Origin of the sequence: Paraburkholderia sacchari, from assembly GCF_000785435.2 — a bacterium.
Classification (GTDB): domain Bacteria; phylum Pseudomonadota; class Gammaproteobacteria; order Burkholderiales; family Burkholderiaceae; genus Paraburkholderia; species Paraburkholderia sacchari.
Genome location: NZ_JTDB02000010.1, coordinates 1 through 57116 on the forward strand (window position 1 = coordinate 1; position 57116 = coordinate 57116).

50 protein-coding genes and 10 pseudogenes (1 of these 60 running past the window's edge) are annotated in these 57116 nt (G+C 60.6%); 24 read left to right on the forward strand and 36 right to left on the reverse strand.

The window, feature by feature from the left end; translation table 11 throughout:
• The 8 genes from NH14_RS27105 to NH14_RS33925 all read right to left on the reverse strand — a co-directional run.
• A partial coding sequence (locus NH14_RS27105) for an FAD-dependent oxidoreductase (RefSeq protein ID WP_168727161.1) occupies positions 1-199 on the reverse strand: 199 nt, incomplete at its 3' end.
• An 11-nt stretch (positions 200-210) separates the two neighbouring features.
• Positions 211-1587 carry an L-serine ammonia-lyase gene (locus NH14_RS27110; RefSeq protein WP_035535179.1) on the reverse strand — a complete coding sequence of 459 codons (1377 nt, stop codon included), beginning with the start codon at positions 1585-1587 and terminating at the stop codon, positions 211-213.
• Positions 1588-1594: 7 nt separating this feature from the next.
• Positions 1595-2854: a serine hydroxymethyltransferase gene (gene glyA / locus NH14_RS27115; RefSeq protein WP_035535176.1), complete on the reverse strand. Its 1260-nt coding sequence runs from the start codon at positions 2852-2854 to the stop codon at positions 1595-1597.
• Positions 2855-2919: 65 nt separating this feature from the next.
• Positions 2920-4131: a M24 family metallopeptidase gene (locus NH14_RS27120; RefSeq protein ID WP_035535174.1), complete on the reverse strand. Its 1212-nt coding sequence runs from the start codon at positions 4129-4131 to the stop codon at positions 2920-2922.
• A gap of 237 nt (positions 4132-4368) precedes the next feature.
• Positions 4369-5334, reverse strand: a complete 966-nt coding sequence (locus NH14_RS27125; protein ID WP_035535171.1) for a GlxA family transcriptional regulator — start codon at positions 5332-5334, stop codon at positions 4369-4371.
• A gap of 1288 nt (positions 5335-6622) precedes the next feature.
• Positions 6623-6766, reverse strand: coding sequence for a hypothetical protein (locus NH14_RS27130; RefSeq protein ID WP_161790907.1), 144 nt, complete (start codon positions 6764-6766; stop codon positions 6623-6625).
• Entirely contained in the window at positions 6754-7455 is a 702-nt protein-coding gene (locus NH14_RS33245; protein WP_052148626.1) for a methyl-accepting chemotaxis protein, read from the reverse strand. Before NH14_RS33245 ends, NH14_RS27130 begins: the two co-directional genes overlap by 13 nt.
• 199 nt (positions 7456-7654) lie before the next feature.
• Positions 7655-7783, reverse strand: a complete 129-nt coding sequence (locus NH14_RS33925; protein WP_269151859.1) for a hypothetical protein — start codon at positions 7781-7783, stop codon at positions 7655-7657.
• A 21-nt stretch (positions 7784-7804) separates the two neighbouring features.
• Between NH14_RS33925 and NH14_RS33700 the strand changes: the two genes are divergently transcribed.
• The 3 genes from NH14_RS33700 (at position 7805) to NH14_RS27150 (ending at position 10812) form a co-directional block, all read left to right on the forward strand.
• Positions 7805-7990: a hypothetical protein gene (locus NH14_RS33700; RefSeq protein WP_237179783.1), complete on the forward strand. Its 186-nt coding sequence runs from the start codon at positions 7805-7807 to the stop codon at positions 7988-7990.
• A 584-nt stretch (positions 7991-8574) separates the two neighbouring features.
• Positions 8575-9996 (forward strand): hopanoid biosynthesis associated radical SAM protein HpnJ, encoded by a 1422-nt coding sequence (gene hpnJ, locus NH14_RS27145; RefSeq protein ID WP_035535167.1) that lies wholly within the window; start codon positions 8575-8577, stop codon positions 9994-9996.
• Between the two features lie 432 nt (positions 9997-10428).
• The gene (locus tag NH14_RS27150) at positions 10429-10812 is read left to right on the forward strand and encodes a hypothetical protein (RefSeq protein WP_035535164.1); all 384 of its coding nucleotides are present in this window, start codon (positions 10429-10431) and stop codon (positions 10810-10812) included.
• 68 nt (positions 10813-10880) lie between these two features.
• Here NH14_RS27150 and NH14_RS33705 read toward each other — a convergent pair.
• Positions 10881-11335: pseudogene (locus NH14_RS33705) on the reverse strand (DDE-type integrase/transposase/recombinase); the annotation flags it as partial.
• 270 nt (positions 11336-11605) lie between these two features.
• The gene (locus NH14_RS27160) at positions 11606-12538 is read right to left on the reverse strand and encodes a CHAD domain-containing protein (protein ID WP_035535162.1); all 933 of its coding nucleotides are present in this window, start codon (positions 12536-12538) and stop codon (positions 11606-11608) included.
• A 246-nt stretch (positions 12539-12784) separates the two neighbouring features.
• Between NH14_RS27160 and NH14_RS27165 the strand changes: the two genes are divergently transcribed.
• Positions 12785-13153, forward strand: coding sequence for an NUDIX hydrolase (locus tag NH14_RS27165; protein WP_035535159.1), 369 nt, complete (start codon positions 12785-12787; stop codon positions 13151-13153).
• Positions 13154-13265: 112 nt separating this feature from the next.
• On the opposite strand, the gene NH14_RS27170 is transcribed toward NH14_RS27165, so the two are convergent.
• Together NH14_RS27170 and NH14_RS27175 are read right to left on the reverse strand one after the other, a co-directional pair.
• Complete coding sequence (locus NH14_RS27170; protein ID WP_152617370.1) at positions 13266-13541, reverse strand: hypothetical protein; 276 nt, start codon at positions 13539-13541, stop codon at positions 13266-13268.
• Positions 13542-13626: 85 nt separating this feature from the next.
• A pseudogene (locus NH14_RS27175) lies at positions 13627-14004 on the reverse strand (transposase); the annotation flags it as partial.
• A 613-nt stretch (positions 14005-14617) separates the two neighbouring features.
• Here NH14_RS27175 and NH14_RS27180 point away from each other — a divergent pair.
• A complete protein-coding gene (locus NH14_RS27180) occupies positions 14618-15112 on the forward strand; it encodes a hypothetical protein (protein WP_035535157.1) in 495 nt (164 codons plus the stop codon).
• 37 nt (positions 15113-15149) lie between these two features.
• Here the strand turns inward: NH14_RS27180 and NH14_RS27185 are convergent.
• The 5 genes and pseudogenes from NH14_RS27185 to NH14_RS27205 all read right to left on the reverse strand — a co-directional run.
• Positions 15150-15920: pseudogene (locus NH14_RS27185) on the reverse strand (inorganic phosphate transporter); the annotation flags it as partial.
• Positions 15921-15936: 16 nt separating this feature from the next.
• Positions 15937-16719, reverse strand: coding sequence for an enoyl-ACP reductase FabI (fabI, locus tag NH14_RS27190; RefSeq protein ID WP_035535154.1), 783 nt, complete (start codon positions 16717-16719; stop codon positions 15937-15939).
• Between the two features lie 28 nt (positions 16720-16747).
• A complete protein-coding gene (locus NH14_RS27195; protein WP_035535151.1) occupies positions 16748-17929 on the reverse strand; it encodes an acetate/propionate family kinase in 1182 nt (393 codons plus the stop codon).
• Positions 17930-17933: 4 nt separating this feature from the next.
• Positions 17934-18872 carry a phosphate acetyltransferase gene (locus NH14_RS27200; protein WP_035535148.1) on the reverse strand — a complete coding sequence of 313 codons (939 nt, stop codon included), beginning with the start codon at positions 18870-18872 and terminating at the stop codon, positions 17934-17936.
• Positions 18869-21259 (reverse strand): DUF3141 domain-containing protein, encoded by a 2391-nt coding sequence (locus NH14_RS27205; RefSeq protein WP_168727164.1) that lies wholly within the window; start codon positions 21257-21259, stop codon positions 18869-18871. Before NH14_RS27205 ends, NH14_RS27200 begins: the two co-directional genes overlap by 4 nt.
• A gap of 613 nt (positions 21260-21872) precedes the next feature.
• On the opposite strand from NH14_RS27205, the pseudogene NH14_RS27210 reads away from it, so the two are divergent.
• Positions 21873-22637, forward strand: a pseudogene (locus NH14_RS27210) (LysR substrate-binding domain-containing protein).
• A gap of 324 nt (positions 22638-22961) precedes the next feature.
• On the opposite strand, the pseudogene NH14_RS27215 reads toward NH14_RS27210, so the two are convergent.
• Positions 22962-23704: pseudogene (locus tag NH14_RS27215) on the reverse strand (IS5 family transposase).
• A gap of 95 nt (positions 23705-23799) precedes the next feature.
• Between NH14_RS27215 and NH14_RS27220 the strand changes: the two are divergent.
• Positions 23800-25125, forward strand: a pseudogene (locus tag NH14_RS27220) (IS4 family transposase); the annotation flags it as partial.
• Between the two features lie 346 nt (positions 25126-25471).
• Here NH14_RS27220 and NH14_RS27225 read toward each other — a convergent pair.
• Positions 25472-26176, reverse strand: a complete 705-nt coding sequence (locus NH14_RS27225; protein ID WP_237179784.1) for a transposase — start codon at positions 26174-26176, stop codon at positions 25472-25474.
• A 2-nt stretch (positions 26177-26178) separates the two neighbouring features.
• Here NH14_RS27225 and NH14_RS27230 point away from each other — a divergent pair.
• Both NH14_RS27230 and NH14_RS27235 read left to right on the forward strand, forming a co-directional pair.
• Positions 26179-26865: pseudogene (locus tag NH14_RS27230) on the forward strand (transposase); the annotation flags it as partial.
• A 93-nt stretch (positions 26866-26958) separates the two neighbouring features.
• A pseudogene (locus NH14_RS27235) lies at positions 26959-27398 on the forward strand (IS6 family transposase); the annotation flags it as partial.
• A gap of 67 nt (positions 27399-27465) precedes the next feature.
• Here the strand turns inward: NH14_RS27235 and NH14_RS27240 are convergent.
• Positions 27466-28389: a LysR family transcriptional regulator gene (locus NH14_RS27240; RefSeq protein WP_035530840.1), complete on the reverse strand. Its 924-nt coding sequence runs from the start codon at positions 28387-28389 to the stop codon at positions 27466-27468.
• Positions 28390-28549: 160 nt separating this feature from the next.
• Between NH14_RS27240 and speB the strand changes: the two genes are divergently transcribed.
• Together speB and NH14_RS27250 are read left to right on the forward strand one after the other, a co-directional pair.
• Positions 28550-29518, forward strand: coding sequence for an agmatinase (gene speB, locus NH14_RS27245; protein WP_035530839.1), 969 nt, complete (start codon positions 28550-28552; stop codon positions 29516-29518).
• A gap of 100 nt (positions 29519-29618) precedes the next feature.
• The gene (locus NH14_RS27250; protein WP_237179785.1) at positions 29619-30689 is read left to right on the forward strand and encodes a taurine ABC transporter substrate-binding protein; all 1071 of its coding nucleotides are present in this window, start codon (positions 29619-29621) and stop codon (positions 30687-30689) included.
• A gap of 198 nt (positions 30690-30887) precedes the next feature.
• On the opposite strand, the pseudogene NH14_RS27255 reads toward NH14_RS27250, so the two are convergent.
• The 4 genes and pseudogenes from NH14_RS27255 to NH14_RS27270 form a co-directional block, all read right to left on the reverse strand.
• Positions 30888-31145: pseudogene (locus NH14_RS27255) on the reverse strand (IS6 family transposase); the annotation flags it as partial.
• A 449-nt stretch (positions 31146-31594) separates the two neighbouring features.
• The gene (locus NH14_RS27260; protein ID WP_152617239.1) at positions 31595-31834 is read right to left on the reverse strand and encodes a hypothetical protein; all 240 of its coding nucleotides are present in this window, start codon (positions 31832-31834) and stop codon (positions 31595-31597) included.
• A gap of 596 nt (positions 31835-32430) precedes the next feature.
• Complete coding sequence (locus NH14_RS27265; RefSeq protein WP_035530833.1) at positions 32431-32799, reverse strand: hypothetical protein; 369 nt, start codon at positions 32797-32799, stop codon at positions 32431-32433.
• 56 nt (positions 32800-32855) lie between these two features.
• Positions 32856-33914 (reverse strand): cysteine synthase A, encoded by a 1059-nt coding sequence (locus NH14_RS27270; protein WP_084225799.1) that lies wholly within the window; start codon positions 33912-33914, stop codon positions 32856-32858.
• A gap of 544 nt (positions 33915-34458) precedes the next feature.
• Between NH14_RS27270 and NH14_RS27275 the strand changes: the two genes are divergently transcribed.
• The 3 genes from NH14_RS27275 (at position 34459) to NH14_RS27290 (ending at position 36706) form a co-directional block, all read left to right on the forward strand.
• The gene (locus NH14_RS27275) at positions 34459-34929 is read left to right on the forward strand and encodes a YbhB/YbcL family Raf kinase inhibitor-like protein (RefSeq protein ID WP_035530831.1); all 471 of its coding nucleotides are present in this window, start codon (positions 34459-34461) and stop codon (positions 34927-34929) included.
• A 173-nt stretch (positions 34930-35102) separates the two neighbouring features.
• Positions 35103-35525 carry an ACT domain-containing protein gene (locus NH14_RS27280; RefSeq protein WP_035530829.1) on the forward strand — a complete coding sequence of 141 codons (423 nt, stop codon included), beginning with the start codon at positions 35103-35105 and terminating at the stop codon, positions 35523-35525.
• A gap of 878 nt (positions 35526-36403) precedes the next feature.
• Entirely contained in the window at positions 36404-36706 is a 303-nt protein-coding gene (locus NH14_RS27290; RefSeq protein WP_035530826.1) for an acylphosphatase, read from the forward strand.
• Positions 36707-36865: 159 nt separating this feature from the next.
• Here NH14_RS27290 and NH14_RS27295 read toward each other — a convergent pair whose 3' ends face one another.
• Positions 36866-38086: an RtcB family protein gene (locus tag NH14_RS27295; RefSeq protein WP_035530823.1), complete on the reverse strand. Its 1221-nt coding sequence runs from the start codon at positions 38084-38086 to the stop codon at positions 36866-36868.
• A gap of 301 nt (positions 38087-38387) precedes the next feature.
• Here NH14_RS27295 and NH14_RS27300 point away from each other — a divergent pair, with 301 nt between their 5' ends.
• From NH14_RS27300 to NH14_RS27310, 3 genes are all read left to right on the forward strand, one after another.
• Positions 38388-38924 (forward strand): arsenate reductase ArsC, encoded by a 537-nt coding sequence (locus tag NH14_RS27300; protein ID WP_035530821.1) that lies wholly within the window; start codon positions 38388-38390, stop codon positions 38922-38924.
• Positions 38925-39115: 191 nt separating this feature from the next.
• Positions 39116-41113, forward strand: a complete 1998-nt coding sequence (locus NH14_RS27305; protein ID WP_052148351.1) for a thioredoxin domain-containing protein — start codon at positions 39116-39118, stop codon at positions 41111-41113.
• 17 nt (positions 41114-41130) lie between these two features.
• The gene (locus tag NH14_RS27310) at positions 41131-42150 is read left to right on the forward strand and encodes a ribonuclease Z (RefSeq protein WP_035530819.1); all 1020 of its coding nucleotides are present in this window, start codon (positions 41131-41133) and stop codon (positions 42148-42150) included.
• A 310-nt stretch (positions 42151-42460) separates the two neighbouring features.
• Here NH14_RS27310 and NH14_RS27315 read toward each other — a convergent pair whose 3' ends face one another.
• Entirely contained in the window at positions 42461-42826 is a 366-nt protein-coding gene (locus tag NH14_RS27315; RefSeq protein WP_237179786.1) for a DUF2244 domain-containing protein, read from the reverse strand.
• On the opposite strand from NH14_RS27315, the gene NH14_RS33710 reads away from it, so the two are divergent.
• Positions 42825-43025 (forward strand): hypothetical protein, encoded by a 201-nt coding sequence (locus NH14_RS33710; protein WP_237179787.1) that lies wholly within the window; start codon positions 42825-42827, stop codon positions 43023-43025. The two genes, NH14_RS27315 and NH14_RS33710, sit on opposite strands and share 2 nt — an antisense overlap.
• 241 nt (positions 43026-43266) lie before the next feature.
• On the opposite strand, the gene NH14_RS27320 is transcribed toward NH14_RS33710, so the two are convergent.
• Positions 43267-43800, reverse strand: coding sequence for a hypothetical protein (locus NH14_RS27320; RefSeq protein WP_035530818.1), 534 nt, complete (start codon positions 43798-43800; stop codon positions 43267-43269).
• Positions 43801-43983: 183 nt separating this feature from the next.
• On the opposite strand from NH14_RS27320, the gene NH14_RS27325 reads away from it, so the two are divergent.
• Together NH14_RS27325 and NH14_RS27330 are read left to right on the forward strand one after the other, a co-directional pair.
• Positions 43984-44199: a DUF1488 family protein gene (locus tag NH14_RS27325; protein ID WP_407947190.1), complete on the forward strand. Its 216-nt coding sequence runs from the start codon at positions 43984-43986 to the stop codon at positions 44197-44199.
• Positions 44200-44294: 95 nt separating this feature from the next.
• The gene (locus tag NH14_RS27330) at positions 44295-44852 is read left to right on the forward strand and encodes a glycine zipper domain-containing protein (protein ID WP_035530816.1); all 558 of its coding nucleotides are present in this window, start codon (positions 44295-44297) and stop codon (positions 44850-44852) included.
• 128 nt (positions 44853-44980) lie between these two features.
• Here the strand turns inward: NH14_RS27330 and NH14_RS27335 are convergent, their stop codons facing one another.
• From NH14_RS27335 to NH14_RS27355, 5 genes are read right to left on the reverse strand one after another with little or no spacing between them, the layout of a single operon-like run.
• Positions 44981-45322, reverse strand: a complete 342-nt coding sequence (locus NH14_RS27335) for a cytochrome C oxidase subunit IV family protein (RefSeq protein ID WP_035530815.1) — start codon at positions 45320-45322, stop codon at positions 44981-44983.
• 8 nt (positions 45323-45330) lie between these two features.
• Positions 45331-46038: a heme-copper oxidase subunit III family protein gene (locus tag NH14_RS27340; RefSeq protein ID WP_035530814.1), complete on the reverse strand. Its 708-nt coding sequence runs from the start codon at positions 46036-46038 to the stop codon at positions 45331-45333.
• Positions 46035-46646 (reverse strand): cytochrome c oxidase subunit 3, encoded by a 612-nt coding sequence (locus NH14_RS27345; protein ID WP_035530813.1) that lies wholly within the window; start codon positions 46644-46646, stop codon positions 46035-46037. Before NH14_RS27345 ends, NH14_RS27340 begins: the two co-directional genes overlap by 4 nt.
• On the reverse strand, positions 46643-48400 hold the full coding sequence (ctaD, locus tag NH14_RS27350) for a cytochrome c oxidase subunit I (protein ID WP_035530811.1): 1758 nt from the start codon (positions 48398-48400) through the stop codon (positions 46643-46645). Before ctaD ends, NH14_RS27345 begins: the two co-directional genes overlap by 4 nt.
• A 13-nt stretch (positions 48401-48413) precedes the next feature.
• A complete protein-coding gene (locus NH14_RS27355; protein WP_035530809.1) occupies positions 48414-49562 on the reverse strand; it encodes a cytochrome c oxidase subunit II in 1149 nt (382 codons plus the stop codon).
• 318 nt (positions 49563-49880) lie between these two features.
• On the opposite strand from NH14_RS27355, the gene NH14_RS27365 reads away from it, so the two are divergent.
• The 3 genes and pseudogenes from NH14_RS27365 to NH14_RS27375 all read left to right on the forward strand — a co-directional run.
• Positions 49881-50774: a 2OG-Fe(II) oxygenase family protein gene (locus NH14_RS27365; protein WP_407947191.1), complete on the forward strand. Its 894-nt coding sequence runs from the start codon at positions 49881-49883 to the stop codon at positions 50772-50774.
• Between the two features lie 706 nt (positions 50775-51480).
• A complete protein-coding gene (locus tag NH14_RS27370; RefSeq protein ID WP_035530807.1) occupies positions 51481-52212 on the forward strand; it encodes an IS6 family transposase in 732 nt (243 codons plus the stop codon).
• A 56-nt stretch (positions 52213-52268) separates the two neighbouring features.
• Positions 52269-52397 (forward strand): annotated as a pseudogene (locus tag NH14_RS27375) (IS110 family transposase); the annotation flags it as partial.
• Positions 52398-52591: 194 nt separating this feature from the next.
• Here NH14_RS27375 and NH14_RS27380 read toward each other — a convergent pair.
• On the reverse strand, positions 52592-53653 hold the full coding sequence (locus NH14_RS27380) for an AraC family transcriptional regulator (RefSeq protein WP_035530806.1): 1062 nt from the start codon (positions 53651-53653) through the stop codon (positions 52592-52594).
• 63 nt (positions 53654-53716) lie between these two features.
• Here NH14_RS27380 and NH14_RS27385 point away from each other — a divergent pair, with 63 nt between their 5' ends.
• A complete protein-coding gene (locus tag NH14_RS27385) occupies positions 53717-54091 on the forward strand; it encodes a hypothetical protein (RefSeq protein ID WP_035530804.1) in 375 nt (124 codons plus the stop codon).
• Positions 54092-54766: 675 nt separating this feature from the next.
• Here the strand turns inward: NH14_RS27385 and NH14_RS27390 are convergent.
• The 3 genes in view from NH14_RS27390 to NH14_RS27400 are tightly spaced (at most 57 nt apart) and all read right to left on the reverse strand, a layout consistent with a single transcriptional unit that may run on beyond the window.
• Complete coding sequence (locus tag NH14_RS27390; protein ID WP_035530802.1) at positions 54767-56296, reverse strand: alginate export family protein; 1530 nt, start codon at positions 56294-56296, stop codon at positions 54767-54769.
• Positions 56297-56353: 57 nt separating this feature from the next.
• Positions 56354-57049: a YoaK family protein gene (locus tag NH14_RS27395; RefSeq protein WP_035530800.1), complete on the reverse strand. Its 696-nt coding sequence runs from the start codon at positions 57047-57049 to the stop codon at positions 56354-56356.
• On the reverse strand, positions 57046-57116 hold the end of the coding sequence (locus NH14_RS27400; RefSeq protein ID WP_035530798.1) for a VOC family protein. The gene runs 844 nt beyond the window's last position; only the last 71 of its 915 coding nucleotides appear in the window; the start codon falls outside the window, past its right edge; the stop codon is at positions 57046-57048. The genes NH14_RS27395 and NH14_RS27400 overlap by 4 nt, the downstream gene beginning before the upstream one ends.

A 57116-nucleotide genomic window follows, 5' to 3' on the forward strand; every position in this document is an offset into this window, starting at 1 on the left:
AGCCCTTCTCCAGAATCGCGACGTTCTTCACGCCGTGCTCTTTCGCGAGGTAGTACGCGGTGGCAAGACCATGCCCGCCGCCGCCGACGATCACGACGTCGTACTCCTTCTTCGGCTCGGGGCTCCTCCACTGCCGCTCCCAGTTCTCGTGATACGACAACCCGTTGCGGAACAGACTGAATATCGAATAGTGGCTCATGGTGTCCTCCCTCAGCATTCGATCACGTTGACCGCGAGGCCCCCGCGCGATGTTTCCTTGTATTTCGTTTTCATGTCGGCACCCGTTTCACGCATTGTCTTGATGACCTTGTCGAGAGAAACGTAATGCTTGCCGTTGCCCCTGAGCGCCATGCGGGCCGCGTTGACGGCCTTTACCGCGCCCATCGCGTTGCGCTCGATGCACGGAATCTGCACGAGGCCGCCCACCGGGTCGCAGGTCATGCCGAGGTTGTGCTCCATGCCGATCTCGGCGGCGTTCTCCACCTGCTCGGGCGTGCCACCCAATACCGCTGCGAGCGCACCTGCCGCCATCGAGCAGGCCACTCCCACCTCCCCTTGGCAGCCTACTTCCGCACCGGAGATGGACGCGTTCTCCTTGTAAAGCAGGCCGATTGCAGCGGCGGTCAGAAGAAACGTTACGGCGCCGCTATCGTCAGAGCCCGGTACGAACTTCGTGTAGTACTGAAGAACGGCGGGGATGATCCCCGCCGCACCGTTGGTGGGCGCAGTGACGATTCGCCCGCCCGCCGCGTTTTCCTCGTTGACGGCCATCGCGTACAGATTGATCCAGTCAATCATCGACAGCGGATCGCGCAGGCACTCTTCCGATTGCGCCTTCAACTGCTGAAAGACGGCGGAAGCGCGCCGCCGTACCTTCAGCGGACCAGGCAGCGTGCCCTCGATCGAGCAGCCGCGCGCAATCGATGCCGCCATCACGTCACGAATCGTGAGCAGGCCCGCACGCACCGCTTCGGGCGTACGCCACGTGGCCTCGTTGGCCAGCATCACATCGGCAATCGACAGACCGCTCTCGCCGCACAGTCGCAGGAGATCCACGCCGGTCCTGAACGGATACGGCACCTCCTTCTCCCCCGGCAGACCGTTCAGGCGCTCGCCGGCATCATTGACCACGAACCCTCCGCCCACCGAATAATAGATCTGAGCCTTCAGCACGGCGCCGTTCGCATCGAGCGCCGTAAAGCGCATGCCATTGGGATGCAGGGGCAATGTCTCGCGCCGCAGAAACGCCAGTTGCGTCCGCTCGTCGAATGCGATCCGGCGCAGACCCGCGAGTTCGAGCTCCTTCGTCGCGCGGATGGCCGCGAGCCGCTGCTCCGCATAGTCGGGATCAATCGTGTCAGGCAGATTGCCCTCCAGACCGAGCAGCACGGCCTTGTCGGTGCCGTGGCCCTTGCCGGTCGCGCCAAGCGAGCCATACAACTCGACGCGGATCGCGCCTGCGCGTTCGAACAGCGGATGTTCGCGCAGATGACCGGAAAACCTGCACGCTGCAATCATGGGTCCCACGGTGTGCGAACTGGAGGGACCAATCCCGATCTTGAACAAATCGAACGCGCTGACGTTCATGGCTTCCTCACAGATCCTGGTAGACGGGGTAGCGGGCGCAGAGCCGCGCAACTTCATCGCGCACGCGGGCTTCCACCTTTGCGTCGCCCGGATGATCGAGCACGTCGCAGATCAGCCTTGCGGTCAGGGCTGCATCGTCCTTGCCGAAGCCGCGTGTCGTGATGGCAGGCGTGCCGATGCGGATGCCGCTCGTGACGAATGGCGATTGCGGATCGTTGGGCACGGCATTCTTGTTCACGGTGATGTGAACCCGGTCGAGCGCGGCGTCCGCATCCTTTCCGGTCATGCCCTTCGTCACGAGACTCACGAGGAACAAATGGTCGTCCGTGCCCCCGGAGACGACGTCGTAGCCGCGCGCGGTGAAGACCTCTACCATGGCGCGCGCATTCGCAAGCGTGCTTTGCTGGTACGCCCTGAATTCCTGGCTCTGCGCCTCCCTGAACGCGACCGCCTTGGCGGCAATCACGTGCATTAACGGACCGCCCTGCGTGCCCGGGAACACCATGGCGTTGAGCTTCTTCTCGATCTCCTCGTTCGCCCGGGCGAGAATCAGACCGCCGCGCGGGCCGCGCAACGTCTTATGCGTCGTCGTTGTCACGACGTCGGCGAACGGCACCGGATTCGGATACAGGCCCGCAGCGACCAGTCCCGCCACATGCGCCATGTCCACGAAGAGCCATGCCCCGACCTTGTCGGCAATGGCCCGGAAGCGGGCGAAATCCAGCACCCGCGAGTAGGCCGAGAAACCTGCCACGATCATGCGTGGACGGTGTTCGATCGCCAGGCGCGCGACCTCGTCGTAGTCGATGAGGCCGGTCTGCGTATCCACGCCGTACTGCACCGCGTTGAAGATCTTTCCAGAGAAAGAAACCTTCGCGCCGTGCGTCAGATGCCCGCCGTGCGCGAGACTCATGCCGAGAATGGTGTCGCCCGGCGACAGCAAGGCGAGGTACACCGCCGCGTTGGCCTGCGACCCGCTATGCGGCTGGACGTTGGCGAAATCGGCTCCAAACAGCGCTTTGGCGCGCGCAATCGCCAGCCGCTCGACCACATCGACGTGCTCACAGCCGCCGTAGTATCGCTTGCCTGGATAGCCCTCCGCATACTTGTTAGTGAGTACGGATCCCTGCGCCTCCAGCACGCGCGGGCTCGCGTAGTTCTCCGATGCAATCAGTTCGATATGCGCTTCCTGGCGCGCGCGCTCGAGGCGCATTGCCTCCGCGAGATCCGGATCGAATCCGGCAATCGTTTGTTCCCTGGAAAACACGGTAGCCTCTCCTGCTACAGCGAAAAAATGCCCGCGGCACACGCCGCGGGGCGGCGATACCCGGATCAGGCCTTGATGATGTTGTGCTCCGGACCGTACGGGAATGCGGTGATGTTGGTGGCGCCTTGTTCACCGACCACGAGGATGTCGTGCTCGCGATAACCACCGGCCCCCGGCAGCCCCACGGGGAGCATGATCATCGGCTCCATCGAAACAACCATGTTCGGCTCCAGCACGGTATCGATATCCTCGCGCAGTTCGAGCCCCGCCTCGCGGCCGTAGTAGTGGGACAGCACACCGAACGAGTGGCCATAGCCGAATGTCCGGTTCTGCAGCAGTCCGTATTCCGCGTAGATCTTGTTGAGCTCGAGCGCGATATCGCCGCAGCGCACGCCCGGCTTGATCAGTTTCAGGCCGGCTTCATGCACTTCGACATTGATCTTCCAGAGACGCAGGTGCTCATCGGCGCAATGGTCGAAGAACATCGTGCGTTCGAGCGCGGTGTAGTAGCCAGCGATCATCGAAAAGCAGTTCAGGCTCAGAATGTCGCCCTTCTGTACCTTCCGCGTCGTGACCGGGTTGTGTGCGCCATCGGTATTGATGCCCGACTGGAACCACGTCCACGTGTCCATCAATTCCGAATCGGGAAAACGACGCGCGATTTCGCGCACCATCGCCTGCGTGGAGGCGAGCGCAACCTCGTGCTCGGGCACGCCTTCGTGCACGGCGGCCGCCAGCGCCGCGCCGCCGATATCGCACACGTTCGCACCATGCTTGATGAGCGCGATCTCCTCATCGGACTTGATCATTCGCATGCGCATCGTCGGCGCGCCGATGTCGACCCATTCGACCGACGGCAGGGCCGCCTTCAGCTTCGACAGCACTTCGATGGGCACATGATCGAACTCGATGCCCACGCGGCCCTTGTTGTCGATCTCACCCTGCACGGCGCGGAAGAAGTTATCGCGCTGCCAGTCCGTGTAGACCACGTTGTAGTCGCCGACCGTACGTCGCCACGGTTGACCGCCGTCGATGTTGGCCGAGATCGAGACGACCTTCGACGGCGTGACCACGAGACCGTACTTTCTGCCGAACGAGCAGTAGAGAAAGTCCGAGTAATAGTTGATGTTGTGATAGGACGTGAAAAGCACCGCGTCGATATTCTCTCGTGCCATCAGCTCACGCAGCTTGCGCTGACGGCTTGCGTACTCTTCATCGGAAAAGGTGTGCTTCACCTTCTCGCCGTTCTCGATCCGAATCAGGCTTTCCATCTTCATGTGCTCGCTCCTGGGTGAAAAAGCGTGGTGGGTGTGAGCAGATGGTAGAAGTTCGGTATTTTGAAGAATTTCCAATATGGACAATGTAATTTGCGAATTGGCCAAATCGGGTAAACCATGAAAGCCTTCGTCGCTTTGTCTGCACGTGCGTGCACGCGCCCCAGCGCAGCATGCGCCGAGGGTGGCTCAAGGTATTCGGGAAAGGCGCTGGAGGCGAGATCCCCGCCGAAGCAGACCCTAGAGTGCGTTCTGGTAGCGACGCCGGTCCGCGATTGGCGAGATCTGGAACTGCGCCTTGTAGCGCGTGGAGAAGTGCGTCGTGGACGTGAAACCAGTGCGCACGCACACCTCCTCGAGCGAGTTTGCCGTGCGATACAAAAGCTGCCGGGCCCGCAGAAGGCGGATCTCAAGGTACGCTTCGGCCGGTGTCTTGCCGAGGCGCTCGAGAAACCAGCGCTGGAGCTGTCTTTGCGAAACCCGCAAATGGGATGCGATCTCCGGCACGGCAAGCGGCTCTTCGACGTTGCTTTCCATGAGTTGCAATGCCTCGTCCAGCTTGGCATGCTCCGCGCCGATATATTGGCGCAACGAAGTCGGCTGACGATATTCGCGGCTGCGCGGCTCCGCAACCAGCAATTCCAGAACCCGTGCCGCCAGTGCCTGGCTGCCCGGCGGATTCGCCAGCAGATGCACCATCAGATCGAGCGGCGCCACCCCACCGCTACAGGTATAGCGATCCCGGTCGATTTCGAAGAGCCGCGCGGAAACAGTCAGTTTGGGGAACTGCTCCGTCAATACGTCCCGGTCTTCCCAATGAATCGTGCAGCGATATCCGTTCAGCAATCCCGCACGCGCCAGAAAGTAGCTCCCTGTATCGAGACCGCCGAGGGACGCTCCCTTCCCCGCCTGCCGGCGCAGCCAGTCGATAACGCCGCCAATTCCCTTTCGCGGAATGGGATTCGGCCCGACGACGAACACCACGTCGAAAGGCTCGCGGTCCGACATCGAGACGTCGGGAACCACCCGAATGCCGTCACTCGATGGAACAAAGCCGTTGCCCGGACCAATCAGCGTGTAGTCGTACACGCGCCGCCCGACGACCATATTGGCTATCCGGAGCGGGTCGATGGCTGAGCTCAGCGCGATTAGAGAGAAATTCTCAAGCAGCAGGAAGCCGTACCGCATAACGCGCAGATCATGCATACCGTCACGTGTCTTTGACGGTGGCGACTGCCTGAACAGGGGCATTGTCATCGGGAAATCGGCTTGACCGAAAAATGTGGCCGGTTGGATTTCAGCATATTATCGTTGGCTCGTGAAGCACGGCAACGCCACGCAGATCGAGATGGCGCAGGCTGTGCGACTGTTTCTTGATCGGCGATGCGACGGACCTTACGCGCATGCGGCGTGTTACCGATGCCCCTTTCCGTGCAACCACGCTTCTGTTCCGAACAGCGACTGAGCGACGCTCATGGCACGCAGCAGCACCGGGCGGTTTGAAGCCTGCTCCTCAAAGCAGACTTCGGGAGGCCTGCTCCCATCTTCAGTACAGCACCGCAGGCTCTCGCCTGCGTTCGCGACACACTAAGTATTCCTACCTTTATAGAGCGCCTTTTCGCCGCGTGACCCATGTAAATGTGCGAGTGAGTGCGGCCGATATGAAATCGACACCTCCGCCCTGCGGAAACACAAATCCGTGCAAAAAACACTAAAACCAGCAGGCCAGTGGAGTGCCTACGCAAGTGGATTTTCCTCGGCGCCGAGTGGTTAAGGTCAAACTCAAGCGCGACGCGAGTTCATTGAACTGGTCCATGCCGAGAAGCGTGACGATCAGATCGCTCTTTCGGGCCGGTGGCATCGCGGCGGTGCGCGAAGGGTTGTCGATTCCCGGCGTAGGTCTTTCGCGGAGAAAGACACATGGCGTAGGTTCGCTCCCAACAGGGGAAAAACCTACGCCAGCATCGCCGACTCACACAGAGAAAGGTGAGCGGAGGCTAATCAACCCAGCGCTCGCGCCCAACAGAATATCGTTTTAAATCAGCTGCCTAGATCTAAATTCAGCAATTCCGACCGCCCCTCACCAATCCGAATATTACTTTTCTTTCATTCGTTCATTATTTTTTCGGATATGCGAAGAGGCGGATACCATCCCGCTACGAAATTCTGGAAAACGCTTATTTTTCAACCATTTAAACGCCAACCCCGGGAATTCATCCAAATATCGATCTGACTATTCGTTTTCTTCGAAGTAGTGGCGCGGCTTTGTCCAGCGGTCCGAATTCCTGAAACCTACGCCAAAACTTATGCCGCAAAAATCGAACCCAGTGGACTTTACTGGACAGCGTCCACTATTCGACATGGTGCGCTCCCGGCGCAGGCAGCAGGTCCGCAGTCGAAGTGCCCTGCCCTTGTCGATGGCGTGAACAAGTATAGGCGCCGACCCCTGTTTCAGTGTCTCGCAGTTGCGACACACCCCGCCCAAGCGCAACGCTCAGTTTGTTGTCTCGCTTGCCGGCGAATGGACCTCGAAAACCGCAATCGCGTGCCGCTGGGCGGCAACCTGCTCCCCCAGCGAGAACGCCGCTTGCGCTGCCTGCTCGACCACGGCGGCATTGTTGCGGATCACCTGATCCATACGGCTAACCGCCTCGTTGACCTGCCCGATCCCGCTGCGCTGCGCTGCGCTTGCGAAGCTTCGAAGATGCCATCGTTGATTTCGACCACGCTCTGAACCGCACGCCGCACGTCGCCCATGGCTTGCGCTGCCTGGTCCGCATGTGCGGCGCCACCCGAGATGGACTCCACCGAGTTGCGCACCAGCACCTTGATTTCCTTCGCTGCGCTCGCCGCTCGCTGGGCGAGACTGCGCACCTCCCCGGCGACGACGGCGAACCCGCGGCCGTGCTCGCCGGCACGCGCTGCCTCGACAGCGGCATTCAGCGCGAGGATATTGGTTTGAAACGCGATCCCTTCGATCACTGCCGTGATTTCCACGATCTTCGCAGAGCTCGCTGAAATCACGCCCATCGTGCCGCGCATCCGCTCGACGGCCATCACGCTCGTATCGGCCGCGAGTGACGTCGCATTGGCAAGCTCCGCGGCTTGGCGGACATGATCTGCATTGTGTTGAACCGACATGATGAGCTCACTCAGGCTCGCCGCGGTTTCCTCGAGCAACTCTGCTTGTCGTCTCGCGCCGGAAGACAAATCCGCGCTGCCTTCGGCTATCTGGATAGAAGCGCACTGGATCGCATCGCTCGATCCCTTGATCGTATGCACTGTCCCGGCGAGGTGCCGGTCCATCGTTTGCCATTTGCGAATCATGTGCATCGCTTCGATGCCGGACAGAATGCATCTTACCGCGACACAACCCAACTTGCGCCTATGCGCCGATCATCGGGTGGCTCCATAATGGCGATCCGTGACACCAGACCGATATGTAAAGGTGCGAGCAGACTGAGACAAGCGTGGAGGTTACTGAGGACCCGCCTTCTACAAGGCCAACCCACTCCAGTGGCTCGATTCAAGGGTCCACCTCGAGCATTACGCCAGCATCGCGAATCACTTGCAGGTAAGCGACCGTATCGCCCACGGCAGCGGTAGCCTGTGCCGCGAGCTTCCACACGCGCCTGGACTTTTCGGCGCTCGCCATCATCGACTCGAGAGCGTCCGAATGCGCAAACCCGTGAGCTGCCGCTACCCCGAGAACAGCATCCAGAACGCGTCGGGCCGCCGCTCGCGCGTCGACCGTCGCTCGCGGCGCCCGGTATGCAAGAAAGCCCGCCATCAGCAAAAATTCTGTCGGGCTGATGTGCTGGCCATCGCCAACAGGCACACCGTTCGCATTGCTGTGATCTAGCGCCATACATCGCCTCCCGCTGTGCAGCATTGAGCGCTGTGAACGCACGGATACGTGTCGTGACCGCCGCCGGTCGTTCCGCTTCGGTTTCCCCAGTAGCCGAGTTCGAGCGCGTCGATCGCACGCTCGTACCGAGCGTGATGAACGCTGCTTCGGATTCGTCGCAAATATAGTACAGGATGAATCGCTGTTGAAAATGGCCGCTGCGTACGATCTCTCTGTGGTGCTTGCTTAAATGCCTGTCAGGGCAAGCGGACCATCTGCTTGATTATGACCGATGCGACCACCACCGGCCAATGTAATACATTTGTAGTTATTGCCCGGTTGAAAAGCCAATTTTTTGCAATGTCGAAGCCGCAAGACGTAGTATCCTTGACCGGTCCTCAATTCCCGGTGATAGCCACAGCCTCACTGCCCCGCTTGTCTGTCCCGACAGACCCAAAGGAGAGGACGGCGTCCACAGCAGCTATGCAGCACGTGTCAATTTTTTGAAGGCATTGAAACAACTCGCGAACATCACCGATGCAACGCGAGTTCCTGCAAGTCACTGATCTCGGTCGAGCTGACTTTTTTCGAGGGCATTCATGAAAACGCTGTTTCTGCAGGCACCTTCCTATGACGGTTTTGATGGTGGAGCGGGCTCACGGTTCCAGACGAAGCGCGAGATTAAATCGTTCTGGTATCCAACGTGGCTCGCCCAGCCCGCAGCACTAGTCGAGGGTAGCCGCCTCGTGGATGCTCCCGCAGATGGTCTATCTCTGGAAACGACTCTCGACATTGCCCAGGCTTACGAACTGGTCATCATTCATACGAGCTCTCCGTCCTTCCCAAGTGACGTTCAATTCGCGGAACATTTGAAACGGCGCAAACCTTCGATCCTCATCGGGATGATCGGTGCAAAGGTAGCCGTCGATGCTCACGGCTCACTGACCGCGAGCGATACGCTCGATTTCGTGTGCCGGGAAGAATTCGACTTCACTTGTCGCGAGATCGCACAGGGCCTCCCGTTCGAGTCGATTCTCGGCCTCAGTTATCGTCTGCCCGACGGCACAATCAAGCACAACGACGCCCGGCCGATTCTCGAAGACATGGACCAGTTGCCGTTCGTTGCGCCCGTCTACAAACGCGACCTGACGTCGAAAAATTATTTCAGCGGCTACCTCAAGCATCCCTATGTATCGCTCTACACGGGCCGAGGTTGCAAATCCAGGTGCACGTTTTGTCTCTGGCCGCACACGGTCGGGGGCCATCGCTATCGCACACGCTCGGTCGAGAACGTCCTCGAAGAAGTGAAATGGATCAGGGACAACATGCCCGAAGTCAAGGAGATCATGTTCGATGACGATACCTTTACCGACCTCAGACCGAGAGCCGAAGAGATCGCCCGCGGCCTTGGAAAGCTGGGAGTGACGTGGTCGTGTAACGCGAAAGCGAATGTGCCTTATTCAACCCTAAAGGTGATGAAGGAAAACGGGTTGCGGCTGTTGCTGGTCGGCTACGAGTCCGGCGACGACCAGATCCTCGTGAACGTCAAAAAGGGGCTGCGGACCGATATGGCACGGCAGTTTAGCGAAGATTGCCGCAAGCTTGGCATCAAGATTCACGGCACGTTCATTCTTGGACTTCCGGGCGAGACGCACGAAACGATCCAGAAGACGATCCAGTACGCGAAAGAGATCAACCCGCATACGATCCAGGTGTCACTCGCGGCGCCCTATCCGGGTACGGTCCTTCATAAGCAGGCGGTCGAGAATGGATGGCTGAATAACGGCAAGGTCATCACCCTCATTAATGACGCCGGCACCCAGGCGGCAGCCATCGGCTATCCGCACCTGTCGCGCGAAGAGATCTACCGTGGCGTAGAGGAGTTCTACAAGCGCTTCTATTTCAGACCGTCGAAGATCTGGGAAATTGTCCGCGAGATGCTGATCAGCTGGGAGATGATGAGACGGCGCCTGCAAGAAGGCGTGGAGTTCTTTAAATTTCTCCGCGCCCGCAAGGCATAAGACCACAGTGCATGTTGTTGCCACACACAGCGGCAACAACATGCCATGATGTCCGCTCAGCCGGCGGTCTACCTCGATTACCCGCCCAGCGCAATGATGACCATCGTCAGGAAACGCCGAGCACGACCATCGCAAAGCCTGCTGTCATTGCACCCGCTCGGATGTAGCGCCCCGATGGTCGGTCGGGAATGGCCCATCAGGCGGATGAGGGTTCTTGCTTTCCTTAGTAATCCACCGGGTGCTCAGATGCCTTGAACGGCCATTCGACGGATCCAAACTGCCATGACGTGACCACAGAAAGTGTCGGCACGAAATCGGACCTTGGTCTTATCCGTTGGCAGCGTGGCCGATCCGCGGGCGAGACGTTGTTCCTTTTGTGTGAGTGTCCTAGACTCAGAATGGCCAACGTACGAGATCCTGCAGGAGAACTGGATGCGTGCCCTTCTCCGTCCATTCCTGATTGCCTTGCCTTTTGTGGTGGCCGGCTGCAATACGCCGCCAATTCCACCGGGGAAGCCAGTCGACATTCCTACCGCTTTGCAAAATGTCTTGGAAGGGCTATGCAAATTCAAGAAAGATGAGGCGGCCCGTGGACAGGACCGAGGCGTTGTTGTCGACTCGATCACCGTGGAGCTCGATTTGACCGTAGACGGCGCGAGGAACCCTCCCGTAGCCGTTGCGCCGGATATTCAATTCATCCCGACCGTCAGTTACGGTCAGATCATCACCGCGAACAGGGGAAGTCGACTCACGCTGACACTGAAGAAGGGCAGCATACCCGCCGAATGCGATGGCGATCAGCCAGCGCACCCGTGATCTTCTGCATGACTGGCGTTGTCAACTTGCCGAGAGTGAGACGGCAAGAGGTCAAGAGCGAGGAGTGGTCAAAAAGCAGTCGACGGATTTTCGGTGACTTCCATGAATTTGCTCCATGTGACGAACCGGGCTGCAAGTTGTTTGCGATAGAGTGAAGCGCGCAGCAAATGGCGCTCGAGTGCGAAATGTTGCCGGATCGGCCCGAAGCATGAGAGAAATCTCTGTGTACGTTTCGGGTTGCGAAAGCCCCGCATGCGCCGTTCGCGCTCTCGCGTCGGTTGATGGCTGCTCTCTGCACGGTTGTTCAGCCGGGCTGCCGCTTTGACGAACACGTGCTTCACATTCGCAAGTTCAAGGACCTCGGCTTTTGCCGCCGGATTGGTAGGAGCTCCCGTCCCCGTGGCGCCTGCACCTCCTAGTGCCATCACGATAGCCGCTTTTGCCGCAGGATGTCGAGTTCGGCGCCATGCTCGTCCACCGCACGCCACAACAGGTATGGTTCGCCACGCAGGGTGACGAACAAGCGCCGTTTCGTTTCCGCAATTTCCGCTAGCGCCCAAAATCGTGCTGATGAGCATGTCGACCCTATATCAGCGCGGGTTGCCAAGCTATCGAGCGCCCGGATATGTTGTACGCGCAACGGGGGATCAACTAACGGAGCTGAAGTATCTAAACTTTAGTCCTTGTTTTCAGGGCTGAACGCAGTTCTCGACGTTGGGATCAAGCACACGCCTATGTCGCGTGGCAACTCTATAGCTCCGGACTTGGCCCACTTCGCTGAAACGCCGCCGATTCAGCTGGCGAGCGCTCGAACCCGCCGTGATGCCGCACGCATTCTTCGGCCCTTCTGCTTCTCCAGCCACTGCAGCGATTCCTGCACGATCTCGGCCGGAATCTCGTTGAATGACGCGCCGCGAATGAGTGTCTCGCTTGCGGCAATGTCATTGAACTGTCCCAGCATGTTCTGCACGGACGTCAGGTCCTTGATTGTACGATCGTGCCCGCCTTTGATAACGGGTTGAAAAAACTCGAGCAGGTAGCGCAGCTTTTTGCCCGCCTTTCGAACATCGTGAAGATTTTCCTCGTGGGCGGTCTGATTTTCCTCTTGGGCCGTCTCACTGCGTGCTGCGCGCCGGCTACGCTTTTGAAGTGCGCGCTGAGCAAGACGAACGCGCTCCTCGGCGAACGCCCGCACGGGAAGATCGTCGCAACTCGACTGCAGCGTGGTTTGCGCGCGAAGCAGGACATCGTTGAGGAACGCCTCGACATCGTCGCTTTTGATCATCGTCTGGCTGTGCAGTACCGCCTGTGCGCGCTTCTCGCGCGCCGCGGCCACGAGCAGCGCGATCGATGCGCGTGACTCCTGGGCGGCTTCCAGAAGATCGCCTGCGATGTCCCAGTCACGCGTTCCGCCTGCCAGCGCAGCAAGACGTTTGAATTCTTCGGTGGCTTGCGCGGTTGCTTCTTTGCCGAGATAGGGGGAGTACGCCCAGTACAGGGCACGAAGCTTTCTGAAGGCGACCCGAAGCTGATGAAACCCCTCAGCATCGCTCTGGGTGGACAGCTCTTTTACTCTTTGCACTGCTTCGGCCACCACCGGCGTCGCCAGTGATGAGAAGGTACTGGCAATGGAGCTCGTTTTCGAGAGTGATGAATCGACCGGCCGCTGGTCGATTTTGAAGAGCGTGTTTGGCCGCGGCAAGGGCCAGTCACCATCCATATCCATTGGAGCCTCGCGTCGTACAAAAGACACATTTGGCCGAGACCATACCATATGGAACATCGCGCGCCCCGATCTTTGTGATCATTTGATGAAGCGCTTTTGAGGTGTTGCGCAAATGCCGCTTTCACCTCACAACATTGCCGACGTTCTGCGGTTCTGTATTAGGATACCGGTCTATATTAAGCACGGCCGGATACGATGGCGCATCGTGTGCCTCGAAAAAACCTAGGGCATAAGCAGGAGGTCGGTTTGAAGAAACGCGCCACCGTGATCTGTCGCAGAGGCAAGCGGATCCTCCTGGTTGCACGTAGTCAATCGAAGTGGGCATTGCCGGGCGGGATCCTCAAACGTGGGGAACATCGCACGGACGCCGCGCTTCGGGAACTCAAGGAAGAAACGCGGTTATCCGGGAAGTCAGCCAAGCACCTTTTCGATTTCCGTGGCAAGCAGAAGCACCATCACGTGTTCACATGCGAAATCCCAAATCGCGCCAAGGCTCGCCCAAGTAATGAAATAGCCAGGTGTCGCTGGTTTCACCTCGACGACATCCCACGTCTCATGACCAGCGGGCCGACGACCGATATCGTGAAACTTATGAGTCAACGGATCAGGAAGTAGCCCGATCATCGACCTTAATGCTCGACACCCTGCCAATATTCCGCCAAGGGATAGCGTTCGGTCATCCGAACGATCGGCGGCACTTGGTGAAGCAAAACTAAAGACGCTGTACTTAGACGTTTGAAAGAATCACGCGCCTACCTGGATCCCGGACGCTGCCTTCCGCGACTGTCGCAATAATGCGCTCCCGGTTCAGTTGAAACGCAAGGCGAAGTTGCGACGCAGACCGATCCTTGGCGCCGAGACACTGCATGGCCACGCCCGCTGGCACGGCATAAGAGCAAAACCCCCAGCCGGGCCCGAACGCTGAAAAGTGTATCTCGCCGTCTGCGAGCGTCGGTTGCGAAAGCTTCAGTTCCGTATTCCACACTACTGAAGAATCATCCATTTTCGTGCTCCAAAAGCGACATCGGATTATTCCAGCTTTTCGAGGATTAAGCACCCGCTGTGGCACACCGATGCGTTCGAACACGCTCCGTTGTCAGTCGGCAAAAGAAGCCTTCGCCGGTCGCATTGTCGGGCGTACACCCTTTGCGCGACATCGAGCGAATTAGCTTCGCGTCGCGCATACGTGAGAGCCACCCCGTCCAGCGATCGTGAGCACTGCGATAGAAGTGGACGACAGGCCGTTCGTCGCAATCGGGCACCGTCTTGATAGCCGCATCCAACATGATGTTCACAAGCTCGGCAACCGGACGCGTGCCTATTGACCAACTGGTTACCAGCCCATCGAAACAGTCGATTATGGGCGACTGATACACCTCACCAGCCGAAATCGGGAACTCGGTGATGTCAGTGAGCCACTTCTCATTCGGGGCAGCCGCCTTGGAATCGGCGTTGATGACTTTTTCCTGGCGCGGGGTTGATCTCTCGCCGTGCTTGGTAATTACCTGGGAATCGAAATTTTATCAGGAAGCCGTGCACCTGGTTCGATACCATCCATCCGGGAACGCAGATGTGGATCAGCGCCACATCCGGTGAGAACGCGCAGACGGTTCGGAGAGCAGCCTCGCTGACTGGACCGCATGCGTGCGAGACTTCATCTGTTTCAGAAGAGCCTCAGGCCTTGTTGCCGAAAGCGCGTGATCGTCAACGCCTGGCGCGCGAAACCGGTTGAAGCTCATCAAATTGTGTGTCCTGCGGCTTTCTGAAGGTCGGTTGCAAGGCGCAACGAGCGGCACGCCGAGGGTCAATGTACTGACTCCACGCGAAATTCAACGGACGACACCTGGGCAGAACATGGTAAGCAATTCCCGACCGCCTTTTGCTACGCAAAAGTAGGGGCCCGGATCCGTGCGTGCTTGTCCACAGTTTCGGTCGGCAAGCGTCTAGAAAGCCTGCAGGACGGGCGCTTGTCCCGGAGAAAAGCAAGGCATTTGCGCTTTCGATTGCGAAGCTGGTCCGTACGGCCCGCACTTCGATAAACCGTATATACTATTTTCTCCACGCGACAGGAGAGAACCAATGACCACACCAGAAGTCAACGTGCCGCCCCCGAAGAGCAACGCCGACGTGGTGCAGGCGCCCGCAAAGTCGGACGGAAAGGCCAGCAAGACGACGCGATCGAATGCTTCGGCCACGCCCAGGACCAAGGCCCGGACAAAGGCGTCGGCAGCGCCGGCCAAGACGCCGAAGAACGCAGGGAAAGAAGCCGCGAAAACGCCCGCGGTAGAGATGGCCGCAGCGGACAACGCCGCCAGGAACCAGGCGACGCCCGAGTCGAAACCCAAGCGCGCGAAGAAGGAAAAGGTCGTGCGCGACAGCTTCACGATGCCTAAGTCGGACTACGCGAAAATCGCCACACTCAAGCAGAAGTGCCAGGATAACGGCGTGCGCGTGAAGAAGAGCGAACTGCTGCGCGCCGCGCTCACGATGCTGGAGGCCGCGCCCGATAAGCGCCTTGTCGAGGCAATCAAGGCGCTGGAAACGGTCAAGACCGGCCGCCCGGCGAATACCTGATCATCGCCGATCAGAACAGGTTTCTGAAAAGCCAGTAAAACTTGGTCGCGTGATTGACCTGCTGCATATAGCCGTCGATGATGGTCTGATCGTCTGCCGTGAAGTCGGGCTGTCCGGACTTCTCCATCAGACGGATTGCTTCAGAAACCAGATACATGTTGTTGTGGACATTGTCGACCAGGTCTGGTGGCACGGCGCCTATCGATCCTGCCGATGCGACCTGCTGGGCGAGGGTATCGGTGAGTTGCTGAATTGCGCGCAGTGTGGCTGGCGTAAGCTGGCGGCTTCGCACGTATGCTTCGACATTCGCACGAGGATCGGTGGGGGCGGGCGTGCCACCAGCGTATCTGCCTAGCACTGCCGAAGCCTGATGAGCAACCGCCACGAAGGTGTGCGTCTGTTTTGGTGTTACCGCCTTGTTCAGGACGTAGGTGGTCGGCACCGTCCCGATCAGGATCAGCCCCATCCCCTTCTGCCCGTCGTTTGACCCATGCGCGAAAGAAACTCCCGTGCCGGTGAGGATCAGCAGGCTCCGAATCCAGAGCGGAGGAGGCTTGTTGCCGACCGGTTCTGCGTAGAGCGCAGGAACACGGACTACCGCCTTCAGCACCAGCAGGAGTAAGCCCGCGAACACGAAGCCGACGATCGGCGAGAATAGCAGCGATTTACCAACCCCGAGCGCCTGGGACCAGTCGACGCCACTGGAACCCGAAGGTCCGCGCATCAGCTAGTTCATCAGGCCGACACCGAAAATGGAACCGATCAGGGTATGCGAGCTGGAAGACGGCAGGCAAAAGTACCAAGTTGCTCGCGTCGTCGTACGCCTACGCCATGATGTGAACACCACCGTCCACGTAAAGTGTTTCGCCTGACAAACGCCGCGCATAGGGCGTCGCGAGGTACGCGCAGGTGAAGCCGACGTCCATGATGTCGACCAGTTCGCCAAGCGGTGCACGTTCCGCCGCCTGGGTGAGAAGCACGTCGAAGTCCTTCAAGCCGGATGCAGCGCGTGTTTTCAGGGGCCCGGGCGAAACGGCGTGCACACGGATCTGCTGCGGACCCAGTTCATACGCCAGATAGCGTGCGCACGCCTCCAGCGCCGCCTTCACCGGACCCATGACGTTGTAGTTGGGGACCACCTTGTTCGCGCCGTGATAGCTCATCGCGAACATGGAGCCGCCCTGCTTCATCAGTGGCGCGGCGAGCCGGGCCATCCGCACGAATGAATGGCATGAAATGTCCATGGCCGCTGCAAAGCCCTCAGCGGAGCAGTTGAGCAGCCCGCCCTGCAAATCGCTCTTTGGCGCCCACGCGACGGAATGCACGAGGATGTCGAGTTCGCCCCATACACTCGCAATCCGCTCGAATACCGCCTCCAGTTCCTCCTGCTTCGAGACGTTGAACGGCATAAAGATAGGCGCCTCGAGGTCTTTCGCCAGCGGCTCCACGTATGACCTCGCTTTCTCGTCGGCATAGGTGATCGCGAGATCGGCGCCCACTTCATGGAACGCCTTCGCGCATCCGTATGCAATCGAATGCTCGTTGGCAATACCCGTCACCAACGCCTTCTTCCCGCTCAGCACCGGATGTTGAACGCTCTGGCTCATCAGACTTCTCCCTGGCAATCGGATAGATTCACGCAATGCCCGCCGCTTCACGCGTATGGCGGGCGATCATGAGTTCTTCGTTGGTCGGGATGACCCAGACCGAGACCCTGCTCGACGCCGTGCTGATACAGGGGCCGCCCGCTTCATTTGCCCTGGTGTCGATTTCCAACCCGCACCAGCGAGCCTGTTCGCAGGCTCGCCGCCGAATCTCCGGCGAGTGCTCGCCGATGCCCGCCGTGAAAACCAGCGCGTCGAGCCCCCGCAGGGCGGCGGCGAGCGATCCCAGTTCGCGTCCAATGCGATACGCGTACAAGTCGATGGCAAAGGCCGCGCGCGCGTCGTCGCTCGCCAGCAGCGTACGCATGTCGCCGGAAATACCCGATACCCCCAGCAGCCCCGAGCGACGGTACAGCAGTTCCTCGACGCCACGCGTATCCATTTTCAGTTCATCCTGCAGATAAAGGATGACGCCAGGATCGAGATTGCCGCTGCGCGTGCCCATCGGCAGCCCATCGAGTGCGGTGAAGCCCATCGTGCTCGCCACGCTCCTGCCCGCCTCCAGCGCGCACATGCTCGCGCCATTGCCGAGATGGGCGACGACAGTGCGGCCTTTCGCTGCGTCAGGAGCGACATCGGGCAGCATACGCGCGATGTACTCATAGGACAGGCCGTGGAATCCATATCGCCGCACGCCTTGTTCGGTCAACGCTGCCGGCAGCGCAAACGTCGAGGCAAGCGCAGGCTGCGTCGCATGAAACGCCGTGTCGAAACACGCAACCTGCGGCAGCTCCGGGTTGCGCTCCGCGATGACACGAATCGGCTTCAGGTTGTGAGGCTGATGCAGCGGAGCGAGCGGCGTGAGCTTGTCGAGTTCGTCCAGCACACCGGGTGTGACGGCCACGGGCTTCGAGAATCCTTGGCCGCCATGCACCACGCGATGCCCGACGGCGACCAGGCGGTTGCCGTCGCGATGGCTGCGCAGGAACTGGGCGATGTGAGCGACCGCCTCTTCATGCCTGAGGGGCTCATTACCCCAATCATGCTTTCCGGTCTGCTCGCCTTTTCCATCGAACGCGACGAAACGTGGCGCCGAAAGCAGCCCTTCGATCTGGCCGCGCATGACGAGCGGCAGATCGTCCGGCTGCGCATTGAAAGCGCTGAACTTGATGCTTGACGAACCGGCGTTGAGAACGAGGATGACGTCGGCCATTGCGCTACCCCCTCATCCGCGCATCTTCCCTGCGCTTCTCGGCCGCGAGCGATGCCACCGCGCACGAGGCAAGCCGCGTGACGATGGAATCCGCGCGGCTTGTCAGGATCACAGGCACCCGCGCTCCGAGCACGATGCCTGCGGCATCCGCGCCGGCCAGGAACGACAGACTCTTGGCAAGCATGTTGCCGGCCTCCAGGTCGGGCACCATGAGCACATTCGCGCGTCCCGCCACCGGCGAATCGATACCCTTGATGCGCGCGGCCTCGGGATCGATGGCATTGTCGAGCGCCAGCGGACCGTCCACCAGCGCGCCGGTGATCTGGCCACGGTCGACCATCTTGCACAGCGCAGCGGCTTCGATCGTGGAGGGCACCTTGGGATTGACCGTCTCCATCGCCGAGAGGAGCGCCACCCGCACTTCCGGAAAGCGCAGCGCGTGACCCAGATCGATGGCGTTCTGCAGAATGTCGGCCTTCTCGGCCAGCGTGGGCGCGATGTTGATCGCCGCGTCGGTGATGATCAGCGCGCTCTCGTGCCGCGGCACATCCATCACGAAGCAATGGCTCACGCGGCGCTCCGTTCTTAGTCCGCCTTCGCGACTCACTACCGCGCCCATGAGTTCGTCGGTGTGCAGGCTGCCCTTCATCACCGCTTCTACGCGCCCTTCGTGCACCAGTTCGACCGCCCGTGCCGCGGCGGCGTGACTGTGCGGCGCATCCTCGATCGCGCAGCCCGTGATATCGAGGTTCTCTCTTTCTGCAACCTCTTCGATGCGTCCGCGCGGCCCCACGAGAACCGGCGCAATCAGGCCGAGTTCCTTCGCCTGCAACGCGCCTTCGAGAGCACTTCGATCGCAGGGATGCGCCACTGCGGTGGCCAGTGGCGGCAGAGACCGGCAAATGGCAATCAGCCGGTCATACTTTTCGTGTTCACGATTCACGACGCCTCCTTGAGATTGGGTGCCACGCGCTTGGGCGGCGCCTCCGGCACCTGACGCAGCGTTGCGATGGACCGTGCCGCCTGCGCACGTTCAAGCGGCAGGGACGCACGGATCCTGTCGAGCATGCTGAGCTGGGCTGCGGTCGGCCCGGCCTCCTGGACGCGCTGGTCGGCCAGCAATTTTTCGGCCAGATCAAGCAGCTTTTCCCGGTCTTTCGGGTCTTCCAGCAGTTGCGGCAGCGTGGCGAGCGCCAGTTCCGGCTCGTAATGCACGATGATTTCCTGCTCGCCCCGCACGCGCCTCCACTGGTCGCTAGCAAGCTGGGGCACATACGCCGCGTAGTCCTTCGCGAGTTCGCTGCGCAGGGCAAGCCGCGCGAGCGGAAGCGGCTCGCCCCGGCGCGCGAGCAGACAAGCCGCGCGAGCAAGCGCCTCGGTGTAGCCGCCTTCGGTCATCGACGCCAGCGCATCCCTCACGTAGGGCAGATCGCGGTGATCCCCGGCCGCTGCAGCGGGTCTGGCTTGCGCCTCATCACCTTGTTCGACGGAGTACATGTTTCCGTAGAAGGAAAAGAACGCGCTCTCCGTCATGGCGTCGCGCATCGCTCGATAGAGGTCGAGCGACGCACTGATCATTTCCGAGCCATAATGTTCGACCGCCCTGATGCTGGTTTCCTCCGGGGCTCCGGCATGCCGTTTCGCCTTGACCGCCTCGGCGGCAGGCCCAAGCCATGCAAGCCACGGATTCAAATCCGAAAACGCCCACCGTTGCGCGCGCAACGGATGGAACTGCCGCTGCAGGTTCGCCGTCGTTTCGTTCGACAGCGCCTGCACCCACGGTTGCAGGAAAAGCTCGTACGCACGCTGATTCAATTCCGATACGCGCTTGACGGCCTCGAACGGCTGTTCGTCGGCGCGCTCGAACCGGTTCAGGCGCGCGGCGACGTCTTCGAGGCGATACTCCCTGAACGACACGTCGTATTCCAGTTTGCCGTCCGCGCCGCGCTGCTCGGCAATCTCCATGCCGTACAGGCCGGGCGGGAAAGCTTCGATCGCTTCGAGCACGGAGGCGATCTGCTGGTGTTCCTTCCTCGCCACCTTGCCCGACACGAAGATGCCGAGATGGCCGATGGACTGGTGCACGAGCCCGACGATCACCTGACCGCGCGCCTTGATCTCCTCCGTGCTGGCGTAGATATCGGCGACCCAGTTGAAGGCTTGCTGAGGCGGCGTGATGTTATCGCCAAGCGAGGCGAACAGGATGATCGGCGACTTGATTGCCCGCAGGTCGAAGGCCGTGCCGCCGAGACCCCGCACTTCGCCCGACCAAAGCTTGTTGCCGACGAACAGGTTGCTCGTGATCCACTCGATCTCCTCGCGGTTCATCAGGTAGTAGCCGCCCCACCAGCGCTCGAAATCGAGGAAGCGCGGCGGCTCGGTATCGACGTTGTCGAACAGGTGATAGTACTTGTCCCACAGGCTGTTGGCGGGGTTGAGGTTTTCGAAGTTCTGCACGAGATGGGCGCCGTCGAACTTGCCGTTGCCCAGATCCGCGGTCAGCGACGCGAGCCATGTGCCGCCCAGCATGCCGCCCGAGTAGCGCATCGGATTGTCGCCCTCGCCTTCGCTCCACGCGCCGCTCCAGTAAGACATCGGCGCACCGTTGATGACGAGCGGGCCGGTGTGGTCCGGGTCGGAACTCGCCAGCATCATGGCGGCCCAGCCGCCCTGGCAGTTGCCGACGATCGCTGGTTTCTCGCTGTCCGGATGCAGTTCGCCGACCTTTCTGATGAATTGCTGCTCGGCCTCGCAGACATCGAGCAGCGTCTGGCCGGGCTCCGGGTCGCGAAAGAAAATGACGAAATACACGGGGTGGCCGGCTCTGAGCGCGACACCAGCCTGCGAGTCGTCCTTGAATCCGCCGATGCCGGGACCGTGGCCCGCACGCGGGTCGATGATCACATAAGGACGCTTGCTAACGTCGACTACCACGCCGTCCGGCGGCAGCAGCCGCACGAGCGCGTAGTTGACTGGCCGAGCCAGCGTGCGGCCGTCGATCACGAGTTCGTGGTCGAAATGGAGGACGGGTTGAAGACCGTTGCGCGCCTGCTCGACGAAGCCGTTTCCGCGCTGACGCAGGGTGTCCCAGAAGAGCACGGAACGCTCGGCGACATCCATCGCGTAGCGGTAGCCGGCCCAGGGGTCCAGCGCGGTTGCCCATGCGGGGCTGGGCGAAGCGGGTTTGTCGCTCTCGCCCAGCCGCCGGGCCGCGTCCGCTAAACGCTGACTGAATTGAGTCTGCGCTAATTCCGATCGCCTTGCGAAGAGCCGGGCGACTTTGCCGCCGATTTCCTGAGAACGCGCATATTGATTGGCCAGGTCGGTCATGGCATCACCTTTTTGTCCGCGAACGAGTGAAAAAAACACATCCGCTGCCTCGATTGAATGAAAGGAATGCTTGCGAATAATCTGAACAGTCACGCGCATAGTGGCAAAGGCGAACATGGATGCTTTCCATGTAGACACTGGCAGACGCGTGTGACAGATTCGTTACGGCGCTGCGCCAAGCCGCAGACGATTACGTTTGTACGAACTGAATGGTGCAGCGCCGCGCGTGCTTTCTCTATAGGACCATCGGCCCATATCCTGCCGATGCCGACTTGTCGTAATGGAAATTCACGGAGCACATGGCTGCGCCAGTGTGGATCGCCCGCTTCCCGTCAATTGCGGTCGGCGCTCGCGACGGCCGATAATGAGCGCTGGGACTACCGTGGCACTATGCGATACGTTGCTGATCATCGTCGCTATTCGAGATGATGATGCCGACCGGCCGGCTAGTTGCCGCGCGGCCCAGGCTGCGCCCGCGCAAGCCATTGCGTCACAAGCCGCGACGCGACTGCCCCGTTAGCGCGGGAGGTCACAATAGGGGCGGATCTTGGAGGCGCAATCGCAGGGCGTTCGATCAGGCACCTAGTGTGTTCCGTCCCGGAAACAACTTTGCATAGCCGAGCCACTTTTTGGAGAATTGAATCGGCAGTCGCGGTCCATACGAACCGCTGCAGCGCGTCTCGAGAGCTATGTACGCGCGGCCGGTGAACTGTCGCAAAGTCAGAGCGCGATCAGCAGACAGGTTCAAACGCTCGAAGACCAGTTCGGCGTGGCGCTCTTTCGTCGTGAGGGGCGCTCCGTCAAAATGACTGAAGTGGGCCGACGGTACTTCGCCGAGTTGAGCGGTGCGCTGGGGCGCATTCGCGGCGCGACCTTGCAGCCGATGTCCCAACAGGCAGGTGCCGGTACGTGCTGCGGTTGGCGACCTTGCCCACATTCGGTTCCAAATGGCTGCTTCCACATTTGCACGAGTTCTGTGCCGCGCACCCGGGCGTGAACATCCACGTTCATTCGCGAATCGGCACGGTCGATTTTCATGGTGACGACATCGACGCGGCGATCACGGTAGGAGCCCCGGGCTAACGGCGCACCGCCTCTACAACGAGTTCCTCATTGCCGTTGCCAGCCCTGCCTCGCTTACCGGATCCGTTGACGGGCGACGCAGCAGACGCTATTGGGCGTCACAAGCAACCAGCAAGCTTGGGCAGAATAGTTCTCGCACTACCACCTCGATCATCGCCAGATGCGGATTGGCCCGAGCTTTGAATTGACATTGCATCTGATACAGGCGGTTCGCGCTGGCATGGGAATTGGCCTCGTGCCGAAGGCGCTGCCCTCGCTCGTCGCATTTCGCGACTGGCTATTGCAATCATGCTGACAACGAAAGTTCGGACTTCGGTTTCGCGTTTGTTACCGGCACCCACTTTGCGCCTCTGACCTGGTAGAGCGTAAAACTCGGCTTCAAAAGATCGCCATGCTGATTGAACGAAATCTTGCCCGTGATCCCCTTGAGTTGCGCCTTGCGCAGCGGGGGCTTCTCCGGCGGCTTCCACTCCACTGTCGTGCCGGCGCCAAGCTATAACGCGGCGGCGATCAATAACTCGAAGTCCCCCCCAACCTGACGAACTACTCCGGATCGGCGCGTTTCATCGCATCGATGGCGACCCATGCACAGTCATAGGCGAACGGTGCATAAGAGCGGCTAACACAAGTCATCAACGAAGCGCGAACAGATAACGGCGGCAGCCAGGGACAGCAACGCAACATGAATGTCGAGACGACGCTCGAAACGAATGCGCAGTTTGCCGAAACCGGCAAACCAGGCATGCGTGCGCTCGACTACCCAGCGATGTCGGCCAAGCCGCTCCTTACTTTCCACTCCACGGCGAGCAATGCGGGCCGTGATGCCGCGCTGCCTCAGGTAACGACGGCAGCGTGCAAAGTCATAACCTTTGTCCGCATGCACCTTGCCCGGGCGTTTGCGTGGCTGTCCGTTCAGGCCCGGCACCGCAGGAATGGCATCAAGCGTGGGCTCGAATGCCATCGAATCGTGTCGGTTGGCACCCGTGACCGTGATGGCCAACGGAACGCCGCGCGCATCTACGACGATGTGCCGTTTCGACCCGAGCTTGTGGGGCCGGTTTCCTGGCCCCCCCGGGGGCTGGAAACACTGGCCGCATCAAGACTTGCCCGTTCCCAATCAATCTGGTCATGCTCACGCAATCGGCGAAGCATCGCCAGATGCAGTTTCTCCCACACGCCTGCGGCTTGCCAGTCGCGCAGCCTTCGCCAACAGGTCATGCCGCTGCCGAAACCCAGTTCTTTCGGCAAGTATTCCCATGGAATGCCTGTCTGCAGGACATACAGGATGCCGTTCAATGCCGCGCGGTCGTCCACCGTCCGGCGTCGCCCGCCTTTGGGCGACGGCGTAAACACCGGAATCAGTGGTAATGCCGTTCAGTTAAGCCTGAACGGCATTTTTGTTTGTGCAGTAAGAAGTGGTTGTAAACGGCACGCCAAGCTGTTAACTTGGCGGCGCGATGCTCTCCAGCCACCTGACTTTTCTGCTTGAAGCGCAGCAGCCGGCCGATCTGAGTCGACTGGCCGAGCATCTGCCGTATGAGTGGATCGAGCGGGCGGTTCAGGCCGCAGGGGTAGCAAGCATCCGGCGCCGACGGCTGCCGACGGAACAAGTGGTCTGGCTCGTGATCGCCCTGGCGATGTACCGACACTGGTCGATCAGCGAGGTCCTGGATAACCTGGATTTGGCGCTGCCCGACCACACGGCGCCGTTTGTGAGCAAGAGCGCGGTCGCGCAGGCGCGCCAGCGCATTGGCGAGGCGCCGCTCGCATGGCTGTTTGAACGAACGGCACGCGCCTGGAGCACGCAGGACGCGGCGCACCACGGGTTCAAAGGATTGAGTTTGTGGGCGATGGATGGCACCACGCTGCGCGTCCCCGACAGCCCCGCCAACCGTGAGCACTTTGGCGCGCAACGCTATGCCAGTGGCAAGGTGGCCAGCTATCCGCAGGCCCGAGCGGTCACGCTGACGGCCATTCCGACGCATCTGGTTGCCGACATTAACTTTGGCTGCTACGACACCAACGAAATGGTGTACGCGAAAAGCCTGCTGCCGCAGGTGCCGGACGATTCGCTCACGGTGTTTGACAAGGGGTTTCTGGCCGCTGAGATCCTGTGCGGCCTGACGATGAACGGCCGGAATCGTCACTTTCTGATTCCGGCCAAGTCCAATACTCGCCGGGATCTCATTGCGGGCACCGCTGAGGACGCGACGGTGCGCATGTGTGTCTCCGCGCCGGCACGCAAGAAGTGTCCCGCACTGCCTGAATTCTGGCAGGCGCGGGCGATACGCGTCATCGATGCGCGCGGGTGCGAACGCGTGCTGCTGACTTCACTGAGCGATCGCCGACGCTCCAAGCCGGCCGATATCGTTGCCTGCTACGAGCGCCGCTGGCAAATTGAAACCAGCTACCGTGAGCTCAAACAGTCGATGCTGGGGATGGAGTTGGCCCTGCGCAGCCGCACGGTCGAAGGGGTGTATCAGGAAATCTGGGGGGCGTTGATTGCCTACAACCTGATTCGTCGCGAAATCGCCAATGCCGCCTTCGAAGCCAAGCTCGCACCGACGGATATCAGCTTTGTGCGGGCCGTCCACACCATCCAGCACGAGATGATGTGGGCCGCCGTCACACCGGCCTTTGCCAAGCTGCCCGCATGCCTTCAGCGACTGCGGGAACGTCTCAAGGCGTTGCCCATTGAAAAACGACCCGGCCGCGCATGCGACCGGGTCGTCAAATCTCGCCCTCAACGCTATACCGTTCGATACCTGAAAAAGGACCTTAACGGCATTACCGGCACGACGGCATTCAAAAAGTGGCTCGCCATGCGCGCCACAAACCGCCTCAATCGGTCGTGGTACAGCACCGCGGCACTGAAAGGGTTCGATGCTCAGAAAGTAATGTTGCTTCTGTACCCTCTTCTATCCAGTCAACTGGTTGCCAGTTTCGTGGCTGCTCGGCATTGGAGGATGCCGGTGACATTCACGAAGCTGCGAAGCAGGATAGATAGTTGATGGAAATGGCGACTATCGGACTGTTCAATCGGCATTATCATCAGCAATACGAATCGAATTGACGTGACTGTTCATGGCGCACTGCGCCATGAATGAACTGCATGCCATGATCTGACGCTCAGCAGTGGTGGCGCAGATTGATCATCGTATAGCCGAGCGTCTTGAAGGCGTAGTGCACCTCACTGATGCGTTCAAAGCGCAGCAGCAGGCGACGAAACTTGTCTTCCCAGGCGAACACGCGCTCAATGGTGCGAAAGCGCTCTTCGAAGATTGCCGGATTGAAGCAGCGCTTGCGACCGCACTTCGAGGTTTTGCGTGCGCGTGGGTTCTCGGGAATGTTCGGAACCATGCCACGATTGTAAATCGCCTTACGGTTGACCCGGCAGTCGTAGACGCCATCCAGACTGACGATGGAGCCTTTCAGATTCATGCCAATAGCGCGCGCCATCTGGCTGAGCCGGGGCAGCGCATCACGCAGCAGGGGCGATTCATTGCGATTGCCGGCAGCAGTGACGAACGGCGCGATGACGTTGCAGTGGCGGTCGCACAAAGCCACCACCTTGTCACCCTTGAGATGTTTGTGGCCGCTATAGCCGAGGTTATCGCCGCCTTTCTTCGCCGCTGTCGTCGTGCCATCGCCGTGAATGACCGTCAGATCAAGCAACCGGTCATCATGAAGCCTGCGAACCGAGGCGGCAAAGATGGCATCAATACAACTCATGGCCTGCCAGCGACGAAATATCCGGTAGACCCGTGTGTAGTGAATTTCGGGCAGGCCTTGAGCATTCCTGTCGATCGGCAGCGTCTTCCATTGACATCCCATATAGCGCGGAGCGCGACCTGGCCGAGGAACGGCTGCGTGCCTACCGGCGTGAGATGTTTGGCGCAAAGAGCGAAGCACGGGATTCGGAGCAGTTCGGGCTGTTCAACGAAGCTGAGGCGCTTGGCGCGAATGCGGCACCCGCCCAGGAAGATACGCCCGAAACGAAGGTCGGTGCGCATACATGCAAAAAGCGCGGCCACCGCAAGCCGCTCGATCCCGGTCTGCCCCGCGTGATCCGCCGGCACGAACTTCCGGAGGCCGAGCGTTTCTGTAGGAACGACGGCCATGCTCTGGTCGAGTTTGGCGTGGAAATCAGCGAATAACTCGACGTAATTCCTGAGCAGCTACGCGTGATCCAGCATCAGCGGGTCAAGTATGCATGCCCGTGCTGTGATCTTGGCATCAAGGTCACGCCGGCGCCACCGCGTCTCATCCCACGAGGACTCCTGACTGAATCTGCACTTGCCTGGATTGCGGCGGGCAAATTCCAGTTTGGCATGCCGCTGTATCGTCAGGCTGGTCTGCTTCGCCGCTTCGGTGGTGATATCTCGTCCAACACGATTGCGGCCAGCATGGTCAAGGTCGGCCTCGCAACGCAGCCGGTGATCAACCTGATGCGCGACGCGCTGCTTGAGTCAGCGGTGATCCCCGCTGACGAGACGACCTTCCAGGTGCTCAAGGAGAAAGGGGGCTGTGTCGCAATAACGGGGTGGAGTAGAATCCGGAGACCGCACAGCCTGACGAGCATGATGGCAAAGACGAAAACGCCGCGCAAGACACTCTACGTCAAGGTCAAAGGCCAATGCAAATATTTGCACCGCGCAGTCGACAAGGATGGCAACACGGTTGACTTCCTGCTGCGAGCCCATCGAGACAAGGCGGCTGCCTTTCGCTATTTCAGGAAGGCGATCGACCAGAATGGCGAGCCCGAAACGGTTACCGTGGACAAGGGCGGCGCCAATCTGGCGGCACTCGAAGCGCTCAATGCCGAGCGGGCCACCCCGATCAAGATCCGACAGAACAAGTACCTGAACAACATCTTCGAGCAGGATCACCGTGCCATCAAACGCATAATCAGACCGATGATGGGTTTCAGGAGTTCCGGTGTGCGCGCATTATTCTCGGCGGCATCGAAGTCATGCATATGATCCACAAAGGGCAGATGCATGACAATGGCATTGCCAAAACTACTGCTGATCGATTCTACTCGATGAGTATATAGCAATCCTTTCTATATCGGGGAAACCCCATTTCGTCCCTGCTATCGCGACACTACCCTTTAATTTGGTCTACGTCAGAGAGCCATCAATATCGGACGACTTGCCGGCTCGTAGTGCGTCAAGGAACACTTGAGTCGCGATGGTCGGCTCGCGATCCTTGCGAATGACAAGACTGAACTCGGCACGTTGGTTCAGCAAGTCGGGGCGCAGCGGACGCATTCGCCCCTGATCGACCCATTGCGCCGCGTAGTGCTGCGGCAGATAGCCTATGAATTTGCCCGATTGCACAAGGATCGCGACAGCCTCCATGTGATAGACCGTCGCCGCAATTCGGAAGTCGACCGTCGCGGTCAGTTCCCTCGCTTCGCGCATGTAGCCGCGCGACACGTAGTCCAATCCGCGTAGGTCGTCGACCTCAACCTGCAGCGGAGCGGATTCAAAAAGCGGATGGCCCTCCCCGCAATACAGGAAAAGTTGCTCGCTATAAAGCCGTTCGTAGGCTAAACCGGGCAGCTTGTTTCGAAACGGGCCGATGCCGACATGTAGCTTGCGTTCCTGCACTGCATCTTCGATTTCCCGGGGCGATCTGATTTCTAGCTTGACATGCAGGTCGCCTCCCCGTTGCTTGACAGCCAGAATGGCCGCCCCAATGCGGGAATGTGGATCAGTTGTCGTATTGTCGACGACACCGATGGTCAGTTCGCCACTGATCCGATGCTGCAACGTGCCAATCCCGGCGCGGAAATCCTCGACTGAATCCAGAAGTTTCTCGGCCAGTTGGTACAGCGAACGCCCACCGTCGGTCAACTGGAAGCCGCGCCGCCCTCGCTCGCACAGTCGGATCCCCAACCGCGCCTCAAGGTCCGACATGTGCGTGCTGATGGTCGACAGATTCATGTTGAGCGCGGATTCGGCCGCGGAAAAGCCTCCACAGTCCGTCACGGTTTTGAAAATGCGCAACAGGCGCAAATCGAAGTCGGTTACCTGGATCACAGGACAAGCTCCTCGGCGTCTCGAATAGAAGAAGCGGCAGCGGTGAAGGTTCGGCAAACCCAAAACTAAGGTTTGAAAGATCGGGATTCAACCGACGATGCGGACTTGCCAGACTGATCATAACGCGACACAACCCACGTACTGCCCAAAAGGAGTTGCCATGAGTGAAAACCGATTCGCGCCCATTACTGGTACCGTGATGCCTCGTTACGCCGGCGTGGCCACGTTGATGCGGCTGCCATATACGCCTCTGACGGACGAGCGTATCAGGGACGTGGAAATCGGCCTCATCGGCGTGCCATGGGACGGTGGGACGACCAACCGCCCCGGCGCACGCCACGGGCCGCGCCAGTTGCGCGACGTGTCCACCATGGTTCGCAACATCAACCGCGCGAGCGGTATCAATCCGTTCGAGCTGTGCAATTGCGCGGACCTCGGCGATACGCCCGTCAATCCGGTCGACCTGAATGATTCGCTCAACCGCATTACCGCGTTCTACACCGAGGTCTGCAGGGCCGGCATAGTGCCTCTGTCGGTGGGCGGAGATCATTTGGTGACGCTGCCGATCATGCGTGCGTTGGCCAAGGGCCGGCCGCTCGGGATGGTGCACTTCGATGCGCACACGGATACCTGGAATCGGTATTTCGGTGATAACCCTTATACACACGGCACGCCGTTCCGACGCGCCATCGAGGAAGGTTTGCTGGACCCGAAGCGCACCGTGCAAATCGGTATCCGTGGAGCGCTCTACAACGACAGCGAAAACGACTGGGGCGAACGCCAGGGCATTCGGGTGATCGACATCGACGAATTCCAGGCCATGGGTGTCGACGCGGTCATTGATGAGGCTCGCCGCGTTGTGGGCGATGCTCCGACCTACGTGACGTTCGACGTAGATGCGCTGGACCCAGTCTATGCGCCCGGCACGGGTACTCCGGAAATCGGCGGACTGACAACACTCGAAGCACAACGCATGATTCGGGGGTTGCGCGGCCTGCACCTGGTCGGCGGCGACGTGGTGGAAGTGTCACCGCCATTCGATCCGAGCGGCAACACCGCTCTCGTCGGCGCCACGCTGATGTTCGAAATACTCTGCGTCCTGGCGGATAGCATCAAGCGGCGCAGGTAATTGGGCGACCGGTCCCTGTGCCGCCATCGATCGTGACGACACCCTATGGCCGGAAAGGTGGTCGGCCTCTTTATGTGTTTTTTTCCCGAGGAGACATGCGATGCAATACTTCTTCGACCTACAACTGGGCGAATTCAATCGGAGGAGATGGAAAATGAAAAGGACGCAATCGGCGCTTACTGCTCTCCTGACACTCTTTGCTGCAAGTTATTTTACCTCGGGCGTAACTCAAGCCGAGGAAAAACCGCATGTCATTATCGGCTATGAGGAGGCCATCGATCCGTTCATGGTGTCGATGGCCGAGCACATGTTCGAGCGTAACATGAACGCCGACGTGCAGTACAAGATGTTCAGCTCGGGCCCGGCGGCAATGGCCGCGCTGGCGTCGAACAGCCTGTCATTCATGTGCGTCATCGGCATTCCACCCGTCGTCACGGCAATCGCGCAGGGTCTGCCGATGACCATCGTGTACAACCAGGAGCGCTACATTGACGCGGCCGGTATCGTCGTCAAACCTGAAAGCGGCATCAAGGACGTCTCCGCGCTGCAGGGCAAGAAGATTGCAATTGTCGCGGGCTCGCAAGCCTCCTTCGAACTGGCCACTTTCCTGGCCGAGGCGCACGTACCATATTCGTCGGTCACACAGATCAACATGGCGCCGCCGCAGATGCGTACCTCGTGGGTGACTGGCGCTATCGACGCAGCGATCGTCTGGGACCCGGTGTTCACTACTCTGCGGGAGGCCGGCGGGAAGGTGATCAAGAACGACGGCGACCTGCCGCGCGAAGCCTCAAGCTATAACGTGTGCATCGCCAACGCCGGCTGGGCCAAGGCACATCCGGCGCTGGTGCGCGGCTTTGTGGCCGCCATGGATCAGGGCTATCAGATGACGATGAAGGAGCGTGACAAGGCGGTTGCCGACATGGCTCGCGTCATGGGTGTGACTGTGCCTGTCGCGCAGAGCGAGCTGGCCGGCTACGAGCTGTTCTCAGGTGCCGACCAGACAACGCCGAAGGTCATGGGCCGAGGCACCGGCGTAACGAGCTCGCCAACCTACAAGACACTCGTCAACACAGCCAAGGTGCTAAACTCCATTGGGCGCATCCAGTCGGTGCCGGTGAGTTTCGAGAAGAACGTCGCTCCTCAGTACACCGAATTCCTTGCCCATTGAAACGACCGACCGATTAGCCGCGGCCGTCTTGCAGGTTGTAATGAGATGGACCTGGTGCCTCCCTTCTGGGAACACTGACGGACGTCAACCTGACGTGTGGAGGTTCATCATGGAAATCGACATTCTCGGCACCAAACGGCATTGTCAAGTTGACGACGTGGTCGCGTACCAACGCGATATGAGTAGGATTCCTGTTGATTATTGAGCGATGCCACTCGGCTCAGCGACGGTCCACCGGAACCAGCTGGCCAGGCGTGCTCGCAGTTGTGCGCGATGGTCAACTTTACTCATCCTGTGCCGGGGCAGCACGAAGTGCTGACGAATCGGGCCGAAGTTCGACAGAAAGCGCTGCGTGCGCCGCGGGTCACGGGAACCCTGCATCTGACGCTCACGCCGGCGCGTCGGCTGGCGGCTGTTCTCGGCGCGGTTATTGATCCGGGCCGAGGCCTTCATGAATCGTGACCGTCGGTGGCCTCGCAGTGATGCTCGGACGCATTTCTCAACCAAATCGTTCAGGAGTTACGCTTGCACAAGCAAAGTTCTTAACACCCTGCCAACTGAACGATTTCCGCAATCCCTTACCGGACAACCGTTTCCGCAGATTTTGTTTTGTTAACATCAGGATGAAAATTTCAATAAATTTTGTTAGCTACTGCGCGATTTCGACTAATTTTTGTTAAACAATGAACGCGAAGCTTTCGTTTCTATGCCGAAATATGACGTGCGACCGGGGCGTAGAACACCTGAATCCTTCCACTGGACGCGAGCGGCTGGTTGAACGTCACTGTGCCGTCAATGCATTAACAACATTAGTTGAAAACTATTAACAAATTTAGTTGCGTGAGCGCACGTTTTTCCTGAAAATATGCCGTTCCACATGCCTGTTACGATAAGTATTCCTATCGTTATAGAGCGCTATTTCTCCGCTTTACCCATGCAAACGTGCAAGTGATTGCGGCCGACATGGAATCGAAAAGCGCTTCCGGAAGCAAAAGGCTGTGCAACACACTAAAAGCGTCAGGCCGGTGGTGCGCGAGCGCATTTGCATAGCGCCAGCTGGTTAAAGTCAAACTCAAGCGCAACGCGAGTTCATTGAACTGGTCCATGCCGAGAAGCGTGGCGATCAGATCGTTCTTTCGTGCCATTGACATCGCGGCGGTGCGCGAAGGGTTGTCGATTCCCGGCGTAGGTGTTTCGCGGAGAAAGACACATGGCGCAGGTTCGCTCCCAACAGGGGGAAAAACCTACGCCAGCATCGCCGATTCACACAGAGAAAGATGAGCGGAGGCTAATCAACCCAGCGCTTGCACCCAACAGAACGCCGTTTTAAATCCGTTACTTAGATCTAAACCCAGCAAATCTGACCGCTCCTCACCAATCCGAATATTACTTTTCTTTCATTCGTTCATTATTTTTTCGGATATGCGAAGAGGCGGATACCATCCCGCTACGAAATTCTAGAAAACGCTTATTTTTCAGCCATCCAAACGCCGAGTCCGGCATTCATCCGAATGTCAATCCTGACTACTCATTCTCTTCGAAGTAGTCGCGCGGCCTTGTCCAGCGAACTGCCCTCCTGAAACCTACGCCAAAACTTACGCCGCAAAAGTCGACCCCAGTGGACTTTACTGGACAGCGTCCGCTATTCGATATGGTGCGCTCCCGGGCACGCAGCAGGTCTGCGGTCGAAGTGCCCTGCCCTTGTCGATGGCGTGAACAGGTATCGGCACCGGCCCCTGTTTCAGCGTCTCGCAGTTGCGACACACCCACCCAAGCGCAACACACAGTTCGTTGTCTCGCTTGCCGGCGAATGGACCTCGAAGACCGCAATCGCGTGCCGCTGGGCGGCAACCTGCTCCCCCAGCGAGAACGCCGCTTGCGCTGCCTGCTCGACCACGGCGGCATTATTGCGGATCACCTGATCCATGCGGCTCACCGCCTCGTTGACCTGGCCGATCCCGCTGCGCTGCGCTTGCGAAGCTTCGAAGATGCTGTCGTTGATTTCGACCACGCGCTGAACCGCACGCCGCACGTCCCCCATGGCTTGCGCTACCTGGTCCGCATGTGCGGCGCCACCCGAGATGGACTCCACCGAGTTGCGCACCAGCACCTTGATTTCCTTCGCTGCATTCGCCGCTCGCTGGGCGAGAGAGCGCTTTTAGCGATTCATCGAGCGAACCCGGCACCTCGCGGACGTTCTTCGCTTTCTCGGGCGGCAGGTCGTAAATGTTCACAGGCTTGACTGGATCCCAAGGCCGGAACCAGCCCCCTTTGCTTCAACCAGTCCAGATTGAAAAGGCGAGATCGGTACAGTTCGCCACCATCGCACAGCAGCGTGACGATCGTATGCCCCGGGCCCATCTCCCGGGCTAGCCGTACAGCGGCCGCGACGTTGATGCCTGTCGAACCGCCCACATAGAGGCCTTCTTCGCGCAGCAATCGGTATACCATTGCGACGCATGACTGGTCATCGATCTGGTAAGCGTCGTCAATCGGCGTGCCGTCGAGGTTTGCGGTAACGCGGCTGGAGCCAATACCCTCGGTAATCGAATTGCCTTCTGTCTGAATCTCGCCCGTCTTCACGAAGCTGTACAAACCGCTACCGTGCGGGTCGGCGAGAACAATCCGCACGTCGCTGTTCTTCTCCTTCAGGAAGCGGGCCACTCCGGCCAGTGTGCCGCCGGTACCGGTGGCGCAGACAAACGCATCGACCGTGCCAGCGGTATCACGCCAGATTTCAGGCCCGGTGGTCTCGTAGTGAGCCCTGCGATTGGCAAGGTTGTCGAACTGGTTCGCCCAGATCGCGCCGTCTAGTTCCTGCGCGAGCCGTCCTGCGATCTTCTGGTAGTTGTTTGGATCCTTGTATGGGGCTGCGGGTACCGGGTGGACTTCGGCACCGAGGACACGCAACAGTTCCATTTTCGCGGGAGACTGCGTCTGCGGTATGACGATTACGCAGCGATAACCGCGAGCAGCGCAAATATGGGCAAGGCCAATGCCGGTATTACCCGCGGTCCCCTCCACCACCGTGCCGCCGGGCCTGAGTTCGCCTCGCTGCTCGGCGTCCTGAATGATGTACAGCGCGGCTCGGTCCTTGACCGAACCACCCGGGTTCATGAACTCGGCTTTACCGAGAATCTCGCAGCCGGTCTCCTCGCTTAGCCGCGCGAGCCGCATAAGTGGCGTGTCGCCCACGCACCCAACAAAACCCTCCCGGACACGCATACCTCCTCCATTCGCAAGGCTGGCAACAGACCGCCCTCACACCGGAATGATAGAAAAAGATCCGGCGCACTTCCCAAGGTTTGATTTGGAATACGTGGAAGTGTCCATGAAGTTGATGCGCAGACTCGCAGGCAAGACGCTCGCCAATGATTGCTCCGCCGACGGCCACCTTCCATTGCGCCAATCTGCGCCCTAATTTAGCCATGGCAATGCATGCCGCTGAAGCCGCGCTCAGGACGGACCGTCGATGGGAGTCGGTCGGGATGTCACCACTGTTCTTGCGTTAAGCCAGTCTGAGCTTGCCCACAATGACTAGAATTCAGGCATGGTGGCATTCCCCAAGGAGGCTGCCATGACTCAGTTAACGATCGGCTTATTTGGTTGGCCTTGTGGTTCTCATTGTGGTCGCCATGGCCCGGGTCCTGGTCGCTACAGGCGCGATGCCCCAGGAGAGAGCCTGAGCCAGTTGCTCGACATGCAACATACGAGCTGGATGCATCGCAAGCACTAACCGGCCGGGCAGGCTGACACCGAGGAGCGCACCATGGCCTTCGCCCTTGCCTCGCAAGCTTTCCACGAAGGGGGAGAGATTCCTCGGCGCTACACCTGCAAGGGCGCAGACGTCTCGCCGCCGCTCGTGTGGTCGGGGGTACCGGCCAATGCGAAAAGCCTCGTGCTGATCGTCGACGACCCGGACGCGCCCGACCCGGCCGCACCACGAACGACATGGGTCCACTGGGTGCTTTACAACATCCCGGCGACGGCTCCAGGTGTTCAGGAGGGTGTCCCTCCCGGTGTGCTTCCGGCAGGCACGCTTGAGGGCACTAACGACTTTCATCGCACCACGTATGGTGGCCCATGCCCGCCCGCTGGCCGTCATCGGTATTTCCACAAGCTTTACGCACTCGACACTGTGCTGCCCGATCTTCACAAGCCCACAAAGGCAGCGTTGGAAAAGGCAATGGAAGGCCACGTCGTGGCACACACCGAACTGGTCGGCACATTCCAGAAGTAACACGCACCCCCGACTCACCTTGCGAGCCCGTTTGACCTGCTCACAGTGCAAGTAGATTGAAGCTGCTGCGATAAAAAAGAAGGCGTGGGTCGTTGCGTCACGCTGCCTGCTTTGCCCGCGTGCCGTTCGTGAAGTAGATTCTTCTGATGAGATCCGAGGTGGGAGGGACTGCCATGGAACTGAGCGTAGAACGCGTCGATGTTTGGGCGGCTACCATCGACGATAAACCGGGTGGCCTAGCGAAGGTGTTGAGCGTCTTACGGGATGCTGGTGTCGACTTGCAGTTTGTCGTGGCACGTCGCGCGCCGGAGGCATCGGGCAAGGGGGTCGTGTTTGTCGCTCCACTACAGGGAGATAGTGCGATCCGTGCCGCCACGCAGGTGGGGTTCACCGCCACCCCGAGCCTTCACTCCATCCGCGTAATGGGTCTGGACCAACTGGGCATCATTGCACAATTAACCCAGATGTTGGCGGATGGGGGGATCAACCTCCGCGGCGTCTCGGCCGCTGTACTTGGCACGCAGTTCATTGCTTATATCGCGTTCGATTCGTTTGACGATGCCGAAGAGGCAATTGACATACTGCAAAGGGCCTGAAGCCCGTACCGGACTGCGAACCGGCTTGGCCCCTCATGGCGAGGCAACTGGGTTTGAGTCGCCGCCGTGCGTTCCTTCGCGGCTCCTGGTATTGCCGCCGCGCCTGTCGGGCGGCAGCGATGGCTCGAGACGCGCGTGTTGCGCCGCGCTGGAACCGTGCACGCTTCAATGCGTATCGCCCGTCATGTGGAACTGGACACGCGCCATTTGCACACAGCCGCAAAACACCTGCAAGGGAACCTGCTTAGTCGCGCAATTAACCTCAATGCGATCTATCATGGTTTAGATAGTATTCATCGGCGCAGGAGCACACCATGCCTTCCAATCCATCCGCTGAGCCGACAGCCGAGCATCTCGACCCCGCACAGTCTCCGCCCGGCGCGCAGCCCAAGACTGGTTCCCACGCACCGGTAAAATCCGCGAAAGACGATCTACCTGACGCCGATGCTGCCGAGCCCGTGCCGCACGAGCACCTTCCGAGCCGATCCGACGACAATTGATTGAGCGGCATGTGTCGGTGTCGCCGGCATCGGGCAGCTTTAGGCGTTGCACCATTGCGGGCCTGTGGCGGGTGTCCGCCGCGACCCGCTCGACCAGCACACTATTCGGTTCGTCGGACGAGGCCGCCGATATAGACGGCCGCCGCCTTGACACGCCCCTCCAGGTACGTCGTAGAAAGCGAATTCTGGTCGCGCAGTTGTGCGAAATGATATATCGCGCCAGATTCCGGGCTGAGTGGTTTCATAACACGGCCCATATCGTGATCCGGCGCGACGGATAACGCTACCGAAGCCTGACGTGGCGAGGTTTGAACCGGCCGCCCCGGGGAGCCACACATCGACGCGGCAAAGTTCTACCAGCGACTCAGAAGACCTTCTATGAACTCAGACGTCGGAATGCTCGAGACCTGGCTGGTGCGGGTGCACGGCCAGGTACAAGGCATCGGATACCGCGAAGCCTGTGTGTGCCGCGCCAGAGCCCTGGCTGTCACTGGCTGGGTGCGCAACCGCATGGACGGCTCCGTCGAGGCGATGATTCAGGGCTCCCGTAGGCAACTTGCCGAAATGTGCGCGTGGCTCAGAGAAGGAATGCCCGCAGCGCTCGTCGAAGAATTTGAGGTGACAGAAGTGCCACCGCCGTTCGCCCGCTTCGATGAATTCAACCGGCTGCCGAGCTTGTAAATCCGGATCTCGCGCAAATTGAGAGCGCGACGCCGAAGCAGCAGGCTGCGCACCGCTCCGAATTACGACCCGCAGGCAGGCACACATCCTCTCGCCGCGCTTCGAGCCTGGTACCTACCGGATACAGTCTTTCTGGCAGCAGGAAAAGCCGATCAGGGCCTAACCCTTCACACAAACCACCTGCCGCAGCGTATGTACCACCTCAACCAGGCTCCGCTGCGCGGCCATTACCGCGTCGATGTCCTTATAGGCCATCGGAATTTCATCAATGACCCCTGCATCCTTTCGGCATTCGACATGCAGCGTCGCGCTGATCTGATCCTCGACCGTGAAGCGCCGTTTGGCCTCCTTCCGGCTCATCGAGCGCCCGGCGCCGTGACTGCATGAGCAGAAGCTCTCTTCATTGCCGAGTCCGCGAACGATAAAGCTCTTCGCCCCCATGGATCCGGGAACGATGCCGAACTCGCCCGCTCGCGCCGACAGCGCCCCTTTACGCGTTACGAAGATGTCGGCGCCGAAGTGCCGTTCCTTCTGCACGTAATTGTGGTGGCAGTTCACCACGTGCTCATCGATCGCGAAGGGTTTGCCGATAGTCGCGCGCACCGCGTCGATCACGGCATTCATCATGACCTCACGGTTGCTGCGCGCGTAGCGCTGTGCCCAGCCGACCGCCTCCACGTAGTCATCGAAGTGCCGACTGCCTTCCTTGAAGTACGCGAGATCCTTGTCCGGAAGATTCGCAAGGTGTTGACGCATGTCGGCCTGGGCCAGTGTGATGAACAGGCTCCCGATTGCGTTGCCTACACCACGCGATCCGCTATGCAGCATGAACCAGACGCCGTCACCTTCGTCAAGACATACTTCGATGAAGTGATTGCCGGTGCCGAGCGTGCCCACGTGCGCGTGGTTGTTCGTGCGCGCGAGGGAAGGATACTTGTCGACGATGCGCTGAAAACCGGGCGCCAGCAGCTGCCAGGCGTCGTCGACGGCCGGCGGCGGACGCGACCATGCACCCGGGTCGCGCCGCCCCGGCGCACCGCCATGCGGAACCGCGCGCTCGATCGCGCCGCGCACGCCGGAAAGCGAATCGGGCAGGTCCGCGGCCGTGAGCGTCGTGCGAACCGCCATCATCCCGCAGCCGATATCGACGCCCACCGCCGCCGGGATGATCGCCCCTTGTGTCGGAATCACGCTGCCGATCGTCGATCCTTTGCCCACGTGCGCGTCCGGCATTACGGCAACGTGCCTGAACACGAACGGCATGCGGGCCGTGTTTCTCAGTTGCCGCCGAGCCGCCTCCTCAATCGCGACGCCCTGGGTCCACATTTTCACGGCCTTGCCGCCTGCCACTTCCATTAGCTGAATATCGACCGGGCCCATGTCTTAGCCCCTTCGTCAGTGTCGCTCGTCGGCACGGGTCAGTGCGCGGCGTATGGCGTTAGCGTGAGCCGCTTTTCCTGATTCGACAACCCGCCGGCATTCCAGGAGGCAGCGGTTCGGCCTTTCCTGCCGTTCGACGGTCAACTGTGACGGTCCGCTGCGTGAAGGAATACACAGTCGGAACACAAGGTCGCCACTCCCATGTTCCCCGCAGCGCACCTGGCGGGATTAGACTGATAGACCGATACGCCGACCGCCCCTCTGGCGCGACGTTCTCGACCGTTTCATCAGGGAGCCGTTCATGAATGACAGGACGTATAACGTGCTCTTTCTTTGCACCGGCAACTCGGCGCGCAGGGTGATGGCAGAGGCGCTACTCGCCACGTTGGGGAAAGGTCGATTTCGCACGTACAGCGCAGGAAGCAATCCTATCGGCAAAATCAATCCTTTCGCCATCGAACAGGTGCGCAAGACTGGGTACGACCTGGCGAATCTGCGCAGCAAATCGTGGGACGAGTTCGCCATCTCCGAACCGAGTGCGCCCCAGATGGACATCGTTATCACCGTGTGCGATCAAGCCGCTGGCGCGGTATGTCCGTTGTGGCCCGGCCATCCTGCATCAGCACACTGGAGCTTGTCCGACCCCGCGGCCGTGGAGGCCGAGGATGAAAGCAAACGTGCTGCATTCGAACAGGTTTTCCAGCAGATTCGACGCAGGGTCGAGGCGTTCGTCCAGCTACCGCTAGACGAGCTTGATGACGCCACCGTTCGCGCCGAGTTGCGACGGATTAGCGACATCGACGACACGGCCGTCCGCACATCCGGGATGTCGACGTGAGGCTGGAGCTTTCGAAGCGCAATTCCGATTGCCTTCTCCTCTAATGACGGCTACATCCGACCTGGCACCATAGTGGTCGATGAACCAGACGGTCCGATGAGCGCGGCGCAGTTGGCCGTGCAGTTGCAGGGCACGTGACCCTGCCCAAATTGGTCAAGAGCGCTAGTGGGTGCGCCCCGATGGAGGCCGACATGGCAAACCGGCTCGCTGCAGAATCCTCGCCTTACCTTCGCCAGCATGCGGACAATCCGGTGGACTGGTATCCGTGGAGCGACGAGGCGTTTCGCCGTGCACGCGAGGAAAACAGGCCGATCCTTCTCTCAGTGGGCTACGCGGCGTGCCACTGGTGCCACGTCATGGCGCACGAGTCCTTCGAGAATCCGCGCATTGCCACCGAGATGAATGAGCGCTATGTCAACATCAAGGTCGATCGGCAGGAGCGTCCCGACATCGATGAAATCTACCAGCAGGTCAGCCAGATGATGGGACAAGGAGGCGGCTGGCCGCTTACCGTGTTTCTCACGCCGCAGGGAGAGCCGTTCTTCGGCGGCACCTATTTCCCGCCGGACGATCGCTACGGCCGCCCCGGGTTCGCGCACCTGTTGATAGCCCTGAGTGAAGCCTGGCGGCATCGGCAGGATCAATTGCAGGACACCATTGTGCAGATCCAGCAGGGCTTCCGGCAGCTTGATCAGGCACACCAGGGCGGTTCAACCGCCGCTGTCGAAGACCTGCCTGCACAGGCAGCACGCGCCTTGGCACGGGCGACTGACCCGGCTCATGGGGGGCTTGGCGGCGCGCCCAAGTTCCCCAATCCGAGCTGTTACGACCTCATGCTGCGCGTCTATGAACGAAGCCGCGAACCCACGCTGCTTGACGCATTGGAACGCACACTCGACCGCATGGCGGCGGGCGGCATCTATGACCAGCTCGGTGGCGGGTTCGCCCGCTATAGCGTCGACGCGCATTGGGCCGTACCGCACTTCGAGAAAATGCTTTATGACAATGGCCAGCTTGTGAAGCTGTATGCAGATGCTTATCGCCTGACTGGCAAGCGAACATGGCGCTGCATCTTCGAGGAGTCCCTCGCCTATGTTCTGCGCGACATGACCCACCCCGAAGGCGGTTTCTACGCCAGCGAAGATGCCGACAGCGAAGGCGAGGAAGGCAAATTCTATTGCTGGAAGCCCGCCGAGATTAAGGCAGTCCTTGGCGAGTCAGAAGGCGCACTGGCCTGCCGCGCCTACGGTGTGACAGAACGCGGCAATTTCGAGCACGGTGCCTCGGTACTCCACCGTGCGGCCGAGCTGGACGCGCTGGAGGAAACGCAGCTCGCTGGCTGGCGCGAGCGGTTGCTGGCCGCGCGCGCCCGACGTGTGCGCCCGGCCCGGGACGACAACATTCTCACCGGTTGGAACGGTCTGATGATCGCGGGGCTCTGTGCCGCTTTCCAGGCGACAGGTGTCCCCGGGTATCTCAGCGCGGCAAAGCGTGCCGCCAGTTTTATCGAGAAGAAACTGACACTTGCCGACGGCGGCGTATTCCGGGTCTGGAAGGACGACGTAGCCAAGGTACCGGGGTTCCTCGAGGACTACGCCTTTCTCTGTAATGCGCTGCTCGACCTCTACGAGTCATGCTTCGACAGGCACTACCTCGATCGCGCGATCGAGCTCGCGACCCTCATCCTCGACAAGTTCTGGGAGGAGGGGCTGTTTTTCACACCGTGCGATGGCGAGCCCTTGGTCCACAGGCCCCGTGCCCCATACGACAGCGCCTCACCGTCGGGCATCTCATCAACCGCATTTGCCTTCGTGCGTCTGCATGCACTCACCGGGAGCGATCTCTACCTTGACCGCGCCGAACACGAATTCCGGAGATACGAAACCACAGCAGGCAAAGTACCATCCGCTTTCGCGCACCTCATGGCCGCGAGGGACTTCATGCAGCGCGGCCCGCTCGGGATCGTCTTTGCAGGCGAGAAAGTTTCAGCCGCAGAGCTTGCAACGGGCGTTCACCGCGCCTACCTCCCTGCGCGCGTGCTGGCGTTTGCAGAAGACGTGCCGATCGGCCGGGAGTGTCACCCGGTCGACGGCCGGGCCGCGGCATACGTGTGCCGGAATCGCACGTGCGCTGCACCCATGACCGAGGGCAACGCGCTCGTTGAATATTGCTTGTCCGGTAGGGTGTGACGGTGCGGGACCGATCCATGCACGCCCTTTTCGAACCCCGGCTTGTCAACGACGCGTTCGGCGATCCAGGTCTGTATGTGGACTTTCGCGACGAACGCCGGGCTCTCCTTTTCGATCTCGGCGATATCAGCAGTTTGCTGCCTGGCCAACTGATGCGTTTATCGCATGTCTTTGTTACCCACACGCACATGGACCATTTTTGCGGCTTCGATTATCTCTTGCGTGTAACGCTCGGGCGCAAGGCTGGCATTGTCCTGTTCGGCGGCCCCGATTTCCTTGAACAGGTCGAACACAAGCTGCGCGCCTATACGTGGAACGTGGTGCACCGTTACGAGGTCGAGCTGGTGATCGACGCGCGTGAAATCGGAGCGGGCGGTGGCGGACGGCGCGCGCTTTTCTCAAGTCGAAATCGGTTTGCCCGCGAAGCAGACGCGGTTTTCGAGCGATCCGACGACGTGGTGCACGACGAAGCGACCTTTCGCGTACGTGGCCGCTTTGTCGATCATGACATCCCGTGCGTTGCGTACGTGATCGAGGAGAAGGCCCGCGTCAAGGTCGCGAAGGACCAGCTCGCGGCGCTCGGCGTGTCCGCGGGCGCGTGGCTCCGCGAACTGCAACATGCGGTGCTGACGGGCGCACCTGAGGAGGCACCCATTCAGGTGCTGTGGCGCGACCGGCATGGCGATCACGCGATGACTCGACAGGTCGCGGAACTACGGCATCTGATTCTCGCCATTGTTCCTGGGCGGCGCATTGGCTATGTAACGGACTTGCGCTACACGGAATCGAACGTGGAGACGCTTTTTCAGTTGATGCACGACGTGGACCAGCTTTTTATCGAGGGCGTCTTTCTTGACGAAGACAAGGCACACGGACTGCGCAAGAATCACCTGACCGCCCGCCAGGCCGGTCTGATCGCGCGCCGGATCGGAGCCCGGGCGGTTGTGCCGTTCCACTTTTCACCGCGTTACGAAGGACGCTCGGGGGAACTGATTGCCGAGGTGCAGGCGGCATGGTCCCAGACGTCGTCTTGTTGACGAGAGGCCTGGGTGAATCCGACGATGGGCGTCTCTACCGCCTGTGTCGCACAGGCCGCCGGCCGAGGGAGTACATCTATTTTCATTATTCGCATAAGTAGTCCTACTCATATCAGGATTTGCTCGACCTGCGAGGTTATCGTGGACAAAGAATTTCTCGGCGAAAGTCTGTCGCGCGCCGTTGTCTTTCATCTGCCCCTTTGCGGTCACGCGTGCACAACTCAAAGCCCAACTCCTGCGGCATCGTCGGGGCGCTCGGCGTGTTGCGGTGATGCCGAGCAGGCATGCCGGGCGATCATCGGCCGGCATGTCAACAGTCGGCCACGATAAAGCGGCGCAATTGACGCACGAACTCCGCGCGGGCGGCGGCAGGCAGTTGCCGTCCGACGGGAATACGCTGCCAGCCGTCGCAAAGATAGACGGCGCCATCGTTGTCGCCGAGAGACACAGCCAGGCGGGCCGCACTCATCCAATGGATCGTGCGGCGTCCGCACTCGTGTACTTCGACGATCACGAACGGCGGAGCGAACGTCAGCACCTCGCCGTCCGTCGCGTGCCTGCAGTAGGCGATAAAGGCGATGCCGACGGCCACGGTGCAAAGCATTGAGAATGGCAGCGCCAGCCACTCGCCGAACGCGAATGCCGCTGCCACGCCGATTGCGAGGACCAGCGCCATGAGGAACACGGTCGCGGCGAGCGACTGCCGCGGCGTGAGGGAGCAGTTGCGCTTGATGCGCCACTCGCGGCTCGGCCCCGCTCCCCCGCCGTCGAACGGGTCAGGTCCATACGACCGCCTGAAGGATGCGTACATGATGGAAAGTCCCGCGTCGGGGACGCCATATCACACGCTCGAGGCGCCGCTCCTCGTCGAATGACGGAATGTACCGGCATTCCCAACTTGTCAGCGCGTGACGACCGACGAGGCGATCCGGTCGGCCAACGCCCCGGGAATGCGGCTGAGCGCGGCGGCTTGCACCGCCACGCCGCGGCACACCAGTTGCCCTGAGCGTCGCCAGTTGCGCGAAGTTAGTGCTGGCGGGCTGCCCCCCGATTGCCACGTGCACGCCGCTTGTAATGTCACCGTTTCGCTCGCGACTCGATCAGCATGGCAAAGGACTACGACGGGCCGCCCACGTCCGCCTTGATCCTGCGGAACGTGGTGCGCTCCAGCCTCATGTACAGGTTCGCCGCCACGATACCGAAGACGATGTGAACAAACAGGCTGGCCCAGTTGCGCGCTTCTGCGAACCACGGAAAAAGCTGTGTCATGCCGTAGAAATTAATCAGGTAAACGGCTACAGCAAAAGCGCCACCCGCCAGTGAAGCCATCCCCATGCTCGAGTCAAGGTTGAATGACGCCATGATCAGACCAAGGACAAGCGTGAATACGATGGCAAGGGCAAAATGCACCACAAAAGCCGCGAGCACGATGCCAATCGAGAATGCTTGCGGCGATTGCAATGCGCCTCGTCCCAGAATGATCGCGGCGACCATGCGTGGGGGTTCCAGCAGACTTGCGCCCGTCATCAGTGCCATCAGGACGACCCCTAACGCCAGGAACACAACGCCCGCAATGACGCCTGCCAGCACGGCTGCCCGCCAGTCGAGGTGGCCGTGTGTGAAATGATGGGAATCCATATGAAGTTGCACGTTTGTCTCCCGATCGATTCGAATAATTCATTCTAGTCCAGCTCGCGCGACTGATAGGGCAACTAAAGAACTTGCCCGCCCGGCAAACGGCGCGTCGCTTTTCGCGCGCTTCTGTGTGACCAGCCGGTCTTCAACGGCGCGAATCCGACAGTGCGCGTTCGGCGTGAGTCGACGGCGAGCCGGTTGAGTGCGGCAATTGCCGCCGAGGCGCTCGAAGAGCATTTCGGCGCTCATTCCGCTCTGGAATCCGCCTTAATGGTTGCTTTCGAAAACGGCCGCAATTCTGTCCGTGCGGCTTGCGCGGAAGCGATCGACCAGAACGCCAGCAAAGGAGTAGTGTTACATAGCGGACTGGTCCGAGTGGACGGGATGGAACCCGATCGCGGCACCACGGCATAGTCCCGGCGCGTGCCACCGCATGCACCTCTGTCTCGGCGCGGGTGAGGTGGGGCGGCATGGTCTGCAACCGCTAGTCAACGATGGAAGGAGGCCACATGTCACTCATCGTCGCAGCACGCTTCACCACATTCCCTGCCGCTGAAGACGCGGTGCAACGGCTCGTCAATGCCGGTTTTGTCGAGGAGGACGTCACACTGTTTTTCGTCAATCCGATCGGCCAGCACGCACGTTTTCGGCCCGGCGGCGATGTCAGCGCCGACACAAACGCGAGGGAGACGCCGAAGGGTGCCGAGATGGGCATCACGATTGGCGCAGCGGTTGGCGCCGTGGTCGGCGTCGGGATCTTCGCAGCGTTTTCGGCGCCGCTTATCGTGTCGCTGATCGCGGCCGGGGTGAGCGCATATGTCGGTTCATTGGTCGGCGCGATGATGCGCACGCGTGAAGACAGCAACGAAGAATCCCGTGATTCCGGCGTGCTGGTAGCCGTACACGTGTGTCCGGACAGCCAGTTGGACGCCGCGCGGGTGCTGCGCGAGGCGGGAGGTGCGGCGATCGAACGCGCGACCGGCCGCTGGCAACAAGGGCGGTGGGCCGACTTCGATCCGCTCAAGCCGCCTGAGCCGCTCAACGAATTCAGTGAGAAGCACGCCTGATTTGAAGGTGTTTTTCGCCAGGATTTTCAGAGAGCCAGGAAACAAAGACGGCCCGGCATTTGTCGGGTCGTTTTGTATTCAGAGCGGTGCGTTCCAGGCACTTGCCTGAGGAACGGTCGGCGCGGGGATCAGTGGAAGAAGAGTTCCCGCATGCCGAAGGTGTGATGCGCTTCGGCAGCCATGAGAATCATCAGCACCAGCAGGCCCAAGGGCGGCATCAGGATCGCGTACACCAGCGCCAGCCGCTCCCACATCATGTGCATGAAAATCGACACGATCAGCCCGGCCTTGGCGATCATGAGCACGACGATCAGCGTCCAGCGCAGCAGGCCCTGCACGTGAAAGTAATCCACCATGTACGACATCGTGCTCAGTATGAACAGCAGGCCCCAGATTTTCAGGTAGATGCCGATCGGATGCTGCTGGCCGTGCGCGGCCTCGGGTCGCTGGGCGGGATCGGTGTGATCCATGGTCTGCCTCACCACAAATAGAACAGCGCAAAGATGAACACCCACACCAGGTCGACAAAGTGCCAATACAAGCCGGCAATCTCCACGATCTGGAAGTTGCCATGCCCGGTGAACCCCGGCTGCAGGATTTTGCGTGCGATCAGCAGCAGGTAGATCACACCGCAACTCACGTGAAAGCCGTGGAACCCGGTGATCATGAAGAAGCACGCGCCAAACTGCGCCGCGCCAACCGGGTTGCCCCAGGGGCGGATACCTTCATGGACGATCAGCTTGGTCCATTCGAAGGCCTGCATCGACACGAAGGTCGCGCCCAGCAGCGCGGTCGCGAGCAACAGTGCGGCGGCGCGGTTTGCGTTACGCCGGTAGCCAAAGTTGACCGCCATCGCCATGGTGCCGCTGCTGCTGATCAGGATGAATGTCATGATGGCGATCAGCAGCAAAGGCACATCCACGCCGCCCACAGTGAGCCCGAACACTTTGGAAGTGTCAGGCCACGGCACCGTGGTCGACATCCGCACCGTCATGTAGCCGATCAGGAAGCTGCTGAAGACGAAGGTGTCCGACAGCAGGAAGATCCACATCATCGCCTTGCCCCACGGCACCTTGAAGGCTTCGCGGTCGGCCGACCAGTCCGTGACGATGCCACGCCAGCCGTCGGGCACGGCGTCGGTGGGCGCGGTGGCAGCGGATTCGGTGGGGAGCGTGGGCGTGGTCACGGCGCGGCTCCATACAGCGGCCCGCAGATGGCGGCGACGAGCCCAGGGGTGATCCACCACATCGCCGCCAGCAGCACGAGCCAGACAGCCAGCAGGAAATGCCAGTAGATGGCGCAAAGCGCGATGGCGCGGTGGGCCCGGAAGGGATCCGCTCGTTGAAGAAGCATGATCGTCACGGCCCAGGCCACCAGCCCGCCCAGGACATGCAACCCGTGCAGGCCGGTGAGCAGGTAGAGGAAGCTATTGGATGGATTGACGGTGACGGTCTGCCCGGCCGCCGACAGCATGCGCCAGGCGGCCAGTTGTCCGATCACGAACACGGCCGCCAGCACACCGCCTGACACCAGCCACGCCGCGCGGCGCAAGGTAATCTGCCGGGCACGCTGCATGGCAATACTTGCCAGCACCAGCGCGCCGGTGTTCCACCATAGCAGCGCTGGATGCGGGATGGGCTGCCAGTCGGGCTCGCGCATACGCATTCCGTAGGCGAACAGCAGCAGTGAAAACAATGTCGTTGCCACCGCCATGAAGACGATCAGGCCGATGCGGCTCGCATTCGGCGAGACAGGTGGCGCGTCAGGAACGAAGGATCGGGGCAGTGTGGTCATTCGCGTGCCTCTCCGGGGTGAAGCGTCGGGTGGGCGGCCGGTTCAGGCGCCGTTGCAGGCGGCTGGTTTTGCGGGACGAAGTCTTCCTCCTGCCCCGGTGGGCTGTATTCGTAGGCCCAGCGATAAACGACTGGCAGCGCGGCGCCCCAGTTGCCATGCACTGGCGGTGTTTGCGGCGTCTGCCATTCCAGCGTGGTGGCCCGCCAAGGGTTGCTGTCGGCACGCTTGCCGCGCACCAGGCTCCACGCCAGGTTGTACAGGAACAGCAACTGCGCCACGGCAACGACGAGCGCAACGACGGTGATGAACGTGTTGAGCGTCTGCGCCGAGGATGGAATGAAGCTGAAGCCCTCATACGCGTAATACCGCCGCGGCATGCCCAGGATGCCGAGATAATGCATCGGGAAGTAAATCGCATAGGTGCCGAGGAAGGTGACCCAGAAGTGCACGCGCCCGAGCGTGTCGTTGAGCATGCGACCCGTCACCTTCGGATACCAGTGGTAGATGCCGCCAAACACCACCAGGATCGGCGACACGGCCATCACCATATGGAAGTGCGCCACCACGAAGTACGTGTTCGACAGCGGAATGTCCACGCTCACGTTGCCGAGATAGAGCCCCGTCAGCCCACCCAGGACGAAGGTGCTGATGAATCCGATGGCAAACAGCATCGGCACGGTCAGGTGGATATCGCCGCGCCACAGCGTCAGCAACCAGTTGTAGACCTTGAGGGCGGTCGGGATGGCGATGATGAGCGTGGTGGTGGCAAAGAAGAAGCCGAAGTACGGATTCATGCCGGCGATGAACATGTGGTGCGCCCAGACCACGAAGCTCAGCGCACCGATGGCGACGATGGCCCACACCATCATCTTGTAGCCGAAGATGCTCTTGCGCGCGTGCGTGCTGATGAGGTCCGATGCAATGCCAAAGGCCGGCAGCGCGACGATGTAGACCTCCGGATGCCCGAAGAACCAGAACAGGTGCTGGAACAGCAGCGGGCTGCCGCCAGCATGCTTGAGCGTCTGCCCCATTGACACCACGGCTGGTATGAAGAAACTGGTGCCGAGTGTCCTGTCGAGTAGCATCATCACCGCCGACACGAACAGCGCCGGAAACGCCAGCAGTGCCAGGATGGTCGCGATGAAGATGCCCCACACCGTGAGCGGCATGCGCATGAGCGTCATGCCACGCGTGCGCGCCTGCAGCGTGGTGGTGACGTAATTCAAGCCGCCCATCGTTGCCGCGACAATGAAGATCGCCAGCGACACCAGCATCAACACAATGCCCCATTCCACGCCCGGCGTGCCGGGCAGGATGGCCTGGGGTGGATACAGCGTCCAGCCCGCGCCGGTCGGCCCGCCTGGCACGAAAAAGCTCGCCACCAGCACCAGCACGGCCAGCAGGTAGACCCAGTAGCTCAACATGTTGAGGAACGGGAACACCATGTCGCGCGCACCCAGCATCAGCGGGATCAGGTAGTTGCCGAAGCCGCCCAGAAACAGCGCCGTCAGCAGGTAGATCACCATGATCATCCCGTGCATGGTGACGAACTGGTAGTAGTGGCTGGCGTCGATGAAACTGAATTTGCCCGGAAAGCCGAGCTGCAGCCGCATCAGGTCCGACAACACCATGCCGACCAGGCCGATGGCGATGGCCGTCAGCGAATACTGCACGGCAATGACCTTGTGGTCCTGGCTCCAGACATAGCGGGTCCAGAAGCTTTGCGGGCCGTGTTCAGTGTGAGCGTAGGTCATTGCGTCTGCTCCGCTAGGGTTTGGCTGCGCTGACGGCGGCCGGGCCGCCTTGCGATTCGATGTAGGCCACCAGCGCGGTCAGCTCCTGCTCGCTCAGGTCGAAGGTCGGCATGATGGGCGCAAAGCCCTTCACGACGCGGGCCTTCGGGTTGCGGATAAAGGCGCGCAGATAGGCTTCGTCCACCTTCGCGGTACTGCCGTCGGCCATCGTTTCGGTCTTGCCGTACAGGCCCTTCCAGGTGGGACCCACGCGCGGACTGCCGTCCACGGTATGGCAGGCGAAACAGCCCTTGGCCTCTGCTAGCGTCTTGCCCTGGACAGCAAGCACCTGGGCGCTGCCGCCTGCAACGGCGGTTGCGGCCTGCACCCTGGCCTGCTGCCGCTGCGCGAACGTGCTCTGCTTCGCCAGCCAGCGCGAGAACGATGCTTCGTCTTCCACCACCACGACGCCGCGCATGCTGGAGTGCCCGATACCGCAAAGCTGCGCGCACAGGATGTCGTAACGCCCTGCCTTGGTCGGCGTGAACCAGAAGGTGGTCACCATGCCGGGCACCATGTTCATGCGCGCACGGAACGGCGGTACGTAGAAGTCGTGCAGGACGTCGCGCGACCGTGTCAGGACCTGGATCGGCCGGTTGAGCGGCAGGTGCACCTCGGGCGTCTCGATCAGGTAGTTGTCGCGGCCGTTGGGGTCGGCGGGGTTCAGACCGAAGGGGTTGTCGTTGCTGATGTAGCGCACGTCCGTCGTACCCAGCTTGCCACCGGGGCCGGCGAAGCGGAAGCGCCATTGCCATTGCTGGCCGAGCACTTCCATCCGCAGCACGTTGGGCGGCGGCCGTACGAAGTCCGCGTAGACGAAGAGCCCCGGTGCCAGCAACGCTGCAACGCCGACAGAGGTCAGGCCGATCAGCCACCATTCCAGCCGCTTGTGGTGCGGCTCGTAGGCAGCGCGATGACCCGTGCGGTGGCGGTAACGCATCAGTGCGATCACGATGAACAGGTTGATCGCGATAAAAAGCGCGCCGGTAATGACGAGCGTGATCGTCAGCATGTCGTCCATGCGCACCCAGTTCGAGGCGATCGGTGTGATCCACCAGGGACTGGCAAAGTGAAACCCTACCGCCAATACGATGATCAGGCTCAGGGCAATCGCAAGCGCCATAGGCCACCTCACAGCGCGTCACTCGCTGGAGCCGCTAACAAAAGCTCCTGGCGTAGTTGTGCCGCCTGGCCCTACTTCGTACTGTTTGCGCCGGCACTTCTGCCAAGACCGCTTCGCTTAGCGTTGTAAGCGGCTCTAAAGCAAAGGTAGTCCTCTCCTCTGCATCGTGCAAGAAAGCGCAAGGGGGAAGCGCGCCCCATATACGGATCGCGCGAATGGAGAGTCTCGTGCTGCGATGCAATGCAAAACAGCGCCATTACTTCCCTTTTCCTCCCTATCCGGCCTTGGCACTTCCAGCTCCGGCCGTGTCGACAGCGCGTGTACGAGCCCGAAGTTCGACAACGTGATCGTGTTGCCGCGCATCTCTTCGGGCGGAATCTTGCGTGCGCGAATATCCGCGCGCATCCGGTCGAGTCCGGCGCGCAGACCGGCCGCGTCCCGATGCGCAGCAGCACCGGGCCGAACAAGCCATCTGGCAGGACTGCTGTCGTGCAGCCTTCATGCGTTGCACCCATGCGCGCAGCTTCCGGGTCTATAGTGATCGATGAGCGTCCCGACAAGCGCCTTGTGCAACCGGCAATGAAAGTCTCCACCCCGGATATCGTCCGACTTTTCCCGACTTTCGTATGGTGTCGTCGACTCGAACAGGCGTGCTACGAACCGCTTGATCGGGATCTGATGGCGTATGTCGACACCTTGATCCGCAGCGGCTGCGGCACCCGTACCGGATCCGCGTGGCAATCCGCCCACCGGCAACATGACAGGCCGGAGTTTTCCGTGCTGATCGCGCATATCGAGCGGGCTGCACGCGACGTACTCGCGTTCCTCAAGGTCGCTGATGCCCCGTTTCACATTACAGGGTGCTGGGTCAATGTACTGGATCCAGGCGGGACCCACGCGATGCACAGCCATCCCAACAATTACCTGAGCGGCGTGTATTACCTGCGCTCTCAAGCGGGTGCCGACACGATCAATTTTCATGATCCGCGCCCACAGACAACCGTCATTCGTCCACCCGTCACTGAGCTGACGGCTTACAACACGGATCAGGTGGTATTGCCAGTCAGCGAAGGCACATTGCTGGTGTTTCCAGCCTGGCTGCCGCATTCGGTGTCGGCGAACACGAGCGCGCACGCGCGCGTGAGCGTCAGCTTCAACATCATGTTTAGCGACTATGACACCACCATGAGCCCACCACTCTGGGGAAACTGATGCGCCGCACTACTAACCGACTGATGTGATCCACGATTCGCTGCGATGAACCTTAAAATTCCCTCTTACCATTTCTAATCAACGGAACGACCGACACCGAGTGCCTCAACTGCCCGGACTCCGCACGCAAATAGAGCGGTGAAACGTAGAGGATCCGGGCCACCGTTGGACACGGGAGGAATATCACGCAGATAGGAGAAATGCAAGCCTACGGTCGACTTCTCGGTGACTGGCGACATCACGACACCGATGCCATGAGTAAAGATAAGTATTCCTATTCTTATAGAGCGCTATTTCGCCGCTTGACCCATGCAAACGTACAAGTGATTGCGGCCGAAACGGAATCGAAAAGCGCCTCCGGAAGCACAAGCCTGTGCAAACACACTAAAAACGTCAGGCCGGTGGTGCGCAAGCGCATTTGCAAAGCGCCAGGTGGCTAAAGTCAAACTCAAGCGCGACGCGAGTTCATTGAACTGGTCCATGCCGAGAAGCGTGGCGATCAGATCGCTCTTTCGGGCCGTTGACATCGCGGCGGTGCGCGAAGGGTTGTCGATTCCCGGCGTAGGTTTATCGCGGAGAAAGACACATGGCGTAGGTTCACTCCCAACAGGGGAAAAACCTACGCCAGCATCGCCGATTCACACAGAGAAAGATGAGCGGAGGCGGCGTTGTCAGGTTAGCAAGCGCGGAGCGTTAAAATGCGGCGATGAAGAAGACGAAGTCGCTTTACCACGGTCACCGCTTCCCCGCGAGCGTCATCAGCTGCGCCGTTCGCTGGTATTTCCGCTTCAACCTGAGCCTGCGCGATATCGAGGAGTTGCTGCTCGAGCGCGGCGTGGTGGTGACCTACGAGACAATCCGTTGCTGGTGCGACAAGTTCGGAGCCGCCTTCGCAGGACGCGCAAAGGCGGTGCGACGCAAGCCCGGCAGCACGTGGCATCTGGACGAAGTATTCGTGAAGTTGCGCGGCGAGCCCTACGTGCTGTGGAGGGCCGTGGACGAATGCGGCACCGAGCTGGATGTGCTTCTGCAGAAGCGTCGGGACAAGGCCGCAGCAAAACGCTTCTTCAAACATGTGCTGCGATCGAATCCCGTGCCCCGGAAAATCGTCACCGACCAACTGCGCAGTTACCCTGCGGCGAAGGCAGACATCGCAGAACTCGCGGGCGTCAAGCACGCGTTCGTGAAGGCGGCTGCACGGGTGAATAACCGCGCCGAGAACAGTCACCAACCTACACGCCGCCGTGAGCGCGCCATGAACGGGTTTCGCGATCCGCTTCGCACGCAGGTGTTTCTATCCAGCTTCGGTCCGATCCGTCAACACTTTGCATTGCCCCGCCACCGCATGACGGCGCAGTCCCATCGCTCCAAACTCAAGGCGCGTCTTGCAGCGTGGAATCGTTGGACCGTGATCAATGCTGCCAAGTTCGCACATTGATAAGGATCCCGATTCGTTCTCCATCTAGCACCGCCGGCTGCCATCAAGTTGACAACGCCGGCGTTCTGGTTGCCTGTCTGCCCGGAATGGCGATGCGCTGCATTGCCGACTTGCATGCCGGTGAAGCCAGGACAGACGCCCGCGATGCCGCGATCATCACCGAGGCTGCCCGTTCAATGCCGCATATGCCAGCACAGTCTGGAAACAACCTTCGCGGCCCAGCAGCCCACTGAGCAGCGCGACGCCACGGCCGCGAAGACCCCGACGTCGAGCATCCGGTCGTGCTCACGCACCCCGAGACGGAAGAGAAAGTGGACACACGGCAGAAGCCGGGCCGGTTGCCCCAGGCAGCCAGTACGGCGGACTTGAATGTAGCGGATCAGAGGCCTCGTTGCGCGCCGCGCTTTCGGTGCGAAACCGGTTGAGCGGCCGCGTGGGCTTTCAGATAGTGGGCCACCCAATCGGAAGGTGGCCTACCAAAGCGGGCACGGAACCATCGCGAAAAATCGCCCGCACAGGAAAACCCAAGGAGCTCGGCGACCTCGTACAGCTTGCGCTTGCTGTTGGACAGGTACTCCTCGGCAAGCTCCGCGCGTACCGCGTCGACAATCGTGGTGACGCTCTCGCCGTCAGTCGCAAGGTGTCGGTTGAGGGTGCGTCGATGCATCCCAAGATGCTGTGCGATCCGGTCGACGGAACAAAGGCCTGTTGGCAGCAGCATCTTGACGATCTGGCGCGTACGCTGAACCGGCTCTTCCGAGAAGTCGGCCAGTTGCATATCAAGCCATCGCTCCACCTCGCGTTTCAATTCCGGATCTGCGGCAGGAATCGGCAAATCCAGGTCGCGGCTACGGCAAACAATGGCATTGGATTCCTGCGAAAATTCGATTGACGTTCCAAGCACGCGGTGATGGACTTCGAGGCTCGCAGGGGGAGCATGGGTGAAACGGATACTGGCCGGCCGAAAGGTATTGCCACTCAATATCCTGAGGGTCCGCAACCCGATGCCGGTGGACGTTTCCACGGCCTGGCGCCAGCTCCCGTGGCGTTGCGTATCCATCCTGACGTGCAGTAGCACCAGGTCGCCTGCGTCCTCGAGTTGCAATTGCACGCCAGCGTTGTGGAGTCGCATATAGCGGACCATGGACTGCATGGCGGCACGCAGCGTCGGCTCCTCGCGAAGCATCAGGGCCAGCATGCCGAAGTTAGCCAGGTTTCTCCTTTCTGCGAGCAGCAGTCCGAACGCCTCCTGACCAGACAGGCGAGCCGATTCTTCCAGCAACCAGACTACCGAAGTGACATCAATCATCAGATTCGGATCGTTGAGCGCCCTCACCGGCAGCTTGGCGAGACGCACCATGCGCAGAGGGTCCAGCCCGACTGAGCGGGCAAGCGGTTCATAGTCGCTGAGGCTGGCACTTCGCGTCGGGTTGCGCAGCATGTTCCGTCCCAAATTCTCAAGGTCATGTCCTGATTTGCCAAGTAGTATAGGACAGGCTGTCACATGCTCGACTTCATCGCCGACCAAAGGGCCGTGGCACGGGTACAGCGCGTGATGTTCGGCGCGCTGCCCGAGACGGATCTCGACGTGACGGCCTTCCGTTCGGAAAATGCCTGTCTCGCTGAAGCGCTGCGCGATACGCGCGTGGCGTTCGCGTTTCTGCGCGCGATCTGGCTCGGTGTTATCACGGCCCAAGCGGGGGCACGGCACTCGCCCAGATCGGCCTGCCGTGGCTGCGGCCGCGGGCGCCGCCCGAGCCGCCGCTCGAGTCAGAGGACGGAGAGCGCGACGATGGCTGAGCGCGCGCGCCTGTCGACCGAATCCGTCTCGGAAAAGCTCACCGTCGCCGCGGCGGTTCTGCTACAAATGGCGACGTGAAATCGGTCAAGGTGCGGGACTGAACGAACCGATGGCCGCCCGATGAGTAAGCTGAAGAGTTTTGACGAATTGTTCGGTGGTCGACACTTCGATCGCTAGATCATCATTCTGTGTGCGCGCTGGTACCACCAGAAATACCACCCGATTTCACCGGCTGTCCATGTTCAAACCCAGACCACCCTGGAAACAAAAACCCGCGCGGCCTAACGCCAACGCGGGTTTCAGGATTCCGGCGGAAGATGCCGGAACAGATTCTGGTGCCACTCAAACCTCCTAATTTCAGCCATCTCCCAAACAACCTCCGCCATCCGGCGTTTTCTCCAGTTTGCCACGCTGAATATCGTGTACGTTGTGTCGACCTCGCGCAGTGTTTCTGCAACCAGGCGCTGCGCAACGCCGTGCAATTCGGCGGATCCGGGAGAAACGAAGCGAGCCAGCAGCCGTGCGCTGCCGGGCAGACAGATCTTTTCGAGCTTTAATGACGCTTAGCGGAGACCCTCGCGGTTCAAATGTCATGGGACGGCAGTCGCGCCAGTCCCCTAGTGACAGTAGGTGGCCAGAGGACCGATGGCTTGCGCCGCACCAGGACACAGGCCAGTTGAGAGCGACCAAACATCATCATCGAGCAGGGTCGCCACGCCACCGAACGCATCGCCAAGCGGCTATCACCCCTCGTTACCACCCGTATTTGAGTTCGACACCGGTGTAGTCGGCATTGCGGCCGCCCGCCTCGCGTATCGTGTTGCCCACCTGAAAGTGCACGGCTTCGATCGAACCGATGAGGTTCGCGGCGATCGTCCAGTCCGCGCGCAACTGCACATACATGCCGGTCCACAGACTGCCCTTGCCTGCCGTGCCAGGCACGACCTGACTGCCCTGCTGATACACGGCGTCGCCGGTCGTCGCGCGCCACTGGAATCCCAGCGCACCGAGTAGCGCGAGATTCGCACTCGGCTTGAGCGTGATGGAAGGCTTCACGTGAATCAGGTTTGAATAGCCGGTATAGCCGGCGAGCGTGAAGTAATAGCCGTTAGGAAACAGCGGGTTGAAGGTTCCGATCCGGCCGTCTTTCGGATGACGGTCGCCCGAAGCCGCATCCACTTGCAGACCGATACGCGGCGACCATGGCATGTCGAGCTTGTAGCCCGTAATCGTGCCGATCGCCCACGCGCCGATCGTGCTGTTGCCGACCGTACCCGTCTGCATCATGCCTTCGGCGTCCCAGTCGTAGCGCCCTTGCGTGCCGGTGTAACGCAAGTCCCATACGTCACGACGCTCGACGCCGCTCGCATCGAGATATCGCGCGTTGCTGCGGTTATAGCGGGACCAGTAGCCCGACAGATCGCCCGGCCCCACCGACTGGCGCTCGAAACGCACGCCGCTGAACGTGAGATCGCGATTCGACACGTCGTCGAACACGGTCGCGTCGCGGTACTGCACGGGCTGCGTCGCGTACGCGATGAAGCGCCACTTCCGATATTCGTAGTCGGCCCAGACTGCGTCGAACGACTGGCGCACATTCGGGCCATCACGCACGGCAATGAAACGCTGCAAGTCGAACGCCATTTCCTGGCGGCCAATGCGAACCTTGAGCGTGCCGCCGCCGAGCGCGCCGGTATAGGTCACGAATGCCTGCTCGACATCGAGCGGATTCTTGTCCACGGGCGTCACCGAGTTCTTGCCGAATGGACGGGCGTCCACGAATTGCACGAAGAACTGCCAGTGCTGTGCGAGATGCGCGTCGGCGTGCACTTGCACGCGCTGGATCAGGTACGTGTCCGACTGCGCGGAGCCGATGCCGAACAGCGGCGCGTTGTTGCTTTCGATCCGCTCGCGCAGATTCGCGCCGAGCGAAAGATACGACGAGGGGTCGCCGCCGAGCGGAATGTACTTGAGGCCGTCGAGCGGCTTGCGCGCAACGCACGGATTGGCGAGCACGGACCAGTCTTCCTGCCAGCGATTGAACATCACGGCGGGACGTTTGACGTCGCACGTGCCGACCGCCTGGATGTCATCCGTTTGCGCTGCAGTGTTGCCGGCCGTAGTTGCCGCATCCGCCGCGTCGGCTGCGAGATTGACCGCTGCTGCGGATTGCGTGGCGGTTTGCGCGAAGGCCGCGTCGGCGGCCGTTAGCAGCAGCCCTGCGATGACCGTCACGCTGGCGGCCTTTTCGAACCGCCGCCCGCGCATCGTGCTCGATACCATGAGTTTCCTTGCCGTTGACGGCTTGTGATTGGATGTGTCCTACCGGCTCGCATGGGCTTACGTATGCCCCGGCTGCGCCGCGCGCTCGTATTCGCCGGTGGTCAACGCGAGTCCCGCAAGCGCGCACGCCGGCGCGAGCAGCGCCCAAAAGCCCACGTAGCGCAACGCAAGCGCGCCCGCCACCGCGCCGATCGCAAATGCCGCGATGGCCGGCATCATCTTCGCGAAGCGCGCACGTGCGGCCTCGCGTGCGCTTTCGGCCGTGCTCGCGCACAGCATGTCGACTGCGTCGAGAATGGCCTGCGTGACGTTGCCCGTCATGACGGTATTCGGCACGCCAGCACGCTGGATCAAGCGCGGATGCGCGTTCTGCACGCCCATCGCAAACGCGCCGACCACACCGGCCACGATGACCGCCAGGCTGTCGGGCCGGCTGACCGGCGTCGCCCAGACGCCCGCGAGGCAAAAGCCGACCATGAGCACGGCCTGCACCCAATGAAGCAGGCGCGCGCCCTGACGCGAATACGTCTCAGGAAGCGAGCGCACCAGCAGGCTGCTCAAAACAACCCCGCCGACGAATGCCGGAAATACGATCAGCTTGAGCAAGACGCCGTTGCCGGAGCCTGCAACGCCGGCGCCGATCAGCACGAAGTTGCCCGTGACGTGCGCGGTGAACAACCCGTACAGCGCCACGAAGCTCAGCGTGTCGACGAATCCGGCGATGGCGGCGAGTATCGTGTCTTCGTGTTTCATTGCGCCGCGTTGGCGTGAATCTCGGCGATATAGCCGCCCGGGAACTGGACGATCGCAGCGGTGCGTC

What these genes read in the sequence shown, in the direction of transcription:
- NH14_RS27205 (WP_168727164.1), bottom strand. Translation starts at nt 21,259, where the DNA reads ATGACCGACCTGGCCAATCAATATGCGCGTTCTCAGGAAATCGGCGGC.
- fabI (WP_035535154.1), bottom strand. Translation starts at nt 16,719, where the DNA reads ATGAGCCAGAGCGTTCAACATCCGGTGCTGAGCGGGAAGAAGGCGTTG.
- NH14_RS33925 (WP_269151859.1), bottom strand. Translation starts at nt 7,783, where the DNA reads ATGGCGAGCGCCGAAAAGTCCAGGCGCGTGTGGAAGCTCGCGGCACAG.
- NH14_RS33710 (WP_237179787.1), top strand. Translation starts at nt 42,825, where the DNA reads ATGAGGAACACGGTCGCGGCGAGCGACTGCCGCGGCGTGAGGGAGCAG.
- NH14_RS27275 (WP_035530831.1), top strand. Translation starts at nt 34,459, where the DNA reads ATGGCCTTCGCCCTTGCCTCGCAAGCTTTCCACGAAGGGGGAGAGATT.
- NH14_RS27120 (WP_035535174.1), bottom strand. Translation starts at nt 4,131, where the DNA reads ATGAAGATGGAAAGCCTGATTCGGATCGAGAACGGCGAGAAGGTGAAG.
- NH14_RS27335 (WP_035530815.1), bottom strand. Translation starts at nt 45,322, where the DNA reads ATGGATCACACCGATCCCGCCCAGCGACCCGAGGCCGCGCACGGCCAG.
- ctaD (WP_035530811.1), bottom strand. Translation starts at nt 48,400, where the DNA reads ATGACCTACGCTCACACTGAACACGGCCCGCAAAGCTTCTGGACCCGC.
- NH14_RS27300 (WP_035530821.1), top strand. Translation starts at nt 38,388, where the DNA reads ATGAATGACAGGACGTATAACGTGCTCTTTCTTTGCACCGGCAACTCG.
- NH14_RS27130 (WP_161790907.1), bottom strand. Translation starts at nt 6,766, where the DNA reads ATGGATCAGGTGATCCGCAACAATGCCGCCGTGGTCGAGCAGGCAGCG.
- NH14_RS27355 (WP_035530809.1), bottom strand. Translation starts at nt 49,562, where the DNA reads ATGGCGCTTGCGATTGCCCTGAGCCTGATCATCGTATTGGCGGTAGGG.
- NH14_RS27125 (WP_035535171.1), bottom strand. Translation starts at nt 5,334, where the DNA reads ATGCATGATCTGCGCGTTATGCGGTACGGCTTCCTGCTGCTTGAGAAT.
- NH14_RS27150 (WP_035535164.1), top strand. Translation starts at nt 10,429, where the DNA reads ATGCGTGCCCTTCTCCGTCCATTCCTGATTGCCTTGCCTTTTGTGGTG.
- NH14_RS27385 (WP_035530804.1), top strand. Translation starts at nt 53,717, where the DNA reads ATGCTCGACTTCATCGCCGACCAAAGGGCCGTGGCACGGGTACAGCGC.
- NH14_RS27345 (WP_035530813.1), bottom strand. Translation starts at nt 46,646, where the DNA reads ATGACCACACTGCCCCGATCCTTCGTTCCTGACGCGCCACCTGTCTCG.
- NH14_RS27280 (WP_035530829.1), top strand. Translation starts at nt 35,103, where the DNA reads ATGGAACTGAGCGTAGAACGCGTCGATGTTTGGGCGGCTACCATCGAC.
- NH14_RS27180 (WP_035535157.1), top strand. Translation starts at nt 14,618, where the DNA reads ATGACCACACCAGAAGTCAACGTGCCGCCCCCGAAGAGCAACGCCGAC.
- NH14_RS27310 (WP_035530819.1), top strand. Translation starts at nt 41,131, where the DNA reads ATGCACGCCCTTTTCGAACCCCGGCTTGTCAACGACGCGTTCGGCGAT.
- NH14_RS27290 (WP_035530826.1), top strand. Translation starts at nt 36,404, where the DNA reads ATGAACTCAGACGTCGGAATGCTCGAGACCTGGCTGGTGCGGGTGCAC.
- speB (WP_035530839.1), top strand. Translation starts at nt 28,550, where the DNA reads ATGAGTGAAAACCGATTCGCGCCCATTACTGGTACCGTGATGCCTCGT.
- NH14_RS27370 (WP_035530807.1), top strand. Translation starts at nt 51,481, where the DNA reads ATGAAGAAGACGAAGTCGCTTTACCACGGTCACCGCTTCCCCGCGAGC.
- NH14_RS27380 (WP_035530806.1), bottom strand. Translation starts at nt 53,653, where the DNA reads ATGCTGCGCAACCCGACGCGAAGTGCCAGCCTCAGCGACTATGAACCG.
- NH14_RS27315 (WP_237179786.1), bottom strand. Translation starts at nt 42,826, where the DNA reads ATGGCGCTGGTCCTCGCAATCGGCGTGGCAGCGGCATTCGCGTTCGGC.
- NH14_RS27225 (WP_237179784.1), bottom strand. Translation starts at nt 26,176, where the DNA reads ATGGGATGTCAATGGAAGACGCTGCCGATCGACAGGAATGCTCAAGGC.
- NH14_RS27295 (WP_035530823.1), bottom strand. Translation starts at nt 38,086, where the DNA reads ATGGGCCCGGTCGATATTCAGCTAATGGAAGTGGCAGGCGGCAAGGCC.
- NH14_RS27170 (WP_152617370.1), bottom strand. Translation starts at nt 13,541, where the DNA reads ATGGATGATTCTTCAGTAGTGTGGAATACGGAACTGAAGCTTTCGCAA.
- NH14_RS27270 (WP_084225799.1), bottom strand. Translation starts at nt 33,914, where the DNA reads ATGCGTGTCCGGGAGGGTTTTGTTGGGTGCGTGGGCGACACGCCACTT.
- NH14_RS27110 (WP_035535179.1), bottom strand. Translation starts at nt 1,587, where the DNA reads ATGAACGTCAGCGCGTTCGATTTGTTCAAGATCGGGATTGGTCCCTCC.
- NH14_RS27160 (WP_035535162.1), bottom strand. Translation starts at nt 12,538, where the DNA reads ATGGATATGGATGGTGACTGGCCCTTGCCGCGGCCAAACACGCTCTTC.
- hpnJ (WP_035535167.1), top strand. Translation starts at nt 8,575, where the DNA reads ATGAAAACGCTGTTTCTGCAGGCACCTTCCTATGACGGTTTTGATGGT.
- NH14_RS27305 (WP_052148351.1), top strand. Translation starts at nt 39,116, where the DNA reads ATGGCAAACCGGCTCGCTGCAGAATCCTCGCCTTACCTTCGCCAGCAT.
- NH14_RS27260 (WP_152617239.1), bottom strand. Translation starts at nt 31,834, where the DNA reads ATGGCACGAAAGAACGATCTGATCGCCACGCTTCTCGGCATGGACCAG.
- NH14_RS27330 (WP_035530816.1), top strand. Translation starts at nt 44,295, where the DNA reads ATGTCACTCATCGTCGCAGCACGCTTCACCACATTCCCTGCCGCTGAA.
- NH14_RS33700 (WP_237179783.1), top strand. Translation starts at nt 7,805, where the DNA reads ATGCGCAAACCCGTGAGCTGCCGCTACCCCGAGAACAGCATCCAGAAC.
- NH14_RS27195 (WP_035535151.1), bottom strand. Translation starts at nt 17,929, where the DNA reads ATGGCCGACGTCATCCTCGTTCTCAACGCCGGTTCGTCAAGCATCAAG.
- NH14_RS33245 (WP_052148626.1), bottom strand. Translation starts at nt 7,455, where the DNA reads ATGATTCGCAAATGGCAAACGATGGACCGGCACCTCGCCGGGACAGTG.
- NH14_RS27395 (WP_035530800.1), bottom strand. Translation starts at nt 57,049, where the DNA reads ATGAAACACGAAGACACGATACTCGCCGCCATCGCCGGATTCGTCGAC.
- NH14_RS27250 (WP_237179785.1), top strand. Translation starts at nt 29,619, where the DNA reads ATGCAATACTTCTTCGACCTACAACTGGGCGAATTCAATCGGAGGAGA.
- NH14_RS27390 (WP_035530802.1), bottom strand. Translation starts at nt 56,296, where the DNA reads ATGGTATCGAGCACGATGCGCGGGCGGCGGTTCGAAAAGGCCGCCAGC.